Origin of the sequence: Micromonospora sp. NPDC049275 (genome assembly GCF_043197115.1) — a bacterium.
Classification (GTDB): domain Bacteria; phylum Actinomycetota; class Actinomycetes; order Mycobacteriales; family Micromonosporaceae; genus Micromonospora.
Genome location: NZ_JBICSN010000016.1, coordinates 1 through 55,696 on the forward strand (window position 1 = coordinate 1; position 55,696 = coordinate 55,696).

Consider the following 55,696-nt stretch of genomic DNA (forward strand, 5'->3'; position numbering starts at 1 on the left):
AATTGGCACTGGCTTTACAAGCACCCTGTTGAGTTCTCAAAGAACAACCACACACCGATCAGAAGCCCCACATCAGTGGAACCCCGTTTCGGGGCTTTTCGTTCCGCGTGCTCGGCGCTTTCCAGCGCCAGGCACTTTTACTACGTTACCCGCTGGTTTCTGCCGTGTCAAACCGGTGTTTCGCGGTTCGTCGTGCTTTCTTCCGTGTTGCGGGCACCATGTCTCGACCGGCTCGCGCCGCTCTCGTCACGGTTGTGGCAGGCCGGCCGCAGCGGTTTCCCGCTTGCTCGCCCGTTTCCCTGCCGACTGACTACCTTACCCGGTCGGTTTCGCCGCACCAAATCCGCCTCGCGGCGTTTCCGTGGGCACCACCCGGTCGCGGGATCCGGCCGGCGAACCCGCCCGACCCCGAGGTCGTCGCCGCGCTCCGGCCGCTTCAGGCTTTCGCCTGTTTCGTCCGTTCCGCGCTGGCAGAGAGAAAGTTACGCGTCCGGCCCGATGATCGTCAAATTCGCCGGACGCGTCCCCCGTCACATCGTCGACAACCGCCTATTCGACCAGCTCAACGCCCGCGAACGAGCGCTTTCCCCGGCGCAGCACCAGGTACCGACCGTGCAGCAGGTCGTCCTTCGACACCGTGGCGTCGACCTCGGTCACCCGGTCGTTGTTCACGTACGCGCCACCCTCGGCGATCACGCGCCGCGCCTCCTTGAGGCCCGTCACCAGCCCGGAGTCCCGCAGCAGGCCCGCCACGTCCGGCAGCTCGCCCGGGATAGTGACCATCCCTGCCTCGGTGAGCGCCGCGCGCAGGGTCTCCGGTGCCAGCTCGTCGAGCGAACCACGCCCGAACAGCGCCTGACTGGCGGCGACCGCCTGCCGGGTCTCCTCGGCGCCGTGCACCAGCGTGGTCAACTCCTCGGCCAGCGCCCTCTGGGCCAGCCGGGCCGCAGGTCGCTCGGCCGTCGCCTTCGCCAGCTCCTCCAGCTCGTCCCGGGAGCGGAAGCTGAAGTACCGCAGGTAGCGGTCGACCTCTCGATCGTCGACGTTGAGCCAGAACTGGTAGAAGGCGTACGGGCTGGTCATCGTGGGGTCGAGCCAGACGGCACCCCCCTCGCTCTTGCCGAACTTCGTGCCGTCGGCCTTCGTGACCAGCGGGGTGGTGAACGCCTGCACCGGCCCCGCACCGCGCCGCCGGACGTAGTCCACGCCGGCGGTGATGTTGCCCCACTGGTCGGACCCGCCGAACTGGAGCTGGCAGCCGTGCCGGCGGTGCAGCTCGAAGAAGTCGTTGCCCTGCAACAGCTGGTAACTGAACTCGGTGAAGCTGATGCCCGTCTCCAGCCGGGCGCGCACCACCTCCCGGGCCAGCATCTTGTTGACCGGGAAGTGCTTGCCCACGTCGCGCAGGAACTCGACGATCGACATCTCGCCGGTCCAGTCGAGGTTGTTGACCAGCTGCGCCGCGTTCTCACCGGAGTACGACACGAAGGGCGCGAGCTGCTCGCGGATACGCTCGACCCAGCCGGCGATCACCTCGGGCGGGTTGAGCGTCCGCTCGGCGCTCTCCTTCGGGTCGCCGATCTGCCCGGTCGCCCCGCCTACCAGCAGCAACGGGCGGTGGCCGGCGAGTTGCAGACGGCGGGCCATGAGGACCTGCATGAGGTTGCCGACGTGCAGGCTCGGGGCGGTGGGGTCGAAGCCCACGTAATAGGTGGTGGCCTTCCCGCTGTCGAGCAGCTCGCGCAGCTCGTCGAGGCCTGTCGAGTCCTGGATCAGGCCACGCCAGAGCAGGTCGTCGGTCAGGGAGTCCCGCGCGGGCGGCGGGAGGCTGCTGTCGGTCACGGTCACCGATTCTCCCCCATCGCCGGCACCGACCCGTACCGGGTTTGACGCAACCCGCCCCGGTTAGGCTGGCGACCCGCTGATCGAGGAGGGTTTCTGCCGTGGAGATGCCGGATGTGACTGGTGGTTTCGTCGCCCTGCTCGGCCTGGAGTTCGAAGAGACGTCCGCCGACCGGGTGGTCATCCGCTGGCAGGTCCGACCGGAGCTGCACCAGCCGTTCGGCATCCAGCACGGCGGGGTCTACTGCTCGGTGGTGGAGACCGCGGCCAGCGTCGGAGGGTCGCTCTGGCTGGCCGACCGGGGCACTGTCGTCGGGGTGTCGAACCAGACCGACTTCCTCCGGGCCGTTCGGGACGGTGAGCTGACCGCGGTCGGCACGCCCGTGCACCGGGGTCGCAGCCAGCAGCTCTGGCAGGTGGAGATCACCGATGCCGATCAGCGGCTGGTCGCCCGCGGTCAGGTCCGGCTGCAGAACCTCTCCCGGGACTGAGCCGGGAGAGGTCAGCTGCGCGCCTCGTCCAACACCGGCTGGACGGACTCGTCGGCGCCGTCACCGCTGTCGTCGGCGTCGTCGTCCGTGGGGAGCTGACTCAGGCGTACCTCGGTGATGGCCCGGTGGTCGATGTTGGCCACCGTCAGCACCCAGCCGTCCAGGGTGACGTCCTCCCCGGCGACGGTGGGGATGTGCCCGAGGCGGGCCAGGACCAGCCCCGCGACCGTGGTGTAGTCGCCGGCCGGGCGCGAGGGCAGCTCGACGCCGATGTCCGGAAGGTCGTGCACCGGGAACGTGCCGGGCAGCACCATCGCGCCGTCCGGTTCGCGGCGCACCGTGTAGCCGTCCCGGTCGGTCTCGTCGTAGATCTCCCCGACGATCTCCTCCAGGATGTCCTCGAGCGTCACGATGCCGTCGACCGCGCCGCGCTCGTCGACGACGAGCGCGATGTGCTGGCGCTCGGCCTTGAACTGGCGCAGCGCGTCCACCACCGGCAGCGAGTCGGGCAGCAGCATCGGCGGGCGGGCGATCTCGTCGACCGGCCGGTCGTCGGGCACGCCGACCAGGTCACGCAGGTGGATCACACCGGCGGTGTCGTCCAGGCCGCCGTGGCGCACCACGGGCGCCCGGGAGTGCCCGGTGGCGGCCAGCACGAGCCGTGCGGCCTCCGCGGTGGTCCCGCTGTCGAGAGTGAAGACCTGCAACCGGGGTACGAGCACAGCCCGCAACCGCCGGTCGGCGATCTCCACGGCGCCCGCGATGATCGTGCGCTGTTCCTTGGTGAAGCCGTGGTTGCCGGCGACGATGTCGCGCAGCTCGTCCGGGCCGATCTCCTCCGGTTGGTGCTTCGGGTTGAGCCCGACCAGGCGTACGACCAGGTCGCTGGTGGCGCCGAGGGCCCAGACGGCGGGGCGGGTGAGACTGGCGAGGAGGTCGAGCGGGCGGGCCACCAGCAGCGCCCACCGCTCGGCGGACTGCATGGCGATCCGCTTGGGGGCCAGCTCGCCGAACACCAGGGTGACGAAGGTCAGCGCGAGGGTGACCACCACGATGGCCACCGTCTCGGCGGCGTTGCCGAACATCCCGAGCAGCGGCACGAGGGGCTTGGCCAGGGAGACCGCCGCGGCGGCGGAGGCCAGGAAGCCGGCGAGGGTGATGCCGATCTGGATGGTGGCGAGGAAGCGGTTCGGGTCCTTGGCGAGGCGGGCCAGCACCCGTCCGGCCCGGCTGGTGCGCTCCAACCGCTGGATCTGGCTGTCCCGCAGTGACACCAGCGCCATCTCACTGCCGGCGAAGAGCGCGTTGATGACGACCAGGATCCCGACCAGGGCCAGTTGGCTCCCGTAGCTCTGCACGCCCGGTTCGCTCCCTCGTGGTGGTGGCACCGGCCCGTACGCACGGCGCCCGCCGGTCGGCAAGCCCGCCCGGCGTACGCGCTTCTGTGCCCCGTGCGGCCTCGGCCGAATCCTGCTGGGGCGACGCTACGCCGGATCGTTTGCCGGTGACGCGGGCAGGTCGAGGACGTACGAGTCGCCCTGGGGGCGGAAGCCGAGCCGATGGTAGTAGGGGGCGACCATGCCGGGTGGGCTCACGACGCGGTGGAAGCCGCGTTCGGTGAAGAGGCGGCTGCGCCGGTAGACGAACTCGCCGGGGGTGAAGTCCCGGAATTTCGGGGTGACGTAGTCCAGGTCGATCTGGGCGATCCCGCGGGCCTCGGCGTGCGACAGCACCACGCCGACCACCTCGTCGGCCGTGACCACGAGGAAGGCGGAGCGCTCGGCGGTGTCCGACGCCCAGCGGAAGTCGGGGTTGAACCGGGCGATGTCCGGCGCGTGCACCCGCAGGGTGTGCGCCAGGAACTGGTCGTCGACGCCGACCTCGACCACCTGGTAGGTCTGCTCGTCGTGCCGGGTGGCGAGCATGCCGCGCAGGTACCAGATGTTGATCACCGCGAGCACGATGTTGAGCCCGACCATGGGCCAGACCTCGAGCGCGGCGTTGTAGCCGATCAGGACGAGGCAGCCGACGAGGTTGATCGCGCGCAGCCGCAGGACGCGCGACTGCAGCAGCGACCAGACCAGCACCGCGGAGCCGGCCCAGCCGACCAGATCCAACCAGTTCACCCCGCGAGACTAGTGCCCGCCCAGCTCAGGGACATCGGCGGGCAGCTCCAGCAGCCACTCCTCGACCTCGGCGCCGCGCCCGTTGGCGTACCCCGAGTCCTCACCGACCACGACGAACCCGCACTTGCGCAGCACCGCGAGGGAGGCGGCGTTGTCCTTGGCGGCGCGGGCGTGCACCGGCCTGGGCAGCTCGCGCAGCAGGGCGGCGAGAGCCGCGGTGGCGTGCCCCCGGCCCCAGCGGGCCGGGTCGATCCAGTAGCTGACCTCGGTCTGGTCGTCGACCGGGAAGGCGCTGACGTAGCCGACCACCTCGCCGTCGGCCTCGACGGTGCGGACCCGGTTGGCCGGGTTGGTGAGCACCCGCGCCCAGTGCCTGGCGAACTCGCGGTGATCGGACGGGTCCTTGGCGACGAACGCGGCCATCCGGTTGGCCTCGGCATCCTGCTGGTGCAGGAAGAACTCGACGAGGTCGTCCTCGCGGACCGGGCGCAGTCGCACTTCGGAGGTCATCCGGCGAGGGTACGTCTCGCCGGTGACAGGTCGGGGCCTCCGGCCCCCGCACCGACCGGCGCGTTCGCCGCCGCCGCGGCCGCTCGCCGCCGACAATGAGTCGACCGACCCTGGGAGGGCCGATGAACCGACCTGTCGTGGCGGGCGTCGACGGATCGCCGTCCAGCCTCGTCGCCGCGGAACACGCGGCCCGCGCCGCCCTGCTCCGGTCCCGGCCGCTGCTCCTGGTGCACGGTTACCTGCACGCGCTCGGCTACGGCGTGCCCCTCAACCCGTACGACCTCGGGGTTCCGGGGCCGTCGGAGGAGGCGCGGAAGGTGCTGGAGCGGACGGCGGCCGACCTGGCCGCCCGGTGGCCCGGCCTCGCCGTGGAGGCCCGTCAGGTCGCCGGCGGGCCCGGCGCGACGATGGTCGAGGAGTCCCGACGGGCGGATCTCGTCGTGGTGGGCAGCCGCGGGTTGGGCGGCTTCGCCGGTCTGCTGCTCGGATCGGTCGGCGCGCAGGTGGCCGCGCACGCGCACTGCCCGGTGCTCGTGGTTCGACCGGACGAGCAGCCAATCGAGCTGGACACACCGGTGCTGGTCGGCGTGGACGGGTCCGAGTCGTCGCGGGTGGCGGTGGCCTACGGCGCCGCCGAGGCGGCGCTGCGGGACGTCGCGCTGGTGCTCGTGCACGTCGGCCCGCTGGACGGGGACCGGCCGCTGCCGGACGAGATCGAGGAGGCGCAGGCCGCGTACCAGGCCGAGGCGGTGCGGCTGTTGGCCGAGGCGTCCGCTGTCGTCCGGGCCGAGCATCCCGATCTGGTGGTGCGGGAGCACCCGATCCGGGCGACCGGCGCGGCCCGGGGGCTCATCGAGGCGAGCGGCACGGCGTCGCTGCTTGTCGTGGGCACCCGGGGCCGGCACGGATTCACCGGTCTGCTGCTCGGCTCGGTCAGCCAGGCTGCGATTCAGCACGCGCACTGCCCGGTGCTTGTCGCGCACCCGTACGACCCGCCGAGGTGACCGGCGTGTCGTCGCCCCCGCCGAGCATCTGCAGGAAGTCGGTGGTGAGGGCGAACGGGTCGGCGGGGCCGCTGGCGGGTAGCCGACGCTCGACCTGGTCGGCCAACTCGCCGGCGGCGCGACGGATGCGGCCGCGCAGGGCGCCGTCGACGGTGCCGCCGGACCAGTCCTCCGGGGCGGCGAAGACCGAGGTGGGGACCACCACCGCCCGCAGGTAGCTGAACATCGGGCGGAGGGCGTGCTCCAGGGCGAGGGAGTGCCGGGCCGTGCCGCCGGTGGCCCCGATCAGCACCGGCCGATCGACCAGCGACTCGGCCTCCAGCACGTCGAAGAAGGACTTGAACAGCCCGTTGTACGACGCGTTGAAGATCGGCGTCACGGCGATGATGCCGTCCGCCCCGGTCACCGCGTCGATGGCCTCGCGCAGCGCGGCCGGCGGGAACCCGGTGAGCATGTTGTTGACCACGTCGTGGGCGTACTCGCGCAGGTCGACGACCCGCAACTCCACCTCGGCGCCGCGCCGGACCAGCTCGTCGCGGGTCGCCCCGGCGAGCTGGTCGGCGAGCAGCCGGGTGGACGAGGGCTGGCTCAGCCCCGCCGAGACCACGGCGAGCGTACGGCGGGTCATCGGGTCGCCCCCTCCGGCGCCTTGCCCGTCACGTCGTCGACGGCGTGCACGGTGCTGTCCTTGCCGCCACCCGCGGCGGCGACCAGGAAGGCGTGCGTGGGCGCGTCCGGCACGTGCGCGGGACGCAGCGAGTCGAACTCCTTGCGCAGCACCGGCACGACCTCCTCGCCGAGCAGGTCGAGCTGCTCCAGCACGGTCTTGAGCGGGAGCCCGGCGTGGTCCATCAGGAACAGCTGCCGCTGGTAGTCGCCGACGTACTCACGGAAGCCGAGCGTGCGGTCGATGACCTGCTGCGGGCTGCCCACGGTCAGCGGGGTCTCCCGGGTGAACTCCTCCAGCGACGGCCCGTGCCCGTAGACCGGGGCGTTGTCGAAGTACGGCCGGAACTCCCGGACCGCGTCCTGCGAGTTGCGCCGCATGAACACCTGGCCGCCGAGGCCGACGATGGCCTGGTCGGCGGAGCCGTGGCCGTAGTGCGCGTACCGCCGGCGGTAGAGCCCGACCATCCGCTGGGTGTGCTCCTTGGGCCAGAAGATGTGGTTGGCGAAGAAGCCGTCGCCGTAGTACGCGGCCTGCTCGGCGATCTCGGGGCTGCGGATCGAGCCGTGCCAGACGAACGGCGGCACACCGTCGAGCGGGCGCGGCGTCGAGGTGAACGACTGCAACGGGGTGCGGTACTTGCCCTTCCAGTCGACCACGTCCTCGCGCCACAGCCGGTGCAGCAGGTCGTAGTTCTCGATCGCGAGGGGAATGCCGGCGCGGATGTCCTTGCCGAACCACGGGTACACCGGGCCGGTGTTGCCGCGACCCATCATCAGGTCCACCCGGCCGTCGGACAGGTGCTGGAGCATCGCGTAGTCCTCGGCGATCTTCACCGGGTCGTTTGTGGTGATCAGCGTGGTCGCGGTGGACAGCAGCAGCCGTTCGGTGCGGGCCGCGATGTGACCGAGCATGGTGGTCGGGGACGACGGGACGAACGGCGGGTTGTGGTGCTCACCGGCGGCGAAGACGTCGAGCCCGACCTCTTCGGCCTTCAGTGCGATGGCGACCATCGCCTTGATCCGCTCATGCTCGGTCGGCTCCCGACCGGTGGTCGGATCGACCGTGACGTCACCGACGGTGAAGACTCCGAACTGCATGACCAGCTCCTCGCGTGTCAACCGGGTGCCGTCGTGGTACCCGGACGCAGCTCACAACTTATTTGACGAGTCAACTATTCCGTCGGCGACCTATCTGGCGGTGACGCCGGTCACCCCGGGAATCAGCCCCCGGCGACCGAGGGCAGCACCTGCACCTGGGCGCCCTCGCCGACAGGTGTGGCCAGCCCACCGGAGTGCCGGCAGTCCTCCCCGTCGACGTAGACGTTGACGTAGCGGCGCAGTTCGCCACGCTCGTCGCGGATCCGCCGAGCCAGCCGGGGGTGATCGGCGGCCAGCTCGTCGAGGACCGCCCCGAGCGTGCCGGCCGCGGCGACACTGAGCCGACTCGCGCCACCGGCCTCGCCGCGCAGCGGGCCGGGCAGCAGCACGGTGACCACTCAGACCACCGCCGCCCGCACGCACAGCACGTCGGGTAGGTGCGCGGCCACCTGCGACCAGGAGTCGCCCTCGTCCCGGCTGGCGTAGACCTCGCCGGAGCGGGTGCCGAAGTAGACGCCGCCCGGGGTGGCGTCGTCGGCGCACATCGCGTCGCGCAGCACCGCCGGATAGAACGGACCCTCGGGCAGGCCCACCGACAGCGGCTCCCACTTGCCACCGGCGTCGGCGGAGCGGAACACCCGGCAGCGGTGGTCGGTGGGGAACCGCTCGACGTCGGCCACCAGCGGGAACGTCCACACCATTCCGGGTCGAGCGGGGTGCGACACCATCGGGAAGCCGAAGTCGCTGGGCAACCCGTCGGCGATCGAGGACCAGGTGCGGCCGTCGTCGTCGGAGCGGTAGACGCCGAAGTGGTTCTGCGCGTACAGCCGCTCGGGGTTGCCCGCGTCCCGCGCGACCTTGTGCACGCACTGGCCGAACTCCGGCCACTCGTCGGCCAGGCCGGCGGCGCGGATGCCCACGTTGCCAGGTGCCCAACTCGCCCCGGCGTCCTGCGAGCGATAGACCCCGCCCGTGGACATGGCGACAAGCACCCGGGCCGGGTCGCGCGGGTGGGGCAGCACGGTGTGCACGGCCTGGCCGCCGAACCCGGCCTGCCAGTGCGGGCGGTGCGGATGGTCCCAGAGGGCGCGCACAAGCTCGAAGCTGCGGCCACCGTCGCTGGAGCGGAACAGCGCCGACGGCTCGGTGCCGGCCCAGACCACGTCCGGCTCGTCGGCGCCGGCAGGCATGAGTTGCCAGACCCGCCCCAGGCTCGCGCCGGTGTCGGCCGGGAACGCCACCGGCGCGTGGTCCGGCTCGTCCCAGGAGGCGCCCAGGTCGTCACTCGTCGCGACGCTGGGGCCGAAGTGTGAGCTGGTCACCCCGGCGAGCAGCCGCGGGGTGGCACGGCGGGTGTCGAGCGCGACCGCGTACACGCTGGTCTGCGGGTGGTGCGGGCCGCTGACCTCCCAGGTACGCCGGTCGTCGGCGCTGGTGGCGAGGAACAACCCCTTCGCGGTGCCGATCGCGAGCAGCGTTGCCATGGACGTCCTCCGAACCGTCGGTGGGCAGGTGGGGTGATTATGGCCACAACCCCCGACAGGACCGCCGGTCACACGCCACCAACCACAGTAGATCTTGGAAGGAACATGCCCCTCCGGGGGCCGCAATCTTCCAAGATCTCATCGAGGAGGGCGGCGACGCGGCACGTGTCGGCGGTATGCGCTGACGGTGGGATCGCCGGTTATCCAGAAGCGCCACGGGACGTCGTGTGCGGCGGCCACCCCGACGCGCGGTCCCGCGGAGATGGCCGATCTCGCGACCGGACGCGTCGGCGGCGTCAACAGCAGCGGGCCGTTCCCGTCGATCAGGGACGTGCCGTTGGCCGTCGCGCCGATACCGAGCGCGACGACCAGTCGGGCGGGGCCGCGAGCGAGGTCACGGTCGGGCACGTCTCCCCTGCGCTTGCGGGCGATGTCCACGCCCTCGACGACCTCACCCGCGCGCAGCAGGACGGCCGCCGCCTCCCCCTCGTCGCCGCACACGATGTTGAGACACCAGTGCACGCCGAACACGAAGTACGTGTAGGCGTGCCCGGCCGGCCCGTACATGACTGCGGTACGCGGGGTGGGGCCCCGGTGCGCGTGCGACGCCGGATCCTCCCCGGTGCCCGCGTACGCCTCGACCTCGGTCAGCCTGACCCGGACGCCGCCGGCCGTGATCTCCCAGCCAAGGAGCGTCTGCGCCGTCTCGGGCACCTGGGCGGCGGGGGCGTGCAACCACGAATAGTCCACTGCTTCAGGAAACGTCGCATACGAGCGATCGGCAACTCCGCTTGAACGTTCTGTTGACAACCTTGCGTTGATGGGGTGTGCTCGGGGTATGACGACCGAGGAGCTGTTCACCGCCCCCGACCCGGCCCGCGCTCGCGCCCACCGCACCCACGAGGCGCTGCAACGGATCAGCGAGCGGCACGCCGGCTCCGACGCCCGGCGGGGCCGCTGGGCCCACCCGTACGTGCTGGACCCGTGGGAGGCGGTGGCCCTGGTCACCGCCCTCGCCGCGGGCGGGGCCGAGCGGGAGCCCGCCGAGGAGCCGGTGGACGCCGCCGACCTCACCGCCGCGCTGACCCTGTTGCCGCACGTCCGCGCCGAGCTCGACGCCCTGGAGGCGGGGCTGCTGACGCTGGCCCGCGACCGGGGGCTGACCTGGCAGTCCATCGCGTACGGGCTGGGGCTGGGCAGCGCACAGGCCGCGCGGCAGCGCTACGAGCGGGTCGCCGCTCGCTCGGCAGAGCCAGCGCCCGACCCGCACGATCGTGCGGGAACAGGGAAGTAGGGGCAGCACCGCGCGGCCAAGGCCACGGGATCCAGGATCGCGCACGACCGTGCGAGCCGGGCTGGGCGGCCGCGACCCGGCAGGCGACCCCGGCGGAGCGGATCGGCCGGGCACCGGCGGGGCGGATCGGCCGGGCACCGGCGGGGCGGATCGGCCGGGCACCGGCGGAGCGGATCGGCCGGGCACCGGCGGATCGGCGGCCGGGCGGGCAGACTGTGCCCACGACGAGGAGGCACCCATGGAGCGCGCGGAGATGCTGGCGTACTGCCTGGCCAAGCCGGGAGCCTGGCTGGACCGGCCGTGGGAGGGCGACGAGGTGGTGAAGGTGGGCAGCCGGATCTTCGCGTTCCTCGGCAACGGGGACGGGAAGCCCACGGTCGGCATCAAGTGCGGCCAGACCCGGGAGATCGCCGACGAGTGGCTGCGCCGCCACCCCGACGACGCGCGGGTGATGGCCTACATCGGCCGGTCCGGCTGGAACACGCTGCGCCTCGACGGCGGGATCGACGGCGACGAGCTGACCGAGGCGGTCGACGCGTCGTACGACATGGTCGTGGCGAAGCTCCCCAAGCGGGAGCGCCCGACGGTCTGAACCACCGTGGCGCCGGCGGCTCGCGCCGACGCCACGGTGACCTCAGCGGGGTACGACCCGCTCGGTGGCCCAGTCCCGCCAACCGGCCAGCTGGTCCGCCGCGGCGGCGAGCTGGTCGGCGACCGGGCCGGGGCCCGTCGAGCCGGGGGTGGTTCGGGCCGCGAGGGCCGAGCGCACCGACAGCACGTCGCGCACCGAGGGGTCGAGGTGCTCGCTGACCGCGGCCAGGTCGGCGTCGGAGACGTCCTCCAGCTCACACTCCCGGGCCGCGCAGAGCGCCACCAGCCGACCGGTGATCTCGTGCGCGTCGCGGAACGGCACGTTGCGCCGAACCAGCCAGTCGGCGACCTCGGTGGCCAGGGAGAACCCGACCGGGGCGGCGGCGACGAGGCGGTCCACCCGGACCGTCATCGTGGAGATCATCCCCGCCAGGGCGGGCAGCAGCAGCTCCAGGGTGTCGACCGCGTCGAACGCGGGCTCCTTGTCCTCCTGCATGTCCCGGTCGTACGTCATCGGCAGGCCCTTGAGCATGGTCAGCACCGTCATCAGGCCGCCGACCAGGCGGCCGGACTTGCCCCGGGCCAGCTCGGCGATGTCCGCGTTCTTCTTCTGCGGCATGATCGACGACCCCGTCGCGAACGAGTCGTCCAACTCCACCCAACCGAACTCGTGCGAGGTCCAGAGCACCACCTCCTCGCCGAGACGGGACAGGTGCACCCCGATCAGCGCGGTGGTGAAGAGGAACTCGGCCACGAAGTCCCGGTCGGCGACCGCGTCCATCGAATTGGCGAACGACGTCCGGAAGCCCAGCTCCTTGGCCACCGCCACCGGGTCCAGCGGAAGCCCGGAACCGGCGAGCGCGCCCGCGCCGAGCGGACTGATCGCCGTCCGGTGGTCCCAGTCGCGCAGCCGCTCCAGGTCGCGCAGCAGCGGCTGCACGTGGGCGAGCAGCCAGTGCCCGAAGGTGACCGGCTGGGCGTGCTGGAGGTGGGTCATGCCGGGCGCGGCGGTGTCGATGTGCCGCTCGGCCTGCTCGACCAACGCCTCGGCCAGCTCGACGAGTCGGCTGGCCACACCCCGCGCGTGGTCACGCAGGTAGAGCCGCAGGTCGGTGGCGACCTGGTCGTTGCGGGACCGACCGGCGCGCAGCTTGCCGCCGAGACTGCCCAGGCGCTCCAGCAGACCGCGCTCCAGCGCGGTGTGCACGTCCTCGTCCTCGATGGTCGGGCGGAACGCCCCGGAGGCGCAGGCGGCCTCCAGGTCGTCCAACGCGGCCAGCATGCGGCCCAGCTCCTCCGGGTCGAGCAGGCCGGCGCCGGCGAGGACCCGGGCGTGCGCCCGGGAACCAGCGATGTCGTACGGGGCCAGGCGCCAGTCGAACTGCACGCTCACCGACAGTCGGGCGAGCGCCTCCGCGGGGCCGCCGGCGAACCGGCCACCCCACAGGCTCGTCCGGTTGGTGCCAGCGCTGTTCTCGGTGAGGCTCTTGTCGTCCACCCCGCCCATTGTGGTCCCCATGGTCGTCAGCCTCCCAGCCGGGCGTCCCGCGCGGCGGCGAGCCCGCTCGGCAGACCCCACAGCCGCACGAAGCCCTTCGCGAGGGACTGGTCGAAGGTGTCCCCGGTGTCGTAGGTCGCCAGCCCGAAGTCGTAGAGGCTCTCCTCGGAGCGCCGGCCGGTGACTGTCGCCCGGCCGCCGTGCAGGGTCAGCCGCACCTCGCCGCTCACGTGCCGCTGCGCGTCGTCGACGAACGCGTCCAGCGAGTCCTTCAGCGGCGAGAACCACAGGCCGTCGTAGACCAGCTCGCCCCAGCGCTGGTCCACGCTCTTCTTGAACCGGGCCAGGTCCCGCTCGACTGTCACCGCCTCCAGCTCCTGGTGGGCGGTGATCAGCGCGATCGCGCCGGGCGCCTCGTACACCTCACGGCTCTTGATGCCGACCAGGCGGTCCTCGACCATGTCGAGCCGGCCGACGCCCTGGGCGCCGGCACGCCTGTTGAGCTCCAGGATCGCCTGGTACGGGGTGACGGTCTCGCCGTCGATCGCGACAGGTACGCCGCCGTCGAAGGTGATCACCACCTCGTCGGCGTCGCGGGGCTCCGCCGGGTCGTCGGTGTACGAGTAGAGGTCCTCGATCGGCGCGTTCCAGATGTCCTCCAGGAAGCCCGTCTCCACGGCGCGACCCCACAGGTTCTGGTCGATCGAGTACGGGGACTTCGCCGACACGTCGATCGGCAGCCCCTTCTCCTCGGCGAACGCGATCGCCTTGTCCCGGGTCCAGGCGAAGTCGCGGGCCGGGGCGATGATCTTCAGGTCGGGGGCGAGCGCGTTCAGGCCCACCTCGAACCGGACCTGGTCGTTGCCCTTGCCGGTGCAGCCGTGCGACACGATCGTCCCGCCGTGCGTACGCGCGGCCGCCACCAGATGCTTGACGATCAGCGGCCGGGACAGCGCCGACACCAGCGGGTAGCGGTCCATGTAGAGGGCGTTCGCCCGGATGGCCGGCACGCAGTAGTCGGCGGCGAACTCGTCGCGCGCGTCGACGACCTCGGCCTCCGCCGCGCCGCAGTCCAGCGCGCGCTGCCGGATGGCGTCGAGGTCCTCCCCGCCCTGCCCGACGTCGACCGCCACCGCGATCACCTCGGCGCCGGTCTGCTCGGCCAGGTAGGGGATCGCCACGGAGGTGTCCAACCCCCCGGAGTACGCGAGGACGACCCGCTCGGTCATGACGTGGTGTTCCCTTCGACGGTGTCGTCCCGGCGGGCCCAGCCGGCGAGCTTGTCACCGAGTGCGGCCCCGCCGACGGCCTCGCGGGCCACGACGAGGATGGTGTCGTCGCCGGCGATGGTGCCGACGATCTCCGGCAGGCCCGCCCGGTCCAACGCGCTGGCCAGGTACTGGGCCGCGCCCGGCGGGGTACGCAGCACGGCGATGTTGCCGCTGGAGTCGACCCCGTTGAGCAGTTCACGCAGCAGCCGCACCAGCCGGGCCGGCGCGGCCTCGGCGTCGCGCAGCGGCCGCTGGCCGTCCTCCGGGATCAGGTAGACGGCCGGCCCGTCGCCGCCGCGCACCTTGACCGCGCCCAGCTCCTCCAGGTCCCGCGAGAGGGTGGCCTGGGTGACGACGACGCCGTCGGCGGCGAGCAGGTCGGCCAGCTCGGTCTGCGACCGTACGGGTCGGTCCCGGATCAGCTCCACGATCCGGGCGTGCCGGGCGGCTCGGGTCAGCGGCCCGGTCATCGTCGGTCTCCGGTCGCGGCGTCGCCCGTCGCGTCCAGCAGGAACGCCAGCAACGCCTTCTGCGCGTGCAGTCGATTCTCCGCCTGGTCGAAGACCGCGCTCTGCGGGCCGTCGAGCACCTCGTCGGTGATCTCCTCGCCCCGGTGGGCGGGCAGGCAGTGCAGCACGATCGCGTCCGGCGCGGCCTGACCGAGCAGCTCCTTGTTGACCTGGTAGGGCAGGAACGGGGTGACCCGGTCCAGGCCGTCGGCCTCCTGCCCCATCGACGTCCAGGTGTCGGTGGCCAGCACGTCGGCGTCGCGTACCGCCTCGGTCGGGTCGGTCAGCACCCGCACCGACCCGCCGGTGTCGGCGGCGATCCGGGTCGCCCGGTCCACGACGGCCGGATCGGGCGCGAACCCCGCCGGCCCGGCGATCCGCACGTGCATGCCGGCCAGCGCCCCGGCCAGCAGATACGACTGCGCCATGTTGTTCGCGCCGTCGCCCACGTACGTCAGGGTGCGGCCGGCCGTGCCGCCGCACCGCTCCCGCACGGTCAGCAGGTCGGCCAGCAGCTGGCACGGGTGGAAGCCGTCGGTGAGCGCGTTGACCACCGGCACGGTGGCGCCCGCCGCCACCTCGGCGATCCGCTCGTCCCCGTGGGTACGCAGCACGATCGCCGCGACGTAGCGGGACAGCACACGTCCCGCGTCCGCCAGGGACTCCCCCCGGCCGAAGTGGGTGACCTGCGTGTCCACGACCAGCGGGTGCCCGCCCAACTCGGCGATCCCCACGTCGAACGAGATCCTGGTGCGCAGACTCTGCTTGTCGAACAGCACCGCCACCGAACGGGGGCCGGCCAGCGGCCGGTGACCGAAGCGGTCCGCCTTCAGGTGCGCGGCCAGGTCGAGGACCGTGGACTGCTCGGCCGGCGAAAGGTCGTCGTCGCGCAGGAAGTGCCGAGTCATGCGGTCGTCCCCGTGGTCGTGGTGGTCGGCGTGGTCGTGGTGGGCGTCGAGATCTTGGAGGATTCCGGCCCCTGGAGGGGCGCCTTCGCACCAAGATCTGCGTCGGTCCCGGCGGCCGCCGGGACCGTCGCGTCCAGGGCGGCGGGGAGGGCGGCGAGGAAGGCGTCCGCCTGCGCGGCGGTGAGGATCAGGGGTGGGACCAGCCGGACCACACCCGGCTGCACCGCGTTGACCAGGAAGCCGGCATCCCGCAGCGCCCCGGCGAGGACCGGCGCCACAGGCGCGGTGAGCGTCACGCCGAGCAGCAGCCCCGCCCCGCGTACGCCGTCGATCAGCGGATGGCCCAGCGCCTCGACGCCCCGGCGCAGCCGTTCGCCGACGCGCTTGACGTGGTCGAGCAGCCCCTCGTTGGCGATGGTGGCCACCACGGCGAGCGCTGCGGCGCAGCTCACCGGATTGCCGCCGAAGGTGGTGCCGTGCGAGCCGGGGGTGAGCAGGTCGGCGGCCCGGCCGAAGGCCAGCGTCGCGCCGAGCGGCAGCCCGCCACCCAACCCCTTGGCCAGCGTCACCACATCGGGCTCCACGCCCTCGGCCTGGTGGGCGAACCAGTGCCCGGTGCGGCCGATACCGGTCTGCACCTCGTCGAGCACCAGCAGCGCCCCGTGCCGGGCGGTGATCCGCCGCGCCGCCGCGAGGTAGCCCGCCGGCGGGACCACGACGCCGTTCTCGCCCTGGATGGGCTCCAGGATCACCATGGCGGTGGCGTCGGTGACCGCCGCCTCGAGGGCGGCGACGTCGCCGAAGTCGACGTGTGTCACCTCACCGGGCAGCGGCCGGAACGGGTCGGCCTTGGCCGGCTGGCCGGTGAGGGCGAGAGCGCCCATGGTGCGGCCGTGGAACGCGCCGTTGGTGGCCACCACGTGCGTGCGCCCGGTGCGCCGGGACAGCTTGAACGCCGCCTCGTTCGCCTCCGCACCGGAGTTGGCGAAGAAGACCCGGCCGGGCCGGCCGGCGAGGGCCAGCAGCAGCTCCGCGAGGGCGACCGGCGGCTCGGCGGCGTACAGGTTGGAGACGTGCCCGAGCGTGGCCACCTGCTTGGACACCGCCGCCACCACCGCCGGGTGGGCGTGGCCGAGGGCGTTCACGGCGATCCCGCCGACCAGGTCCAGATATTCGCGGCCCGCGTCGTCGACCACCACGGCGCCCGCGCCGGAGACCAGCCCCAGCGGCGGGGTGCCGTAATTGTCCATCATGGACTGCTTCCACCGCTGCACCAGGCTGCTCATGCCCCGACCATCCCGTCCTGAAGCACTACCATCGTTCCGAACCCTTCGGAGGTGAAGACCTCCAGCAACGTCGAGTGCGCCACCCGACCGTCGACGACGTGCGCCGCGGGCACTCCCCCACGCACCGCGCGCAGGCATGCCTCCATCTTGGGCACCATCCCCGACTCCAGACTGGGCAGCAGCTTGGCCAGGTCGTCCGCGGTGATCTCGGAGATCAGGCTGGTGGTGTCCGGCCAGTCCGCGTACAGGCCGGCGACGTCGGTGAGCACGACCAGCTTGCGGGCCCGCAACGCGACCGCGAGCGCGGCGGCGGCGGTGTCCGCGTTGAGGTTGTGCAACACCCCGTCGACGTCCGGCGCGACCGTCGAGATCACCGGGATCCGGCCGGCGTCGATGAGGTCGGTCACCGCCGAGGTGTCCACCGACTCGACGTCGCCGACCTGGCCGACGTCGACAGGCAGCCCGTCCACGTACGCCGGGCGACGCACCGCGGTGAACAGCCGGGCGTCCTCGCCGGAGAGCCCCACGGCGAACGGGCCGTGCGAGTTGATCAGCCCGACCAGCTCCCGGCCCACCTGCCCGACCAGCACCATCCGGACCACGTCCATCGCCTCGGCGGTCGTCACCCGCAGGCCGCCCCGGAACTCGCTGGCGATGCCGAGCCGGCCCAGCATGGCGGAGATCTGCGGGCCGCCGCCGTGCACCACGACGGGCTTCAGACCGGCGTAGCGCAGGAACACCATGTCGGCCGCGAACGCCCGTTGCAGCGCCGGCTCGGTCATGGCGTTGCCGCCGTACTTGACCACCACTGTCGAGCCGGAGAAACGCGCCAACCAGGGCAGCGCCTCGATCAACGTCTCCGCCTTGGCCTGCGCGCGGGTGAGATCGCCACTGAGACTCACCGTGCCGACCTTTCGTTCGCGACTGCGGGACTCCGCTGCGCTGCGTTCCTCGCGCTCACGTCGAGTACGCCGAGTTCTCGTGCACGTACGCGTGCGACAGGTCGTTGGTCCAGATCGTCGCCATCTCGTCGCCGGCGTGCAGGTCGATCCGGATCGTCACGTCCCGGCCGGTGAGGTCGACCTTCGAGCGGTCCTCGGCGGCCGCGCCACCCCGGCACACCCACACCCCGTTGACGGCGACGTCCACCTCGTCCGGGTCGAAGGCGGCGGTGGTCGTGCCGACGGCGGCGAGGATCCGGCCCCAGTTCGGATCGTTGCCGAACAGGGCGGTCTTGACCAGGTTGTTGCGGGCCACCGAACGGCCCACCTCGACCGCGTCGTCCTCGTCGGCGGCGCCGACCACGTCGATGGCGACCTGCTTGGTGGCACCCTCGGCGTCGGCAACCAACTGCTGGGCCAGGTCGTGGCAGGCCGTGGTCACCGCCGCGGCCAGCTCGGCCGGGGACGGCTCGATGCCGCTCGCGCCACTGGACAGCAGCAGCACCGTGTCGTTCGTGGACATGCATCCGTCGGAGTCGACCCGGTCGAAGGTGACCCGGGTGGCCGCTCGCAGCGCCTCGTCCAGCGCCGCCGGCCCGGCCACCGCGTCGGTGGTGAGCACGCAGAGCATGGTGGCCATGCCCGGAGCGAGCATCCCGGCGCCCTTGGCCATCCCACCGACAGTCCAGCCGCTGCCCCGCGCCACAGTCGTCTTCGCCCGGGTGTCGGTGGTCATGATCGCCTCGGCGGCGGCCGGGCCACCGTCGCGCGACAGCCCTCGGATCGCCGCGCGGACCCCGGGCAGCAGTTTCGGCATCGGCAACCGCTCACCGATCAGGCCGGTGGAGCAGACCGCCACCTCCCCGGCGCCGAGGAGCAGCCGTGGACTGACCGCGCTCAACGCGGCGGCCGTGTGCTCGGCCGTGGCGTGCGTGTCCTGGAAGCCGGCCGGCCCGGTGCAGGCGTTCGCGCCACCGGAGTTGAGCACCACGGCGCGGACCACACCGCCCTGCACGACCTGCTGGGTCCAGCGAACCGGCGCGGCCTTGACGCGGTTGGTGGTGAAGACACCTGCGACACCGGCGTCCGGACCGTCGTTGACCACAAGCGCGACGTCCGCGCCACCGCTAGCCTTCAGACCGGCGGCGACCCCGGCCGCCCGGAAACCCTGAGGGGTGGTGACGCTCATGGTGCGACTCCCCAGATCGACAGGCCCGTCGTCTCCGGCAGGCCGAGCATGAGGTTGGCGTTCTGCACGGCCTGACCGGCGGCGCCCTTGCCCAGGTTGTCCAGGGCGCTGAGCACGATCAACCGACCCGAGTCGACATCGACGGTGGCCTGCAGGTGGCACGAGTTGGAACCCAGCGTCGCCGCGGTGTGCGGCCAGCGCCCCTCCGCCAGCACGTGCACGAACGGCGCGTCCGCGTACGCCCGCGCCAGCACCTCCTGGGGGTCGACGCCGCGCGCCGGCACCGCCGTGACCGTGGCCAGGATGCCGCGCGGCATCGGTGCCAGGACGGGCGTGAACGACAGGCCGGTGGCGCCGGTGGCCTGCTTGATCTCGGGTACGTGCTGGTGGGTGCCGACCCGGTACGGCGACAGGTCCCCCATCACCTCGCTGGCGAGCAGGTGGGGCTTCGCCGCCCGGCCCGCGCCGGACGTGCCGGAGGCGGCGACCACCACCACGTCGGCGGGGCTGGCCGCGCCGTCGGCGATCAGCGGTGCGAGCGCCAGGGTGATGGCGGCGGCGTAGCAGCCGGTGTTGGCGACACGGGTCGACCCGGCGATCAACTCCCGCTGGCCGGGCAGCTCGGGCAGCCCGTAGGTCCACTGGCCGGCGTGCGTGCCGCCGTAGTACTGCGCCCAGGCGTACGGGTCGGCGAGCCGGTGGTCGGCGCCCAGGTCGACGATGCGTACCTCGGGCGGGAGCTGGGCCGCGAGGGCAGCCGATTCGCCGTGCGGCAGCGCCAGGAAGACCAGGTCGGCGTCGGCGAGGGTGGACGGATCAGTCTCGCCGAGCACCAGGTCGAGCCCGGTGAGCTGCGGGTGCACCACGTCGACGCGGTGCCCGGCCTGGCGGTGCGCGGTGGCGGCGACCAGATCGAACTCCGGGTGCCCGGCGACCAGGCGCAGCAGCTCACCTCCGGCGTACCCGCTCGCTCCGGCGACCGCGACTCGGATCCCCATACTCACCTCCGCATGACTATGCAGAGAAGATTAACAAGGACGACTCACGAGTGCAAGTTCATGCAGAGCAGTGCATGCTAATGAGCGGACGGCCGTACGGTGTTGTATCCCAACCCGGAGAGCGGGAAGCCTTTCATGCTTCTGGCTCCGCGGGCCGTGGGGAATCGATCGCCGCCATCCGGTCGGAGCGGGTGTGTCGGGCGGGCCAGCCAAGGAACCGATCGAACATGTCACTGGCGCGCCCGGTGGTGGTCGGGTTGAGCTTGTGCAGGTCGTCGATGGCGTCATGCAGCAGACGGGCCAGATAGAGGAACAGGCTGACCCGGTTGCCGTCGTACTCGGTGACGAGAGCGAGCTTCGCCCGGCCACAGGGCCAGGGTTGGCCGCAGGCACGGCAGAGCCAGATCGGGCGCAACGGGGTGTGCTCGTTGTGCCCGGAGTCGAGGCGTTGTGCCCGCGTGAGACCCGTCGACTCTTCGTTCATCGGTGCCTACTCTCTCTCCGGCCTGCCGCTCGAACATCTGCCGCATTCGCACCCGTTGTTGCAATGCGTCTAGACAAGTCCCGGCGGTCGCTGGTGCCCAGCGCGGCAACGACGCAGAACTGACGCATCCCCATTGCGTCGCAGGATGTGAGCTGGGTGAATGGACCGTGACGGATGGCGGCGAAGGGAGGCGGCACGTGGCGGATAGGCGTCGGCACCGGCTGGCCCAGCGCCGTAAGACGGTCGGTCTGAGCCAGGAACGCCTCGCCGAAGCCCTCCGCGTCGACCGCTCCACAGTCGTGCGGTGGGAACGGGCGGAGACTGACCCGCAGCCCTGGCACCGGCCGCGTCTCGCCGCGGCCCTCAAGCTGTCGATCGAGGATTTGGCCGACCTCCTGGCCGACGTCGGCCAGACACCGGCACCACCCGCCGAGCGTCTCGGCTACGTGCTGCGCAACCCCGGCCGCGTCGACCTGATAGCTGTGGCGCACCTGAGGGAGCACGTGCGGCGCCTCGACGAGCGCTACGACCAGACGCCCTCGACGCTCCTCCTCGCCGAGGCCGGGCAACTACACGGTCAGGCAATCTTCCTTCGCCAGCACGCCAGCAACGGGCCGGTTCAGCGCGAGCTGGCGGCAGCAGTCGCCGAGTCAGCGACGCTGATGGGCCAACTCGTCTGGGACGCCTCGCAGCGGCGCGAGCATGTCACCAGTGCCGCCTACTTCGACCAGGCGATCAGCGCGGCCCAGGAAACGCGAGCCCCGGTCACCGAGGCCAACGCGTTGCTCCGTAAGAGCTACGTCGCCCTCTACGGCACCAACCAACCCAACGCCGGTCTTGTCCTGACGATCCGCGCCGCCGCCGTCAGTCAGAACGACAGTCACGTCATCGCCGGCCTCGCCCAACTGCACCGGGCTGAGGCACACGCGATGCTCGGTCAGGCCGGGGAATGCTCCGACGCTCTCGGTGCCGCTGAAGCTCACTTCGCCGCCGTGGACGCCCGAGACCCAGCCACCGACATCTTCTGCCCCAGCCACTACACGAGGCTCGCGGGCTCCTGCTGGCTCTCCCTCAACAAGCCCGACCAAGCAGTACCAGCGCTGGAGAACGCCCGACAACTGATCGCCGCACGCCGCAAATCCACAGCCGTCATCCTCGGCAACCTCGCCCTCGCCAGCATCCTCCAACGCGACGTCGACGCCGCAACGTCCTACCTGCAGCAGGCCATCGACGTCATCGAGCGGACTCGTGCCGGCGGCGGACTCAACCTCGCCTTCGCCGCCGCGAGACAGCTACGACCCTGGCGCAACGAGCCCTCGGTCCAGGACGTGAACGACCGGCTCCTCACCCTCATGAGCCCATAGGAGCACCAACGTGACCGACATCGACCGCGCCAAACACGCCGTTCGGCACCACGTATGGGACCTCCTCGAACGTCAGGGCGCCGCCCCACCCGGCGTGCACGGTCACATCCCTGACTTTGTCGGCAAGGAGGAGGCCGCAACCCACCTCGCGGAGCTGGACATCTGGAAGAACGCCCGAGTCATCAAGTGCAACCCGGACCGGGCCCAACTTCCCGTCCGGGTACGAGCCCTGCGGGAAGGCAAACTGCTCTACATGGCGGTCCCGAAACTCGCCACCCCAAAGCCCTTCTATTTGCTCGACCCCGCCATCCTCACCGCACCAATCGAGACCGCAGTTACCAGTAGCGGCGCACCGCAGGTCGCTCCCACCGTGGGACCCGACGAGATGCGTCCGGTAGACCTCATCGTCTGCGGCAGCGTTGCTGTCAGTCGTTACAGCGGCGTGCGGATCGGCAAGGGCGCCGGCTACTCCGACCTGGAGATCGCCCTCCTCACCGAGGCCGGACTCGTCACCACCGAGACCGCCATCGCCACCACGATCCACCAGACCCAGCTACTGGAAGACGAGCTGCCCGACACGGACCATGACTTCCGCGTCGGCTTCGCGGTCACGCCGAACGAGGTCGTGGCTTGTAGACCCGACCGGGGGCGGCCGTCCGGCATCATCAGATCGAACCTTCGTCAAGATCAGCTCGACAGCATTCCCATACTGCGCGCCTAGCGAGTTACGCCACAGGACGCCAGAAGGCTGTCGCCACCATGGTGTCGCTGGCGTGGTCGGGTCACCACCGCCGCCGGAGCGGAAGGGTCCCGGTGAGAAGAATTCCGGCACCGTCCCTGAATGAGCGATGCAAACGACGTGCTCGCGCCCCTGTTACATCGGGTCGAGGCAGGCGTCCTCCCACCCAGGGTGTGCCGGAATCCGACAGCTGGAGCACCTTTACGTCAGAGTGACGCTAACTCTAGTGTCGATTCATGTCCGACGATCGCTGGGTCGCTCCGAGGGTTCTTCTCGCGGTGGACCTCGTCATCCTCACGCTGCGCGGAGCCGTCCTCCAGGTCCTGCTCATCGAGCGCGGCGTCGAACCTCACCGCGGGGCGCTCGCGCTGCCCGGCGGCTTCCTCGGCCACGATGAGGAAGATCTGCTCGCCGCCGCCCACCGCGAACTCGCCGAGGAAACCGGCTTCGGTGCCGACCGGCCGCACCTCGAACAACTTGGCGTCTACGGGACACCTGGACGCGACCCGAGGGGCCGGGTGATCTCGGTCGCCTACCTGGCGATCGCGCCGGCGCTGCCGGAGCCCGTCGCCGGCAGCGACGCCTCTTCCGCCTATTGGAGGCCAGTGGACGAATCCCTCGCTGGCAACGTCCGGCTCGCCTTCGACCACCGGCGGATCCTCGCTGACGGGGTCGAACGGGCCCGGGAGAAGCTCGAACGCACCGCACTCGCCACCGCGTTCTGCGGACCGACGTTCACGATCGCCGACCTCCGCACCGTCTACGAGGCGGTATGGGGCGCACCCCTCGACCCCCGCAACTTCTACCGCAAGGTTCGCAGCGTGGACGGCTTCATCGTCCCGGTGGAGGCGACCCGACGGACGGACGGCGGCCGGCCGGCCCAACTGTTCCGCCCGGGCCCTCACACCACACTGCATCCCCCCATGGTCAGGCCTTCTGGACCGGACCCGGAAGACAAGGAGACGGCATGAGCACCAAAGATCGGCTCATCGTGATCCTCACGGCGCTCAATCTGGAGTACGAGGCGGTTTGCGAGCGGTTGTCCGACCTCACGGTGCACCGGCACGCTGCCGGGACCCGTTTCGAGGTCGGCCGGCTCGGCCGCGGAGGCTGCCGCGTCGCGCTGGCCTTGGTGGGCAAGGGCAACCACCCGTCCGCCGTCCTCGCGGAGCGCGCGATGGCCGAGTTCTCCCCGGCCGCCGTGCTCTTCGTAGGCGTCGCTGGAGGCCTGTGGCCGAACATCCGGCTCGGCGACGTGGTGGTGGCGAGCAAGGTCTACGCCTACCACGGCGGCACCAGCGAAAACGACGGGCTCAAGGCCCGGCCCAAGGCCTGGGAAATCCCGCACGAGGCCGACCAGATCGCCCACCACGTAGCACGCTCCGGGCGGTGGCGCGACGGGCTCACCGCCGAGCCACATCCCGCCACCGTCCACTTCGGTGCCATCGCGGCCGGTGAGGTAGTGCAGGACTCAGCGGTCTCGGAGCAGGCGCGGTGGATCCGCCAGCACTACAACGACGCGTTGGCGATCGAGATGGAGGCGGCGGGCGTCGCCCAGGCCGGGCACCTCAACCGCGCCCTGCCGGTTGTGGTGGTACGGGGCATCAGTGACCACGCCGACGGCACCAAGACGAGCAAAGACGAACAGAACTGGCAGCCCCGGGCGGCACGGCACGCCGCCGCGTTCGCCGCTGCACTGGCCCAGGAACTGGTGAAGAACCCCCCAACCCCCGCAACCAGTGACACCGACAGCGACAGGAGTGCGCCTGTGCGAATGACGAACCGGAACGTGGCCACCGGCAATGCCAGGGTGGGCATCCAGGCCGGGCAGATTCAGGGCGGCGTCGTCATCGGCGCCGGCGCCGATCGGCCGGCCGACCTGGCGGCGAGCCTCGGCGAGCTTCGGCGTGACCTGAAGCAGGCACACCGGGACGGCGGCCTCGACAACGACACCTACGAGGCTGCCGAAGCGGAGCTGGACACCGCCGCCGACTGCGTCCGGCAAGGGGCGGCCGGCAGCAGGAGCAGGCTGCTGCTCGCACTGCGGCGGCTGCGGGGCCTCGTCGGCGAGGTGGCCGAGTTGGCCGCACACCTCGCAGGCATCATCGCCGCGGTGAAGACGCTCCAGTGACGGCCGAAGCGGCGACGAACGTCGCGGACGGAGACGCGTACGTTGGCGTGCAGGCCGGGACTGTGCACGGCGGCATCAACTACTACACCCTGCCCCCCAATCCGACCCCGGAGCAGCAGTTCGAGGCTGGAGTGAAGTACCTCGACGCCCGGGTACGCGACGAGGCAGTGCGGCTGCTCGAACGCGCCGCCGCCGGTGGCCTCCAGACCACCGAAGTGCAGTTCTACAGGTTGATCGCCCTACTAAGCGGACGCACCCTGCGCCAACTCGGGGACGGTGACCTGGACCGTCTCACCGCCATCTGTGGCAGCCTGCTGCCGCTCGATGCCAACGAACCGTGGGCAGCCGGCGTGCAGGCTGTCCTTCGGCTGCTGACCCCGGTCAGCCCGGCCGAAGCAGAATTCGTCATCAAGGAGATCGACGCGCTGGGTGATCGACAGCGGGAGAGCGTCTACGGCCACCTCGAGGCACTGCTCGACGGCACGATCCAGAACGAGATGTGGCAACGGTCCGTTGCTCTGGCGGTATCACGGCGCACCAGCGACGACCGGGTCGACCGGGTATGGAAGTTCTTCCAACCCGTGCCCGCACAGCCCCGTACCCGGGAGGTGGCTCCCGCCGCCGTAACTGTGCGCAATTGGCTCCAGTTCGGTATCGCTGCGGCCTTCGCCGCGCTCTCCGTCGCCTCCCTGGTCGCGCTGGCCATGGCGACGGGACGACTCGGTCCCATCGCCGGCGCGCTCGTCGGCGTCGGCGGGCTCGCCGCCTACGGTGTCGGGGGCGCCGACCGCCACTACCGCTCGGCGCGCATGCACGCCAAGGAGGCACAGCTTCGCCCGCCCACCCAGCGCCGTCCCGAAGCGCCGACGGGCGGATTCGCGAGCAGGGTAGACCGCATGTTCAACCACTACTTCGCCCGATATGTACCGCGCGGCACCGATCGCGGGTACTGGCTCGACCAGACCGCGGGGATACGGCGGCAGCTGCGTGACGAGCTGGTGGAGATCTACCGGGAACAACGCGTCGGGGCCGACCGCATCGCCTGGTTGGTCCGGCACCTCGTCGGGAACGTCCGGAACCGGTGGGAGCGCGACACTCTCACGGCCCACCGGCAGGGGCTGCGCCTCCCCGTCCGCACACGCACCCTCCATCTCGGCGGCCTGGTACTGCTCACCGGTGGCGCCGTCATGGCCATGGCGGGCAGCATCACGCTTGATCCCCTGCACGCCACCGCGTGGCTCCTGCTGGCGGTGGCGTCGGCGGTGCCGGCCAAACGTGCCGGGTTTCGCATCATCGCCGAACGGCGCCGCGTATCCGACGATGAAGTGGAACGGCTGCTCCGGGACCAAGCCCAATGGGCGGCGTACCGCAAGTGGCAGGCGAAGCTGGCCGACAGCCCCTCTGACGCCGAGATGGCGGCCTGGCTGGAACACGACCGCAAGGTCCTCGTCGACCAGGCCATGAGGCAATTCCAACTGCATCCCAGCCAGGTCATCGCGCACGCATTCATCGAGGCACCCGGCCGCGCCTGCAAGCGGGCCCGCTACCCCCGTGGCCCCTGGCGATACTCCCGGTATCAACTCCTGCTCTTCTTGCTCACCCAGGATGGCGTTCGGCAGGTCGACATCGAACTGGACTTCGAGCTGGCCACGAGCCGGATCACTCAGCGCCTCAACTACCGCTTCGACGCCGTCGCCGCCGTACGGATCGAAGGGGTCGCCGGACAACAGCAGACCTTCAAGCTGACGCTCTTCAACGGCGATCCGGTTTCGGTGCAGGTGAGCGTGCCAGATGGCGAGACCGACCCACATGAGGATGACCCGACAAAGATCACCGAGCTGTCACAGGACGCGTCCGGACTCAGCCACACCCTGCACGTCCTGGAGGGAATCGCGGCTGAAGGCAAGCAGTGGGTGAGGCACCGCCGCCGCCGCGCCGATGAGAAAATTGCTAGCCTCGCAAATGCTATTCGGCACGTGAGCGACTGACGACGATTCGTCTCCGGGAATTGTGGCGGCCGCCGGTGCCCGATCGCCACGTTGTTCCTAACCAAGCTCGGCAAAGGTGACGTTGTCTGGACCGGCGCAAGCCTAGGTCTCGCCGCCACCAACACCAGCCACGATCACGTCGTGATGGGCTCACTCAGCTACCCTGGCGCGCACTCGCTGGCATCCATCGGCGAATATTGGTCGAACCCGTCCTCGCTGGTGCCGGAACTCGACGCCAGCACCCGGGGGAACACGAAAAGGCCCTGACCCGGTATCAAACCACCAGGTCAGGGCCTTGATCGTTGGTGCGCCGCCAGGGACTCGAACCCGACCCCGCGGATCAAGAGATCGCGGGGCCGGGGCGGGCCGATCTGGTTACGCGCCGCGCAGGGTGGCGCCGAGGCGCTCCGCCGCGACGGCGACCGCCGCGTCCCGCGCCGCCAGCGCCTCCTCGACGGTGAGCGTCCGGTCCGGCGCACGGAACGTCAGCTTGTACGCCAGCGACCGGCGACCGGCACCGAGCTGCGCGCCCGCGTACACGTCGAACAGCCGCACATCCTCCAGCAGCTCGCCGGCGCCCGCCTCCAGCGCCCGGCGCACCTGCTCGGCCGGCACCGAGTCGTCCAGCACCAACGCCACGTCGATAAGCGCCGGCGGGAAACCGGACACCGCCGGCGCGGGCGTCACCGGAGTCGACGGCAGCGCGTCGAGGTCCAGTTCCAGCGCGCAGGTGCGGCGGGGCAGCTCCAACGCCGCCACCACCGTCGGGTGCAGCTCGCCGGCGTGCCCGACGACCGCACCGTCGACGCGCAGCTCGGCGCACCGGCCGGGGTGCCAGGGCGCGTACTCGGCGGCACGCACCTCGACCCGCTCGTCGGGGATCCCGGCGGCGGCCAGCACGTCACGGGCCGACTCGATGGCGTCCGCCCAGCCGGCCGGTCGACCCGCGCCCCACCAGCCGGCCGGATCCAGGTCGCCGGCGAGCACCGCCGCGACGTGCACCGGCTGCGCCGGCACCACGGCGTCGGCGGCGGCGAACTCCGCGTCGGTCGGGCGGCGGTCCACGCCCATGGCGGGCGGGCTGCCGGCGCCGAGACGCGGGTGGAAGACCGCCCCGATCTCGTAGAGGGCGAGGTCGCGGTGACCACGGCCCAGGTTGCGCTTGAGGATGCCGAGCAGGGGGCCGAGCAGCGTGGTGCGCAGCAGCGGCTCCTCCTCGGACAGCGGATTGGCCAGCCGCACCGCGGGGCGGCGCGGATCGTCGGCCGGCAGGCCGAGCTGGTCGGCCAGCTCCGGCGACACGAAGGGGTGCGCGAGCACCTCCACGTACCCCCGCTCGGCAAGCGATCCGGCGACGGCCCGGCGGCGACGCTGGCGCGGGGTCAGACCGCGACCGGGCGGTGCGGTCGGCAGCACCGACGGCACCCTGTCGTACCCGTCGAGGCGGACGACCTCCTCGACCAGGTCGGCCGGGTCGGTCAGGTCGGGCCGCCAGGTCGGCGGGGTGACGCTCAGCACCGTCCCGACGCCGCTGGCCACGCCGACCGCGCCCGGGTCCTCGGACAGCCGGTCCGCGCCCTGCGCGACGGTGCAGCCGACCCGCTCCAGCAGTGCGACGACCCGCGCCGGCGGGTACTCGACGCCGACCCGCCGGGTCGGCAGGTCCGCCGGAAGACTGATCGGGGTACGCGGCCGGACGTGGTCGGTGTCCAGGATCTCCGTGCTCGGGGTGCCGCCTCCGTGCTCGGTGAGCAGCCGCACGGCACGCTCCAGCGCGACAAGCGCCACGGCCGGGTCCACGCCCCGCTCCCAGCGCTTCGCGGCCTCGCTGAACAGCTTGTGCCGGCGCGCGGTGCGCCCGACCATCGCCGGGTCCCAGTGCGCGGCCTCGAAGAGCACGTTGGTGGTCTTTCCGGTGTCGACCTCGCTGGTCTCGCCGCCCATCACCGCCGCGAGCGAGATCGGGCCAGTGTCATCGCAGATGACCATGTCGTCGGCGGTGAGCACCCGGTTGACGCCGTCCAGGGTGGTCAGCTTCTCCCCCGCCTCGGCGCGGCGGACCACCAGCGGCCCGGCGATCCGGTCGGCGTCGAAGGCGTGCATCGGCTGGCCCAGCTCCAGCATCACGTAGTTGGTGATGTCGACGGGCAGCGAGATGCTGCGGATGCCGGCGGTCACCAGCCGCTGGGCCATCCACGACGGCGTGGGCGCGGTCGGGTCGACGCCGCGGACCAGGCGCGCGGTGAACCTGTCGCAGCCGACCGTGTCGCGGACCTCCACCGGGTACGGCGGAGTCGCCGTGCCGGCCGGGGCGGGCGCCATCCCCGGGTCGCGCAGCGGCACGTCGAACGCGTGCGACAGCTCCCGGGCCAGGCCGCGCAGGCTCAGCGCGTACCCCCGGTCCGGGGTGATCTCCAAATCGAACACGACGTCGTCGAGGCCGACCACCGGGCGCGCGTCGTCGCCGGGCTTCGCCGTCACGTCCGACCCCAGCACGATGATGCCGGAGTGATCGTCGCTCAGGCCCAGCTCCTTCGCCGAGCAGATCATGCCCGCCGAGTTGTGCCCGTACGTCTTGCGGGCGCCGATCGCGAAGCCACCGGGCAGCACACCGCCGGGCAGGACCACCACCACCCGGTCGCCGACGGCGAAGTTGCGCGCCCCGCAGACGATCTCCTGCGGCTCGCCGGTGCCGTTGGCGGCACCCACGTCGACCCGGCAGAACCGGATCGGCTTCTTGAAGCCGGTGAGCTCCTCGATCTCGCGGACCTCACCGACGACGAGCTGACCGGTGACACTCGCGCGCAGGTCCACAATGGATTCGACCTCGATGCCGAGGTCGACCAGGGCCTGCTCCAGGTCACCGGTGGGCAGGTCGGCGGGGAGGTCGACGTACTCCCGCAGCCAACTGACAGAAACTCGCATGACGTCAGACCACCGTTCCCGTGTCTCGTACCCGCATCGCCTACGCCCCGGTGGAGAGCGCGCGGCTGAACCGCACGTCGCCCTCGAAGAGATGGCGGATGTCGCTGACCCCGTGTCGGACCATCAGGGTCCGGTCGATGCCCATGCCGAAGGCGAATCCGGAGTAGACCTCCGGGTCGACGCCGCAGGCGCGCAGCACCCGGGGGTTGACCATGCCGCAGCCACCCCACTCGACCCACTGTGGGCCGTCGCGGTGCTCCGGGAACCACACGTCGAACTCGGCCGACGGCTCGGTGAACGGGAAGTAGTGCGGCCGCCACCGGGTCTTCGCCTCCGGGCCGAACATCGCCCGGGCGAAGTGGTCCAGCGTGCCCCGCAGGTGCGCCATCGTGATGCCCTTGTCGACCACCAGGCCCTCGGCCTGGTGGAACACCGGGCTGTGGGTGGCGTCGATCTCGTCGGTGCGGTAGACGCGGCCCGGCACGATCACGTAGATCGGCGGCTTGCGGCTGAGCATCGTGCGGGTCTGCACCGTCGAGGTGTGCGTTCGTAGAACAAGACCCGAGCCCTCCGGTGCGATGTGGAAGGTGTCCATCAACCCGCGCGCCGGGTGGTCGGCGGGGATGTTCAACGCGTCGAAGTTGACCCACTCCAGGTCGACCTCGGGTCCCTCGGCCACCTCGTAGCCCATCCCGACGAAGAGGTCGCTTATCGACTCCATCAGGGTGCTCAGCGGGTGCCGGGCGCCACGTGGACGCCTGTCGTAGGGCAGGGTGACGTCCACCCGCTCCTCGACCAGCACCCGCTCGGCCTGCTCGCGCTCCAGCACCTCGGCGCGGTCGGCGTACGCGGTCTCGATCGCCCGTCGGGCCTCGTTGACCCGCTTGCCGGCGTCGGACTTGGCGGCCGGCGGCAACGCGCCGATCTCCCGGCGCGCGAGGGAGACCGGGGAGCGGTCACCGAGGTGCGCGGGGCGTAGCGCGGTCAACGCGTCCGGGTCGGCGGCGGCCGTGAACGCCTTCGTGGCGTCCGCGACGGCCTCGTCCAGGGCGGCGGGGTCGAGCAGGGCGACCTGCTTCGGGTCGTACGGATCGTTTCGGTAGCTCATGGCGTACGGGCACTCCCTCACGGCGGCGCCAGCCCTCACCGGGGCGGCTAGGCGAGTCTACGGACGCGCGGCTGTGCCGCAGCCCGCCGGTAGGAGTTGCGCAGGGAGCAGGTCAGGCCCGCCGCCCGCCGACACCGGCGGGCTGGCTAAACGAACGCCTTGTCGCGTTCATGGGCGGATGCTCTCCCCTGCTGTCGGTCGCGCCGGGCACGATCACCCTCAGCGCTGTGCTCTCGCTGAAGCGTACAGGCAGACCGCGGCGGCGGCAGCCAGGTTGAGGCTCTCCGCGCGCCCGTACAGGGGCACCCGCACCCGGGCGTCGGCGGCGGCTGTCAACTCCTCGGGCAGGCCGTGCGCCTCGGAGCCGAACAGCCACGCGGTGGGCGCGACGAGCCGGCCGTAGTCGGTCATGTCGTCCAGGTCGTCGTCGCCGTACCCCGTCGTGGCGAAGATCGACAGCCCGGCGGCCCGCAGCGCGTCGACCACCGCGACCGGGTCGGCGGCGCGCACCACGTCGACGTGGAAGAGACTGCCGGCCGAGGCCCGGACACACTTGCCGTTGTACGGGTCGACGGCGTCCCCGGCGAAGATCACCGCGCCCGCCCCGGCCGCGTCGGCGGTGCGCAGCACCGTGCCGGCGTTGCCCGGGTCGCGGATCTCGGTGAGCACCGCCACCAGCCGGGGCCCGCCCGCGAGGGCCTGCTCCAGCGACACGTCCAGGTGCCGGCAGACGGCGACCAGCCCCTGTGGGGCGACGGTCTCGGCCAACGCGGCGACGGCATCGTCGGTCACCTCGGAGACCGGCACGTCGGCGCGGGCCGCCGTGGCGGCCAGCTCCGGATACCGGTCGAGGGCGGCGGGCGTACCGAACAGTTCGGTGACCACCCCCGGCCGCGCGAGGGCCTCGCGGACCGCCTGCGGCCCCTCGGCCAGGAACCGGCCGGTCGCGTCGCGGTCCCGGCGGCGCTGCAACCGGCGGGCGGCGACAATCCTGGGGGTACGCGGGGTGAAGGCCATGGTGGGTGTTCCTCCGGCACGATCGAGGCGCCCCCCGGACGGCGGTGCCGACACGGGAGACGCCTCGCTCTGGTGCGGGGGGATCAGGCGGCCTGGGCCGCCGCGCCGCCGGTGCCCTCGGCCGCGACCGCGGCCCGGGCCAGCTCGACGATCGCCGCGAAAGAGGCGGCGTCGTTGACAGCCATGTCGGCGAGGATCTTGCGGTCCACCTCGATGCCGGCCAGACGCAGGCCCTGGATCAGACGGTTGTAGGTCATCCCGTTGGCCCGGGCGCCCGCGTTGATCCGCTGGATCCACAGCTGCCGGAAGTCGCCCTTGCGGTCACGACGGTCCCGGTAGGCGTACTGCATCGAGTGCAGCACCTGCTCCTTGGCCTTGCGGTACAGGCGGGAGCGCTGACCACGGTAACCACTCGCGGTCTCCAGCAGGGTACGACGCTTCTTCTGGGCGTTTACAGCCCGCTTGACGCGTGCCATCTCAACTCCTTCTTACGTAAAGGTGGCGCGCGTCAGCGGCCGAGCAGCTTCTTGATGCGCTTGACGTCGGCCTTGGCCAGCACGACCGTGCCGGTCAGCCGGCGGGTCTGGGTGGAGGGCTTCTTCTCCAGGTTGTGGCGGAGGCCGGCCTGCTGGGCAACGATCTTGCCCTTGCCGGTCACCTTGACCCGCTTACCCATACCCGTGTGGCTCTTCATCTTCGGCATGTGGAACGTCTCTCCCCTGTTACTCGCCGCTGGTGTCGGCGGCGGTGCCACCGTCAACGGCTGCTGCGGTCTCGCCGGCCGCCGCGGTCTCATCGGTGACCGGCGCGGACTCGTCCGCCCCCCGGTCCCGAGGTGCACCGCGGGACGCCGTAGCGGCGACCGCGGAGGCCTTGACGGCCCGATGCGGAGCGAGAACCATGATCATGTTTCGACCGTCCTGCTTCGGAGCGGCCTCGACGTATCCCAGGTCCGTGATCTCGGATTCGAGCCGGCGCAGGAGCCGGTAACCCAGCTCCGGGCGGCTCTGCTCGCGACCGCGGAACATGATCGTCACCTTGACCTTGTCGCCCGCCTTGAGGAACCGCACCACGTGACCCTTCTTGGTCTCGTAGTCGTGCGGGTCGATCTTCGGACGGAGCTTCATTTCCTTGATGACGGTCTGCTGCTGATTACGCCGCGCTTCGCGCGCCTTGAGTGCGCTCTCGTACTTGAACTTGCCGAAGTCCATGAGCTTGCACACCGGCGGGCGCGCCATCGGCGCAACCTCGACCAGGTCCAGATCGACGTCCGCGGCCAGCTGAAGGGCGCGCTCCAGCGGGACGATGCCCACCTGCTCACCCTCGGGGCCGACCAGTCGGACCTCACGTGCCCGGATCTGCTCGTTCACGCGTGGTTCGACGCTGATGGGGCCTCCTCGAGTCGTTTCTGCTCAGTCGCCGACCCCTGCGGCTCCCGGGTGGGAACCGACCCGAAAAGCAGAAGGCCCCGGCGCATGCCAGGGCCCGCTCGACCGGTCGGCGTGATCACAGGATCACACGTCCGGGACCGGGGCGTGCCCGGAACCGGTGACCGGACCCGGCCACCGTGGCGGCGACTCGGGTGGGAGCAGGCGCTCCGCTTTCGAGGCTGTCTGCTCGCATGCGGAGACAGCCTGGTCGACTCCATAACGATACCCCATGGCCCGACCGCCCCCCAAACCGGACACGGCGGCGCCGGTGGCGCGGCGGGTCAGCGGTCGACGGCGCGTTCGGCGAGGCGGGCCAGGTGGGCTTCGTGCAGCCGGCGCAGGGCGCGGACCCCGTCGACGGCCAACTCCTTGTCGGCGGCCTGCAGGGCGACCATCGGCAGCAGGTCGTCGTCGTGCAGCTCCAGGCTGGCCCACGGCGCGCCCCGGTCGAAGCGGACACCCCGGACGACCTCCCAGGGCAGCTCGTACGAGCTGATGACGTTGCGGACGCGGACGCCGCGCGCGTCCGCCTCCACGCGCGGGCGGGTGAACAGCAGGAAACCCAGCGCCCCGAAGATGCCCAGGCCGATCATGGCGATCTGGTCGCCGCGCTGGAAGCTGCCGTAACCGTCGCCGGTCGACCCGCTCAGCGAGGTGGCGACCAGGGCGAACACCACCACCAGCACGACCGCCGCCGACCAGCACACCACCCGGATCCGGCGGGGCTTGAGGCGGACCAGCTCGGTTTCACTCACCCCACCAGTCTGCCATCCGCACCCGGCCGGCAGCCGCACCACCCGCCGAGCCACCACCCGCCGTCGATGCCGGCACCGCGCGGATGATCCACCCGAGCTCGGCGAAACGGGGGTGCCCCTGGCGCGCGGACACCCCCGTTTCAGCGAACCCGAGTTGATTCAGGGGTCAGAGGCGGCAGGCGTGGATGTTGGTGACCAGGATGGCGCGGGCGCCCAGGTCGTACAGCTCGTCCATGATCCGGTGCACGTCGTCGCGGAGCACCATGGCCTGCACGGCCACCCAGCCCTCGCGGTGCAGCGGCGACACGGTGGGCGACTCGATGCCGGGGGTCAGCCCGCTGGCCCGGTCCAGCAGACCGGCCGGCACGTCGTAGGCGAGCATCACGTAGCGGCGGGCCACCAGCACGCCGTGCAGGCGGCGCAGCAACTGCTCGGCCTGCGCGTGCGGCGGCGCGCCGGCGCGGCGGACCAGCACCGCCGACGAGCGCAGCAGCGGCTCGCCGAACACCACCAGGCCCGCCTGACGCAGGGTCGCGCCCGTCTCCACCACGTCCGCGATCACGTCGGCGACACCGAGGCGTACGGCGTTCTCCACGGCACCGTCGAGGCGGATCACCTCGGCCTTGACGCCCGCCTCGTCGAGGTGCCGTTCGACCAGCCCGGGATACGCCGTGGCGATCCGGTGCCCGCCCAACTCCTGCACGGAGGCGATGTCGTCGGGGCGGGCGGCGAAGCGGAAGGTGGCCCGACCGAAGGCGAGGTCGACGACCTCCTCGGCGGGTGCGGCCGAGTCGATCAGCAGGTCCCGACCGGTGATGCCGAGGTCGAGGTCACCGGACCCGACGTAGGTGGCGATGTCCTTGGGACGCAGGTAGAAGAATTCGACGTCGTTGGCCTCGTCGCGGCAGACGAGATCCTTGGGGTCGGTGCGCTGGCGGTAGCCCGCCTCGCGCAGCATCTGGGCGGCCGGCTCGGCCAGGGTGCCCTTGTTGGGGATGGCGACACGCAACATGACTGAGTGCTCCTTCGATCGGGTCTGATCAACGACGGGGCGCACTCACAGATGTCGGTAGACGTCCTTCAGTTCGAGACCACTGGCGAGCATCAGCACCTGGACCTGGTAGAGCAGCTGGGAGATCTCCTCGGCGGTGCGCTGCGGCCCCTCGTGCTCGGCGGCCATCCACGACTCGGCCGCCTCCTCGACGACCTTCTTGCCGATGAAGTGCACGCCCTTCTCCAGCGCGGCGACGGTGCCCGAGCCCGGGGTGCCGGCAGCGGCCTTGGCCTGCAGCTCGGCGAACAACTCCTCGAACGTCTTCACGGGGAACGATTCTTCCAGCCGCCGGGCCGGCGCCCCGAGTCCGGGTCCACCCCGACCCAGCAGGCGGACAATTCCCTACCGACATGGTGGGAAAATCTTCGATCGACGCCCATGGAGCTTTACGCTGTCCGCCATGGCCAGCCGCTCACGTCTTTTCGCGCTCACCCTCGCCGGTGTCGTCGTCGCCGCCACCGGATGCGCGCCCCAGAAGGAGTCACCGACCCCCACCGTCACCGCCCCGCCGCCCTGCGCCAAGGACAGCCTGCCCACCCGTACGCCGGGCAAGCTCACCATCGCCACCGACCAGCCGGCCTACGAGCCGTGGTTCCGCAAGGACAAGCCGGACAGCGGCGAGGGCTTCGAGGCCGCCGTCGCGTACGCGGTGGCCGAGAAGCTGGGCTACGCCCGGAGCGACGTCACCTGGACCCGGGTCAAGTTCGACACCGCGATCGCGCCCGGTCCGAAGAACTTCGACTTCGACATCAACCAGTTCTCCGTCACCGAGGAGCGCAAGCAGGCGGTGGACTTCTCCGCCCCGTACTACCTGGTGCGCCAGACCGTCATCGCGCTGAAGTCCTCGAAGATCGCCGGCAAGACGTCTCTGGCGGACCTGCGCGGCGCAAAGCTCGGCGCCCAGGTCGGCACGACCAGCTACCAGGCGATCACGGACGTCCTCAAGCCCACCGCGAAGCCGCAGGTCTACAACAGCAACGACGACGCCAAGAAGGCCCTGCAGAACGGGCAGATCGACGGGCTCGTGGTGGACCTGCCGACCGCCTTCTACATCACCGGCGCGGAGATCACCGATGCGGTGATCGTCGGTCAGGTCCCGCAGGTGGGCGTGCCCGAGGCGTTCGGGCTGCTGCTGGACAAGAACTCACCGCTGACCCGCTGCGTGAGCGGCGCGGTCGGTCAGCTCAGCGAGGCCGGCACGCTGACCGAGCTGGAGCGGAAGTGGCTCACGCAGGTGGCGGGGGCGGCCGAGCTGCGGTGACGCCGCAGGAGCACACCCCCTCCGCGGCGCAGCTCCGTCGGTCGGCGTACCGGCGTCGGCAGAGCGTCCACAGCGTGCTGATCGCGGCCTTCTCCACGGCGGCGCTCGGCACGCTGCTGGTCGTCGCCGTGACCGGCGCGCCGGGCTGGGACCGGGTCCGGCAGTCGTTCCTGGACCCGCGGATCGGCGCCGACGCGCTGCCGGCGGTGCTGGACGGGCTCTGGCTCAACGTCCGGCTGCTGGTCTGCTGCGCGGCCGGGGCGCTGCTGCTCGGGCTGGCGATCGCCGTGCTGCGGACACTGCGCGGCCCGGTCTTCTTCCCGGTGCGGGCGCTGGCCGCCGGCTACACGTACACCTTCCGGGGCCTGCCACTGATCATCGTGCTCTACCTGCTCACCCTCGGCGTGCCGGGGCTGCGCCTGCAGGGCATGCCGTCGGTGCTGGTGCTCGGCGGGCTCGCGCTGGTGCTCACCTACGGTGGCTATCTGGCCGAGGTGTTCCGGGCCGGCATCGAGTCGGTGCACCCCAGCCAGCTCGCCGCGGCCCGCTCGCTGGGCCTGACCTACCGGCAGACGATGCGGCACGTGGTGTTGCCGCAGGCCGTCCGCCGGGTGGCGCCGCCGCTGCTCAACGACGTGGTGGCCCTGCAGAAGGACGTCGGGCTGGTCTCGCTCGCCGGGCCGATCGACGCGGTCCGCGCCGCCCAGATCGCCACCGCCCAGTCGTTCAACTACACCCCGTACGTCGTGGCCGGGGCGCTGTTCGTGCTGCTCGCGATTCCGCTGATCGCGGTCACCGACTGGGTGACGCTGCGCTCGGCCCGGCGCCAGTCGGGAGGCTGACCATGGCTCTGCTGCGCTGCCGGGATCTGCGCAAGGAGTTCGCCGGCCAGGTCGTGCTGGACCGGCTCGACCTGACTGTCGACGAGCACCGGGTGGTGGCCCTGATCGGGGCGTCCGGGTCGGGCAAGTCCACGCTGCTGCGCTGCGTGAACCTGCTGGAGGAGGTGGACGACGGCACCATCGAGCTGGACGGGGAGGACATCTCCGACCCCCGGGTCGACGCCGACCGGGTGCGCCGGCGGATCGGCATGGTCTTCCAGGCGTACAACCTGTTTCCGCACCTGAGCGTGTTGGACAACATCACCCTCGCGCCCCGGCGGGTGCACCGGCGGGCCCGCGCCGAGGCCGAGGCGCAGGCCCGCGAACTGCTCGACCGGGTGGGGCTGGGGGCGAAGGCGCACGCCTTCCCGGACGGGCTCTCCGGCGGGCAGCAGCAGCGGGTGGCGATCGTCCGGGCAATGGCGAACTCGCCCCGACTGATGCTGCTCGACGAGGTCACCTCGGCCCTGGACCCGGAGCTCGTCGGCGAGGTGCTGACGATGATCCGGGACCTGAAGGCCGACGGGATGACCATGGTGCTGGCCACCCACGAAATGGGTTTCGCCCGGGAGGTCGCCGACGAGGTGTGCTTCCTCGACGCGGGGCGCGTCGTCGAGAGCGGCCCACCGGAGCAGGTGCTCGGCGAGCCGACGCAGGCGAGAACCCGTCAGTTCCTGCGCCGGATCATCGAGGCCGGCAGACTCTGAGGCCGGCGGACCCCCGGCCGGCTGGCACCCAAGGCGGCCGACACCTCAGCGGAGCGGCCGGCGGCGGCGTCAGCCGCCGAAGCCGACCCGCTGCGCGTTGCCGGCGGCCACGGTCCGGACGGCAAGCGCCGCGTCGAGCGCCGCCACGGTCGCCGCCCAGCCCTTGTCCTCCGCCGAGCCGGGCAGCCCGGCCCGGTCCCGGGCCTGCTCGATGGTCTCCACGGTGAGCACCCCGTGCGCCACCGGCTTGCCCTCGTCCAGCGCCACCCGGGTCAGCCCGTCGGTGACCGACCGGCACACGTAGTCGAAGTGGGCGGTGGCGCCCCGCACGACCACGCCGAGCGCGACCACCACGTCGCAGCGGCGCGCGAGGGCCTGGGCGACGACCGGCAGCTCGACGGAGCCGGCGACGCGCGCCACCACGGACCGGGCACCGCACGCCTCGGCGGCGGCGACCGCGCGCTCCAGCATGTGGTCTGTCAGGTCGCCGTGCCAGCGCGCGGCCACCACCCCGACGGTCAGCCCCGCGGCGTCGACCGCCTCGACTCCCGGCTCGCCGAAACCCGCCATTGTCATGCTCCGATCTCGTCGTCGGCGACCGGACGCCCCAGCGGCGCCTCGGACACCTCGTCCAACTCGTCCAGCAGGTGACCCATCCGGTCCCGCTTGGTGCGCAGGTAGCGCAGATTCTCCGGGTGCGCGCCGGCCGGCAGGCTCTCACGGCCGGTGATGGTGAGCCCGTAGCCCTCCAACCCGGCCCGCTTGGCCGGGTTGTTGGTCAGCAGCCGCATCGAGCGCACCCCGAGGTCGTAGAGGATCTGCGCGCCGGTGCCGTAGTCGCGGGCGTCGGCCGGCAGACCCAGGTCGAGGTTGGCGTCCACAGTGTCGCGACCCTGGTCCTGCAACTGGTACGCCTGCAGCTTGTGCAGCAGGCCGATGCCGCGTCCCTCGTGCCCGCGGACGTAGAGCACCACGCCCCGGCCCTCGCGGGCGACCCGGGCCAGCGCGGCGTCCAGCTGTGGCCCGCAGTCGCAGCGCAGCGAGCCGAACACGTCGCCGGTCAGGCACTCGGAGTGGACCCGGACCAGGACGTCCTGACCGTCACCGAGGTCACCGAGCACCATGGCGACGTGCTCGGCCGGGTCGTGCTCGGCGCGGTAGCCGAGCGCCCGGAACACCCCGTGCCGCGTCGGCATCCGGGCGTCGGCGACCAACTCGACCTGCTTCTCGGTACGCCGCCGGTGGGCGATCAGGTCGGCGATGGTGATCAGCGTGAGGCCGTGCTCGGCGGCGAACTTCTCCAGTTCCGGCAGCCGCATCATGGTGCCGTCGTCGTTGATCAGCTCGCAGAGCACGCCCGCTGGGCGCAGCCCGGCGAGCCGGGTCAGGTCGATCGCCGCCTCGGTGTGCCCGGGTCGGCGCAGGACTCCGCCCTCGCGGGCGCGCAGCGGCACCACATGCCCGGGCCGGGCCAGGTCGGTCGGGTCGGTGGCGGCTGCCGCGAGCAGACGGATGGTGTGCGCGCGGTCGGCCGCGGAGATGCCGGTGCTGATCCCCTCCCGGGCGTCCACGGTCACCGTGTACGCGGTGCCCCGCCGGTCCTGGTTGGTGTGGTGCATCGGCGGCAGGTCGAGCCGGTCGGCCTCGCTCTCGGTCAGCGGCACGCAGACGTACCCGGACGTGTAGCGCACCATGAACGCGAGCAGCTCCGGCGTGGCCAGCTCGGCCGCGAAGATCAGGTCGCCCTCGTTCTCCCGGTCGGCGTCGTCGACCACGACGACCGGCCGCCCGGCCGCGATCTCGGCGATCGCCTCGTCGATATCCCCGAAACTGGTCACGCGACAGCCTCCGTGTAGGTGGGCGGGAGTGCGGCGGCCGGGCGGGTGGCACGCGAGGTGCGCCACCAGGCGGCGAAGCCCCAGGCGCAGAAGGCGCCGTAGACCAGGTACATGGCCGCCGACGGGTAGAACCCGCCGCGCAGCAGCAGCGGCACGCCGACCGCGTCCACCGCGATCCACACCAGCCAGAACTCGACCCAGCCGCGGGCCATGCCGTAGGTGGCCAGCAGACTGCCGGTGAGGATCCAGGCGTCCGGCAGCGGACCCCAGGAGCCCAGCGCCTTGAGCACCGGGTACGCGGCGGCGGTGCCGACCACTGCGGCCAGCAGCAGCGTCAGCCGCTCCCGGCCGGTGGCCCAGCGCGGCAGCACCGCGGCGTGGCCCGCGTCGGCGCGGCTGTTGCGTCGCCACCGCCACCAGCCGTAGACGCTTACCGCGAAGAAGAACACCTGCCGGCCGGCCTGTCCGTACAGGTCGTGAGCCTGCGGGGTGGCGAACACCCCGCCGAGGAAGACGGTGAACAGCAGCGCGTTGCCGATCATGCCGACGGGCCACGCCCAGACCAGCCGGCGCAGCCCGAGCAGCGCCGAGACCAGCCCGAACACGTTGCCGACGATCTCCCGGGCCAGCACCGGCGAGCCGAACACCTGCACCTGTGCGTCGAGCAGCCAGCCGAGGGGGCCCATCAGGCCACCTCGCCCGTGCTCGGGGACGCCGGGGACGCCCCGGACGCCTCGTCGGCGAGCCGGGCGCCGAGCAGCCGCTCGACGTACTTGGCCAGCACGTCGACCTCCAGGTTGACCGGGTCGCCGACGCCCTTCGCGCCGAGCGTGGTCAGCTTCAGGGTGGTCGGGATCAGCCCGACGGCGAACTCGTCCGCGCCCACCTCCGCCACGGTCAGCGACACGCCGTCGATGGTGATCGAGCCCTTCTCCACCACGTACCGGGCCAGGGTGGCGGGCAGCCGGAACCGCACCGTCTCCCACTGCTCGGCCGGTTCCCGGGAGATCAGTTCGCCGACGCCGTCGACGTGGCCCTGCACGAGGTGACCGCCGAGGCGGCTGCCCAGCGCGGCGGCCCGCTCCAGGTTGACCGGGTCGCCGGGGCGCAGCGCGCCCAGCGCGGAGCGGCGCAGGGTCTCGCCCATGACGTCGGCGGTGAAGACTCCGTCGGCCGCGTCCACCACGGTCAGGCAGACGCCGTTGACGGCGATGGAGTCGCCGTGGCGGGCGTCCGAGGTGACCAACGGGCCGCGTACGGCGACAAGCGCCGAATCGCCCGCCGTGGCCGTGACCCGGACGATCTCCCCCAACTCCTCGACAATGCCGGTGAACATGTCAGCCCTCCCTTTTGCGGGGCAAAGCGGTGATCCGGAGATCCGGACCGACCTGCGTAACGTCGACGAACTCCAGATCGATGGCCTCGGCGATGGTCGTCACTCCCGCGTCGACCAGGGCCGTGGGGCCGGCGCCGAGCAGCCGGGGCGCGACGTACCCGACGATCTTGTCGACCAGGCCGGCGGCCAGGAACGCGCCGGCCAGCCGGGGGCCGCCCTCCAGCAGCACCGCGCGGACCCCGCGCTGGTGCAGCGCCGCGAGCAGCGCCGGCAGGTCCACCCGGCCGTCCGGGTCCGCGCCCACCTCCGCGGCGGTCGCGATCCAGGTCCGCGCGGCGCCGTCGCGGACCCGGGCGTCGGTCGGGGTACGCCCCGAGCTGTCCACCACCACCCGCAGCGGCTGCCGGATGGCCAGGCTGCCGTCGCGCAGGTTACGGGCGGTCAACCGGGGATCGTCGGCGAGTACGGTGCCCACCCCGGCGACGACCGCGTCGACGGTGCCGCGCAGCGCGTGCACGTCGATCCGGGCCGCCTCCGAGGTGATCCACATGCTGGTGCCGTCCGCGGCGGCAGACCGGCCGTCGACAGTGGCGGCGTACTTCCAGATGACGTACGGCCAGCCCCGGCGCATCGAGGTCAACCACGCGACGTTGCCGGCCTCGGCCTCGTCGCCGCGTACCCCCAGATCCACCTGGACCCCCGCGGAGCGCAACGTGGCGGCGCCGCCGGAGGCCACCGGGTTCGGGTCGGGGACGGCGATGACGACGCGGGACACCCCGGCCTGGACGAGCGCGGTGCTGCAGGGGCCGGTGCGACCGGTGTGGTCGCAGGGTTCGAGAGTGACGACTGCGGTGCCGCCCTCGGCGCGCGGCCCGGCCTGGGCCAGCGCCACGATCTCGGCGTGCGGCCCGCCGGCGTACGCGTGGAAACCCTCCCCCACGACCTCGCCGTCGGCGTCGAGCAGCACGCACCCGACCACCGGGTTGGGGCTGGTGGTGCCCAGTCCGCGCGCCGCCAGCTCGATCGCACGCCGCATCGCCTCATCGACGGAGACGCTGGCCATCGCCCTGTCCTGCCCTCTCACTCGCCGGTCCGCGCGCGGGCGGTCAGGGAGGCGGCATGGGCCGCGGGCAGGCGGCGGCGGATTCCGGGTACGGCGCAGCCGACCCGGATGGGCGGCACGGCACGCTGACGCCAGCGGCCGGCTCGAACCCGTCCGTCCCGCGCGCTGTCTCCCATCCGGACTGTCTGGGGGCGGACGAACCGCCTCCAACCGTCGGCCCCGGATTTTCACCAGGTCCACCGGCCGGCCGAAGCCGTCCGGGTCGCGGGCTGACCACGGTTGGACCGTGGATCACCGCCGGTTCGGAATTTCACCGAGTCCCGCCAGCGCGTGGTGGGTACCTCGCAGTCTTACACGCTTCCGAGGCTCCGACACCTCCGAGGCGAGCTACTTCACAGCGGGATCACGCGTCAGGTGACGCCGCGCCGCCGGTCCACCGCCACGTACGAGCCCGGTTGACTCTTGGCGACCGTCTTCATCTCCGAGGCCACCGCGATCGCCTCGAGAGGGTCGGTGAACCGCTTGCCGGCGTCGGAGAGGGAGACACCGATGGACAGCGTGACCAGGGCGGCCCGGCGGATGGTGCCGCGCCGGTCCTTCAACTCGACGAACCCGCGCTCGCGGTCGGTCGGGTCGTAGAGCGTGTCGGCGGCCTTCTCGAAGTCGACCACCGCCCGGGAGGTCAGCGGGCGGACCTGGTCCGGCGCGCAGACGATGACGAAGTCGTCGCCGCCGACGTGACCGAGGAAGGCCGGCGGCAGACCCACCGCCACCACCGCCCGGTGCAGGCTGCGGGCCAGCGCGGAGATGAAGTCGTCGCCCCGCACGAAGCCGTACCGGTCGTTGACGCTCTTGAACCGGTCGATGTCGATGTAGCCGACCGCGTAGTCCACCCCCTGCCGGACCCGGTCGCTGATCTCCCGACGGATCCGACTGTTGCCGGGCAGCCCGGTCAGCGGGGAGACCTCCCGGAACTCCTTGTTACGCCGCAGCGTCGAGGAGACCCGGGCCACCAGCTCGGCGGTGTCGAACGGCTTGACCAGGTAGTCGTCGGCGCCGGCGCTGAGGCCGTGGACCTTGTCCACGGTCATCCCCTTCGCCGTCAACATGATCACCGGCAGGGCGGAGGTCATCGGGTCGGCGCGCAGCCGTCGGGTCAGCTCCAGACCGTCGACGCGGGGCATCATGAGGTCGACCACGGCCAGGTCCGGCCGCTGCCGCTCGATGACCTCCAGGGCCTCCTGGCCGTCACTGGCGTGAATCACCTCGAAGCCGTGCAGCCGCAGGTTGAACTCGACGAAGCGGGCGATGTCCTCGTCGTCGTCGACGACGAGGATGATGTCCTTGCGGTCGCCCTCGGGCTCCACCTCAGGCCCCGGGCGCCGCGCGCTCCGCCAGCGCCCGTAGGCGCCGGACCGCCTCCGCCGGGTCGGCGGCGCCGTAGACGGCGGTCCCGGCCACGAACGCGTCGGCCCCGGCGGCGGCCGCCTGCTCGATGGTGTCGGCGGCGATCCCGCCGTCCACCTCGATGCGCAGCTCCAGGTGGCCGGCGTCGACGTGTCGGCGGGCGGCGCGGACCTTGTCCAGCATCTGCGGAATGAACCGCTGCCCGCCGAAGCCCGCCTTGATCGTCATGATCAGCAGGGTGTCGAAGCTGGGCAGCAGCTCCAGGTACGGCTCGATCGGCGTGTCCCGGTCGATCGCCAGCCCGGCCTTCGCGCCGGCCGAGCGCAGGTCCTTCGCGAGCGCCACCGGGTCGTCGGCCGCCTCGGCGTGGAACGTGACGTTGTACGCCCCGGCGTCGGCGTACCCGGGGGCCCACCGACGCGGGTCCGTGATCATCAGGTGCACGTCGAACGGCATCGCGGTGGCGGCGCGCAGGCTCTGCACCACGGGCAGACCGATGGTCAGGTTGGGCACGAAATGGTTGTCCATCACGTCCACGTGCAACCAGTCCGCGGCGTCCTCGACGGCACGGACCTCTTCGGCGAGGCGGGCGAAATCGGCGGCCAGGATGCTCGGCGCGACGATCGGCGGCGGTACGGTCACGGGGCCAGTGTACGAACGTGCTCACCCGCCGACCGCAGCACAGCACCAACTCCGACACGCTGTAACCCAGCAGTGACCAGTAGTGCAGAATAAGCCGGTCCGGGCCCCCGATTCCGGACGAACAGACATCAGTGGCTGGCCGATCGACCCAAACGCGACGACACTCCAAGCGGGACAGTGCCGTAGGCTGCACGCCCGCCGGGGTCGCGCCGCGGGGCGCGGTGACCGGTCGCCAGCTCCCGGGAGGGCGGACGATGCGACGGTGGCTTCCAGCGCTGGCGCTGGTCGGCATCACGACGATGCTGCTGGCCGGCTGTGCGCCGGCGCGAGGCGCGGACGGTGATCTCACCGACGACTGGCCGCAGCTGCGGGTTCCGAAACCGTTCACACCCGCCACCGACACCTGCCTGCCCCGGATCACCTCGATCGTGCAGGCCAGCACCTACGAGACGGTGGACTGCGCCCGCAGTCACCTCGCCGAGGCGATCCACGTCGGCACGTTCACCGGCGCGGCAGCGCGGGCCGGCGCCCGCCCCGGGCCCGGCTCGACCGCGCTGCGCGCGGCCCGCTCCGAGTGCGACCAGCGGGCCCGGGAGGTGCTCGGCGGCGACTGGCACACGGCCCGGCTCACTCTGACGCTGTCGCTGCCCTCCGGCTCGGCCTGGACCGGCGGCGCCCGCTGGTTCCGCTGCGACCTCAGCGAGACCGGCAGCATCGACAACACCCGGCCGGTGAACCGCGTCGGCAGCCTGCGCGGCGCGTTGATCGGCGACACCCCGCTGACCCACGGCTGTTTCGACCCCAAGCTGATCGGCGACAACCTCAACTACATGGCCCCGGTGCTGTGCACCGAGCCGCACCGCGCCGAGTTCGTCGGGGTCTACGAGGAGCGGGACATGAGCTGGGGCGAGTTCACCCGCGCGGGCGACCAGGCGCACCGGCGCTGCATGACGTTGATCGCCGCGTACGCGGCCGTGCCGAACAACAGCGACATGCCGTACCGGGCCGGGTCCATCTACTACCCACCGTCGCAGCGGGAGTGGGAGGAGGGTGACCGTGGGGTGCGCTGTTTCCTGTGGAGCGACGACCGCAAACTCACCCGTTCGATGCGCGGCGCCGGCCCCGAGGGACTGCCCGCGATCTGAGTCACGGTGCCGTATGCTGCTGCGCCGTGACGGTACCGGCCGGCTGGGGGTCGATCGGAGGTCACCGGTGGCGGGAGGTCGGAGATGCGACGGTGGTTGACGGCGATTGCCGGGGGCGCGGCGGTGGCCCTGGCGCTCACCGGCTGTGGCGCGCCCGCCGGAGTCGACAGTGACCTGGTCGACGACTGGCCGGCGCCCGTGGCGGCGCAGCAGTTCGTCCCCACCGCAGGCGTCTGCCACCACGCCTACCAGCAGGTCGGCTTCCTGAGCGGCTACAACCCCATGGAGTGCGGCGAGTCGCACCGGGTGGAGACCCTCCACGTCGGCACGCTCACCGGCCCCGGCGCGGAGCGCGGCACACCCCCGCCGCCCGGCTCGGAGGGCATGCGGGCCGCGCAGGCCGGCTGCCAGACGGAGGTCAACAAGGCGGTCGGCGCCGACTGGCGCTCCGGGCGCCTCGGGCTGGCCGTCGTGCTGCCCTCGCCTGCCGCCTGGGCCGGCGGGGCCCGCTGGTTCCGCTGCGACGTCACCGAGATCACCAGCATCGACGACACCGCCGTCGACCTGCGCACCGGCAGCCTGCGGGGCGCGCTGACCGGTGCGGCGCCGCTGGCGTACCGCTGCTTCAACCCGAAGCTGAACAAGGACAAGATCGAGGAGATGGTGGCGGTGTCCTGCACCGCCAAGCACCACGCCGAGTTCGTCGGGATCTGGCAGGCACCGGACATCAGCTACGCGGAATTCAACCGCACCACCAAGCGCACCCACCGGGCGTGCCAGTCGGTGACCGCCAGGTACGCCAAGGTGCCGGACAACTCCCAGCTCGACTTCCGCGCCGGGACGATCTACTACCAGCCGTACGAGCAGGAGTGGCGCAACGGCAACCGTGGCGTGCAGTGCTTCCTGTGGATCAGCGACCGGAACCTGACCCGTTCGATGCGCAACGCCGGCACCAAGGGCCTCCCCGTCACCTGATCCCGGCCGACACGACCGCACCCGGCCGCCTCGGCCGGGTGCGGTGTCGCGTCAACCCCCTGCGCAGGACTGCTGTCAGCCCTTGCGCAGGACGGCGAGGAACATCGCGTCGGTGCCGTGGCGGTGCGGCCAGAGCTGCACGGTGGGGCCGTCGCCCAGGCCGGGCATGCCGGCCGGCAGCAGCGGCCGGGCGTCGACGAAGTCCACCGACACACCGCTGCGGCGGGCCGCCTCGGTGACCGTCACGTGCGTCTCCACCGTGTGCGGCGAGCAGGTGACGTAGGCGACCAGCCCGCCCGGCCGGACCGCCCGCAGCGCCGCGCCCAGCAGCTCCCGCTGTAGCCGGGTCAGCGGCGGCAGGTCGGAGGGCTGGCGACGCCAGCGCGACTCGGGCCGGCGACGCAGCGAGCCCAGACCGGTGCACGGGGCGTCCACCAGCACCCGGTCGAAGTGGCCCTCCGGCAGCTTCGGGTCCGCGCCGACCTCACGACCATCCATGGCCAGCACGGCCACCGGCAGGCCCCGGGTCGCCTGGGACACCAGCCGGGCCCGGTGCTCGGCCACCTCCACAGCGGTCAGTCGGGCCCCGCGCTGCGCGGCCAGCGCGCCGAGCAGACCGGCCTTGCCGCCCGGGCCTGCGCACAGGTCCAGCCAGCGCCCGTCCGGACCGTCGAGCGGCGCGTCGGCGAGCGCGGCGGCCACGAGTTGGGAGCCCTCGTCCTGGACGTGGGCACGACCGTCGACCACCGCCGGCACGTCACCAGGCGCGCCGCCGGGCAGATAGACGGCGTACGGCGAGAAGGCGCCGGGCGCGCCGCCGACCTGGTCGGCCAGCTCGATCGGATCGATGAGGCCGGGACGGGCGCACAGGTGCACCGGGGGCCGCTCGTTGTCCTCGATCAGGAGCCGGGCGGTCTCGCCCAGGTCGCCGCCGAGCGCCTCGGAGAAGGCCCGCACGATCCACTGCGGGTGGCTGTACGCCAGCGCCAGGTGCCCGACCGGATCGGTCTCGATCGGCGGGGCGAGCTTGGCCACCCAACCGTCGATGTCGCGGGTGGACACCTCGCGCAGCACCGCGTTGGCGAACCCGGCGGCGCCCGGCGCGACCGAGCGGACCAGGTCCACGGTCGACGACACGGCCGCGTGCGGGGGCACCCGGGTGTGCAGCAGCTGGTAGGCCCCGATTCGCAGCGCGTCGCGCGCCGGTGGGTCGATGCGGGCCACGTCCCGCCCGGCCGCGTCGCTGAGGATCGCATCCAGCGTGCCGAGGTGGCGCAGGGTGCCGTAGGTCAGCTCGGTGGCGAAGGCGGCGTCGCGGCCGTACAGCCCCTCCTCGCGCAGGATGATGGGCAGCACCAGGTTGGCGAAGGCGTCGTCGCGGTGCACGGCGGCCACCGCCTCGTACGCCGCGCGTCGTGGCCGGTCCAGTGGCGGCCGGGCCGGCCGACGGTCACCGCCACGGCTGGCGGACGAACCGCCGCGGAACGGACGCGTGCCCTCCGGGGCCGTCACGCGAGGGCCTCGCCGGCGCTGACACGGACGCCGCGCGCCCAGTCGGTGGCCGCCATGGCGCGCTTGCCGGCGGCGCGGACCTCGCCGAGACGCACCGGCACGGTGGCCGTGCCGGCCAGTACCCGCGTCTTCTCCACCAGCAGCTCCCCCGGTTTCAGGTCCGGGCCGTCGGGCACCGGTGCGACCGCGCCGAGCTTCACCCGCTCGTCCCGGAAGGTCGTCCACGCGCCGGGGGCCGGGGTGCAGGCGCGGATCCGCCGGTCCACGGCGAAGGCCGGGTCACCCCAGCGCACCCGGGCATCCTCCACTGTCAGCTTCGGCGCCAGCGACACCCCGTCGGCGGGCTGCGGCTCGGCTCGCGCGGTGCCGTCGGCGATCGCGTCGAGCACCGCCACCAGCAGACCGGCGCCGGAGTCGGCGAGCCGCTCCAGCAGGTCGCCGGAGGTGTCGCCGGGGCGGATCTCGTCGGTCAGGGTGCCGAACACCGGCCCGGTGTCCAGGCCCTGCTCCAGGTGGAAGACGCTGGCCCCGGTCAGCTCGTCGCCGTGCAGCACCGCGTGCTGCACGGGCGCGGCGCCCCGCCAGGCGGGCAGCAGCGAGAAGTGCAGGTTGATCCAGCCGTACCGGGGGATCTCCAGCGCCGCCGGCGGCACCAGCGCGCCGTAGGCGACCACCGGCACGCAGTCCGGGGACAGCTCGCGCAGCCGGTCGAGGAACTCCGGGTCACGGGGGCGGGCCGGCGTGAGCACCTCCACGCCGTGCTCGTCGGCCCACGCGCCGACCGGGGAACGGGACAGGCCACGCCCCCGCCCGGCGGGCGCGTCGGGTCGGGTGACCACGGCGACCAGCTCGTGCCGGGAGGCCGCGACGGCGGCCAGGGCGGGCACGGCAACCGCCGGCGTACCGGCGAAGATCACACGCATCCGGGTCACCGACCCAGGCCGAAGGGGCTGCCACCGGCGTGCGGGTTGACCTTGACCACCGGCGGCGCGGCCGCGTCGTACCACTCGGCCTGGCGGATGGCCTTCATGGCCTCCTTGCGACCGGCGGCGTCGAGCCGGTCCAGGAAGAGCACGCCGTCGAGGTGGTCGGTCTCGTGCTGCACGCAGCGGGCCATCAGCCCGGTGCCGACGATCTGCAGCGGGTCGCCGTAGCCGTTGAAGCCCTTGGCGATGACGTTCTGCCGGCGCTTGGTGTCGAAGTAGAGCCCGGGGATGGAGAGGCAGCCCTCGGGGCCGTCCTGCTCCTCCTCGTCGGGGAACTCCAGCACCGGGTTGACCAGGTGCCCGAGCACGTCGTCGACGTCGAAGGCGAACACCCGCAGGCTCACACCGAGCTGCGGCGCGGCCAGGCCGGCGCCGTTCTGCCCCCGCATCGTGTCCGTGAGGTCGGCGATGAGCCTACGCAGCTCAACGTCGAAGTCGACCACCGGATCGGCCGGCGTGCGCAGCACCGGATCCCCAAACAGACGGATGGGCTGGACGGTCACGCGGGACGGCTCCTTCATCGGGCGGGCGAGCGGTGCCGTACCAGTCTACGGAGTGCCTCGAGGCGCACCGGCCGGCGTACCTCGATCGGCCACCGCCGGTGTGCCGGGCGTCACTCGGCTCGGCCCCGGGTGGCCGCCGCCGCGGCCAGCAGGGCGCGGACCCGCTCGCCGTCGGGGTGACCGAGGTCATCGAGGATGCCCAGGGCTCGCCGCCAGGTCCGTGCCGCGCCGGCCGGGTCCCCCGCCGCGTGCCGGCTCTCGCCGAGGCGGGAGAGGGTGTCCGCCTCGTCGTAGCGGTCGCTGATCCGCCGGTACAGGCGCAGCGCCCGCCCGTAGCAGCGGATCGCCTCCCGGTGGTCGCCCAGCCGGGCGTGGATGAAGCCGAGGCTGTCCCAGGTGTTGGCCTCACCGTGCCGGTCACCGGTCCGGCGCAGCAGCGTCAACGCCTGCTCGCAGTGCGCGAGCGCCGGACGGTACTGGCCGAGCTGCGCGTGCGCCCAACCCACGGCGTTACGGGCGCTGGCCTCCCCGGCCAGATGGCCGGCGTCCCGGTACAGGGCGAGAGCCCGCCGCACATGGTCCAGCGCCTCGGCGTACCGGCCGAGACCGTCGAGCATCGCGCCGAACGCCCGGTGGGTACGCGCCTGCCCGGTGCGGTCACACAGCGCCCCGAAGAGCGTCAGGGCCTGCCGGTAGTTGCTCGCCGCCTCGTCCACCCGCCCCAGTCGGGACAGCACCCGGGCGAGGTCACGGTGGGCGTTCGCCTGCCCGAGCCGGTCCCCCGTCCGCCGCGCCCCGGCCAGGGCGGTCCGCTGGGCGACGGCCAGGTCCGGCCACCGTCCCCGGCGTTGCAGGAAGTCCACGAGCGTCCACGCGAGCTGCCAGGCATGGCTGTCGAACCCGGCACGTTTAGCGTGCGCGACGGCGGCCAGCAGCACCGGGTACTCGACGGTGAACCAGGCGAGCGCCTGCGCGTGGTCGGTGATCCGCTCGGGCGTCACACCCGGCGGGGCCGCCGCCAGGGTGACCGGATCCCGGCCCGGCTGCAGCAGCAGCGCGGCCGCGTGCGCGGTGTGCAGGTAGTGGTCCAGCCCACGACGGATCGCGGCCCGCCGTACCTCGGCCGGATCGAGTCGTTCGGCCTGCTCGGCGGCGTACGCCCGGAGCAGGTCGTGTGCGCCGAACCGGCCGGGGACGTGCTCGGTGACGAGGTGCGCGTGGGCCAGCTCCGCCAACAGTCGGGGCACCTGCTCCCGGGGCAGCCCGGCCAGGCTGGCCGCCGCGGCGACCCCGATGTCCGGACCGGGATGGCAGCCGAACAGCCGGAACAGCCGTGCCGACGCGGGGGTGAGGCTCCGGTACGACCAGGAGAAGACTGCCTGCACGTCGGTGCCGGCGTCGCCGGCGTCGAACGAGTCCAGTGGGCGCGGCGCCCCGCGCAGCTCGGCCGCGAGGGTGGCCAGGGGGAACGCCGGATTCGCCGCACTCCGCGCGGCGAGAACCGCCAGGGCCAGCGGCAGCCGCGCGCACCGCTCGATCATCTCGTCCACGGCCCGCGGCTCGACCGCCAGTCGGTCCGCGCCGAGTCTCCGGGCCAACAACTGCCATGCCTCGGCGGCGCTGAGCAGGTCCACGCCGACCGGCCGGGCGCCCTCGGCGGCGACCAGACCGGCCAGCCGGTTACGGCTGGTGACCAGGACCAGGCAGGTCGGACTGCCGGCCAGCAGCGGCCGGACCTGGTCGGCATCCCGCGCGTTGTCCAGCAGCACCAGCATCCGGCGATCGGCGAGCAGGCTTCGATAGAGACCCACCTGCGCGGGCAGGTGGGTGGGGATCCGTTCGGGCGGCACCTCCAGGGCTTCCAGGAAGCCGCGGACCGCCTCGACGGCCGTCACCACCGTTCCGGTGGAGTCGAATCCGCGCAGGTCGACGTAGAGCTGGCCGTCCGGGAACCGGTCGGCGACGCGGTGCGCCCAGTGCACCGCGAGCGTCGTCTTGCCCACCCCGGCCGTGCCGGACAGCGTCACCACGGTGGCCGGCGCCCGGCCGCCTGCGCCTGAGGTGTCCGGGCCGGCGGAGGCGGCATCGAGCTGGGCGAGCTGGGCGGCACGTCCGACGAATCCGGGCAACGCCGGGGGTAGTTGGCGGGGCACGGGGAAGCGGGTCGGCCCCGTGGCGGCCCGGGCGCCGCCACTCCTGGCCCGCACGGCCCCGGCGACCGCCCGACCGGTGGCCGCGTGGTCGCGGGTCGGGCGTCGACGTCGCTCCTCGATCCGGTCCCGCGCGGTGGCCAGCAGTCCCTGCTCGGTGGGGGTCGCCCCGAGCAGCCGGATGAGCGCGTCGAACCGCTCCGGCGGGGGCAGGATGTTGCCGGCGAAGTACTCCCCGATGATGCCGCGTGACCAGCCGGTCTTCGCCGCCAGCTGCCGGTACGTCAGCCGGGTCTCGCCCTGCTGCCGTGCCTCGCGGCGGCGCAGCTGGCGCAGCAGGCCGGCCAGCTCCGGCAGGGTCTGCGCCTCGACGCCACCGCGGGCCACGTCGCACTCCGCTGGTGGCCCCTGCGGTGCGCGACGAACGCCGGACGGTACCCGTTGGTCGGACATGCGGCCCCCACCCCCTACCGGTCACCCGGCCGCCCCGGGTGCCGACACGGGCAGGCTAGTTGCGGTCACACACGGCGAGATAGGAGGCCGCCGATGTCTGACAGTTCCACATCGGACCTTTCCCGCGTCCAGCGGTGTCCGACGGTGTCCAGTCCCGTCCAGGATCGCCGTGCCGAACCGACGTCTCGTGCCACCGTCTCGGTGCGGGTTCGGCCCGCGCCACGAAACCCTGGGGAAGGGGTACCAGATGATCCGTCCACACCCGACCGCCCGACGGTCCGCGACGATGCTGCGTCGCATCGCCGTCACCGCGTGTGGCCTCACGCTGCTCGTCGCGGGCGTGAGTGCCGCACCGGCCACCGCCGCGCCGGGGGGCAAGGCCACCACCACCGGATCGTTCGTCGACAGCGCGCCGGTGCCCGGCGGCTTCGCCTCCTGGTCCGAGCTGCTCCGGTTGCAGCAGCGGATGAACACCGCCGCCGCGCAGATCACGAACGCGGCGCAGAGCAGCGCGAACTCCGGCTTCGCCGGTGTCGTCGCCGATCCCACCACCCGCCACCTCCAGGTCTACTGGAAGGGCGAGCCGCCGGCACGCCTGGTGGCCAACGCCCGGGCCACCGTCGCGACGACGGTGCTGCCCGCCGCGTACTCGCAGCGGGAGCTGATGGTCGCGGCGGACCGGTTGCGGGCCACGGCCGGCGACAAGATCACCACGGTGGGGCCGCGCGCCGACGGCGCCGGCCTGCTCGTCGGTACGCAGAGCGGGTTGCTCGGCGCCACGGCTCTCGCCGGCGTACCGGTGACGGTGCAGACAGGTGTCGCCGCCGCGCCCGCGACCCGGTGGGACGACTCGCCCCCGTGGTGGGGTGGCGCCGCGTGGCGTAACACCGCCAACGGCGGTGGCTGCTCGACAGGCTTCGGGGTCTTCCAGGGCGGGGTGACGCGGGTGCTCTCCGCCGCGCACTGCGCCAACCTCAACGTCCTCGCCACCGACCCGACCGGGCAGACGATCGGCACGGTCAGCACCCGCAACACCGGCACCGACACCCTGCTGCTCGCGGGCAGCGGGGGCGGCCGGGTCTTCAACAACAGCACCGACGCGGCCGGCGCGGTGGTCAGCGAGTTCAGCAACCAGGTGATCGGCGCACAGGCCAGCCAGGTCGGCAACTGGGTGTGCACCTCCGGCGCGTACTCCGGCACCCGGTGCTCGATCCAGGTGAAGGCCCGCAACCTGTGCATCAACGTGCGCGACTTCGGCACGGTCTGCGGTCAGGTCCAAGCCGAGAACACCACCCACACCAACGCCATCGGCCAGGGTGACAGCGGCGGCCCGGTGGAGATCGTGAACGCGGCGAACACCCTCCAGGTCTGGGCGACCGGCACCAACACCGCCATCGACGACACCAACACCGCGACGACGTGTACCGGCTACGTCCCCACCGGCCGGGTGTGCGCCTGGCGGATCTACTACGAGGACATCTTCTCCGGCATGGCCGGCGTCGGCGCCTCCGGCGTGGTCCTGGGCTGACGCCTACCGGCGATCAACCGTACGGCCCGGGGGCCGGGCCGGCGCGCATCCCGCGTGCCGGTCCGGCTCCGCGCTGGGCTCAGGCGCCGACGCCCCGGTCGGCGGCGAGCACGGCGTCGCCGCCAAGCAGCGCCGACTGCTCGGGCAGCGGAAGCTGGATCTTGTGGGCGGCCTCCCAGTCGTAGACCAGGCCGGGGCGCACCTGAGCGGCGAAGTAGTCCACGGCGCTCATCCCGCCCACCACCGGCTCGTCGACCTCCGCGACCAACTCGGCGGGGACCAGGGAAAAACCGTTCTGCACGGCGGCGCTGAGCCGACGGTGACCGTCGACGACGAAGAAGTACTCGCCGGTGAAGCCGATCTTGAGCGGTTCCAGGGACTCGTCGCCGGCCTCGGCCACGTCGCCGACGAACTCGCTGTCCCACAGCCCGCGCAGGGTCGCGATGTCCTCGGTCGGGTAGACGCGCGCCGGGTCGAGCAGCAGCAACGGCCGGCCGTCGCGCAGCACGTCCGCGCCGAGGGTGCCCTCGTACGCGGCGATGATGTGCTCGACCACCTCGGCGGCGGAGGCCCGGGTGGTGTCGCAGATCAGGTCATAGTTGCGCAACCGCGCCTTGTCCACCCCGTAGCGGACGATGAACCGGCTGCGCTCGCTCTCGCTGCGCTCGCGGAGCTTGGCCTTGGCCTCCTGGAGGGACGCGTAGCTCTCCGCCGGGCCGGACGGTCGGGCCAGCACCCGGCGCGCCGCCTCACCCGGCTCGGTGATCATGTGCACCTTGAGCGCGTCGGTGAAGAAGTGCCAGGCCAGTCGCGAATCCATGATCAGGTGCTCGCCGGAGGCGGCGATGTCCCGCTGGAGCTGGTCGACGTAACCGTCGACGGCCTGGTCCAGCTCGGCGTGCAGATTGAGCTGCAGGGCCGTCATCTGCCGCTGCTGCGCCATCTCCCGGTAGAGGTCACCCACGCTGACCCGGCGCATCCCGAGCCGCTTGGCGATCTCCACCGACACGGTGCTCTTGCCGCTGCCGAGGTCGCCGTTGAAGACGATCGATTGTCGAACGGTCACGACTGGTCCACCCCTGATAACCGGCTTCCTGACATCATCGACATCGCGTCCGACCGACGCGTTCCCGGCCCGCCCTTCCGCGGCGGTGCCGTGACCTGGGGCCGTCGTACGCCCGAGCATGACGGGCGATGCTACCACCTCGGCGCCACCGCTTTGCCGGACGCGGTGTGCGGGCAGGGGCGCGAGGCCGGGTTCCGCAACCGGAGAAACGGTCAGAACAGGCTCAGCGGATCGACCTGGAGACGAACCGGGTCGGCGGCCTTGCGGGCGGCGCGCACCCCGGCGGCCGAGTGCAGGGCCTCGGCGAGCGCGGCGGCCCGTGCCCGGGGCACTCGGACCAGCATCCGCTCCCGCCCCTCGTCGGCCGGCACCGGTCCGAGCACCTCGGCGTCGCCGGGCAGCCGGGCTGCGGCGAGCAGGTCGGCCACCGCCTCGGCCGGGCCGGTGACGCTTGCCATCCGTACCGCAGGCGGGAAGCCCAGCTCGCGGCGCTCGGCCAGCTCCCGGCCCGCGAACCAGGCGGCATCCCACCGCAGCAGCGCCTGCACCGGCGCGAGCGCGCCGTCGGCGACCACCACCACCCGGCCGGCTGGCGCCGGGCGGGCCAGCGCCGCGGCGGCCAGCCACCGACGCAGCGCCTCCTCGCCGGCCCGCAGGTCGGCCCGGGTCAGCAGGGCCCAGGAGTCGAGCAGCAGCACCGCGCCGTAGCCGCCCTCGGCGGCCGGCTCGGCGCCGGGGGTGGCGACGACCAGAGCGGCCCCGCCGGGCACGTCGGTCAGCACCTCCTCCCGTCCCGAGGTCCGCACCGGCACGTCGGGAAAGGCCCGGCCCAGCTCCTCGGCGGTACGACGGGCACCGGTGACCGCGGCCCGCAGCCGCCGTCCACCGCATTCGGGGCAGGCGTACGCGGCGGCGACCCGGGCGCACCACCGGCAGGCGGGGGTGCCACCGGCCGACGGCAGCGCGAGCGGGCCGGCGCAGTGCGCGCAGCGGGCCGGGGTACGGCAGTCGGCGCAGGAGACCGAGGGCAGGTAGCCGCGTCGGGGCACCTGCACGAGCACCGGCAGGTCCGCCCGCAGGGCGTCGCGGGCGGCCGTCCAGGCCAGGCTGGGCAGCCGGGCGGTGGCCGCACCGGGATCACGGGCGAGCTGCGGGTCGTCACCGGTCGGCGCGATGGCCGGTATCCGGGCCCGTACCGTCGCCCGGTCGGCGACCACCTCCCGGGCCCAGCCGGTCTCCAGCAGCAGCTGCGCCTCGGCCGTCCGGGCGTACCCGCCGATCAGCGCACCGGCCTCGGCGAGCTGCGCCCGGGTGAGCAGCACGTCACGGGCGTGCGGATAGGGCGCCCGGGGTTCGGAGTGCAGGTCGTCTCCGTCATCCCAGACGGCGACGAGGCCGAGCCGGTCCACCGGGGCGAACATCGCGGCGCGGGTACCGACGACAACCGGCACCTGCCCGCGCCGGGCGGCGAGGAACGCCCGGTAGCGCCGGGCCGGGCCCAGGGCGGCGGAGAGGGTGACGTGCCGCCCCGGCCCCAGC

The 55,696-nt window shown here is 72.3% G+C and carries 56 protein-coding genes and 1 riboswitch (1 of these 57 cut by a window edge); of the genes, 16 read left to right on the forward strand and 40 right to left on the reverse strand.

From position 1 onward, the window contains the following. Positions 1-549: 549 nt before the first annotated feature. Entirely contained in the window at positions 550-1,842 is a 1,293-nt protein-coding gene (gene tyrS, locus ACGFIE_RS29730) for a tyrosine--tRNA ligase (protein WP_393301033.1), read from the reverse strand. A gap of 107 nt (positions 1,843-1,949) precedes the next feature. Here tyrS and ACGFIE_RS29735 point away from each other — a divergent pair, with 107 nt between their 5' ends. Beyond that, positions 1,950-2,333, forward strand: a complete 384-nt coding sequence (locus ACGFIE_RS29735) for a PaaI family thioesterase (RefSeq protein ID WP_363687105.1) — start codon at positions 1,950-1,952, stop codon at positions 2,331-2,333. Positions 2,334-2,344: 11 nt separating this feature from the next. Here the strand turns inward: ACGFIE_RS29735 and ACGFIE_RS29740 are convergent, their stop codons facing one another. The 3 genes from ACGFIE_RS29740 to ACGFIE_RS29750 all read right to left on the reverse strand — a co-directional run bounded on the left by ACGFIE_RS29740 (position 2,345) and on the right by ACGFIE_RS29750 (position 4,969). Next, positions 2,345-3,691: a hemolysin family protein gene (locus ACGFIE_RS29740; protein WP_393300788.1), complete on the reverse strand. Its 1,347-nt coding sequence runs from the start codon at positions 3,689-3,691 to the stop codon at positions 2,345-2,347. Positions 3,692-3,817: 126 nt separating this feature from the next. Then, a complete protein-coding gene (locus tag ACGFIE_RS29745; RefSeq protein WP_363686804.1) occupies positions 3,818-4,459 on the reverse strand; it encodes a hypothetical protein in 642 nt (213 codons plus the stop codon). A gap of 9 nt (positions 4,460-4,468) precedes the next feature. Beyond that, positions 4,469-4,969, reverse strand: coding sequence for a GNAT family N-acetyltransferase (locus ACGFIE_RS29750; RefSeq protein WP_393300792.1), 501 nt, complete (start codon positions 4,967-4,969; stop codon positions 4,469-4,471). A 122-nt stretch (positions 4,970-5,091) separates the two neighbouring features. Between ACGFIE_RS29750 and ACGFIE_RS29755 the strand changes: the two genes are divergently transcribed. Next, a complete protein-coding gene (locus ACGFIE_RS29755; RefSeq protein ID WP_393300795.1) occupies positions 5,092-5,973 on the forward strand; it encodes a universal stress protein in 882 nt (293 codons plus the stop codon). Here ACGFIE_RS29755 and ACGFIE_RS29760 read toward each other — a convergent pair. The 5 genes from ACGFIE_RS29760 to ACGFIE_RS29780 form a co-directional block, all read right to left on the reverse strand. Next, positions 5,903-6,601 carry an FMN reductase gene (locus ACGFIE_RS29760; RefSeq protein ID WP_393300798.1) on the reverse strand — a complete coding sequence of 233 codons (699 nt, stop codon included), beginning with the start codon at positions 6,599-6,601 and terminating at the stop codon, positions 5,903-5,905. The two genes, ACGFIE_RS29755 and ACGFIE_RS29760, sit on opposite strands and share 71 nt — an antisense overlap. After that, positions 6,598-7,740, reverse strand: a complete 1,143-nt coding sequence (locus ACGFIE_RS29765) for an LLM class flavin-dependent oxidoreductase (RefSeq protein ID WP_393300800.1) — start codon at positions 7,738-7,740, stop codon at positions 6,598-6,600. Before ACGFIE_RS29765 ends, ACGFIE_RS29760 begins: the two co-directional genes overlap by 4 nt. 122 nt (positions 7,741-7,862) lie before the next feature. Further along, on the reverse strand, positions 7,863-8,138 hold the full coding sequence (locus tag ACGFIE_RS29770; protein ID WP_393300803.1) for a ubiquitin-like small modifier protein 1: 276 nt from the start codon (positions 8,136-8,138) through the stop codon (positions 7,863-7,865). Then, the gene (locus ACGFIE_RS29775; RefSeq protein ID WP_393300806.1) at positions 8,139-9,224 is read right to left on the reverse strand and encodes a WD40/YVTN/BNR-like repeat-containing protein; all 1,086 of its coding nucleotides are present in this window, start codon (positions 9,222-9,224) and stop codon (positions 8,139-8,141) included. A gap of 138 nt (positions 9,225-9,362) precedes the next feature. Further along, complete coding sequence (locus tag ACGFIE_RS29780; RefSeq protein ID WP_393300809.1) at positions 9,363-9,974, reverse strand: DNA-3-methyladenine glycosylase; 612 nt, start codon at positions 9,972-9,974, stop codon at positions 9,363-9,365. Positions 9,975-10,062: 88 nt separating this feature from the next. On the opposite strand from ACGFIE_RS29780, the gene ACGFIE_RS29785 reads away from it, so the two are divergent. After that, a complete protein-coding gene (locus ACGFIE_RS29785) occupies positions 10,063-10,518 on the forward strand; it encodes a DNA-binding protein (RefSeq protein ID WP_393300812.1) in 456 nt (151 codons plus the stop codon). Between the two features lie 238 nt (positions 10,519-10,756). After that, entirely contained in the window at positions 10,757-11,110 is a 354-nt protein-coding gene (locus ACGFIE_RS29790; protein WP_393300815.1) for an MmcQ/YjbR family DNA-binding protein, read from the forward strand. Positions 11,111-11,152: 42 nt separating this feature from the next. On the opposite strand, the gene argH is transcribed toward ACGFIE_RS29790, so the two are convergent. From argH to ACGFIE_RS29835, 9 genes are all read right to left on the reverse strand, one after another. Continuing rightward, on the reverse strand, positions 11,153-12,616 hold the full coding sequence (argH, locus tag ACGFIE_RS29795; protein ID WP_393301036.1) for an argininosuccinate lyase: 1,464 nt from the start codon (positions 12,614-12,616) through the stop codon (positions 11,153-11,155). A gap of 17 nt (positions 12,617-12,633) precedes the next feature. Beyond that, positions 12,634-13,836: an argininosuccinate synthase gene (locus ACGFIE_RS29800; protein ID WP_393300818.1), complete on the reverse strand. Its 1,203-nt coding sequence runs from the start codon at positions 13,834-13,836 to the stop codon at positions 12,634-12,636. Beyond that, positions 13,833-14,348 (reverse strand): arginine repressor, encoded by a 516-nt coding sequence (locus ACGFIE_RS29805; protein ID WP_363686830.1) that lies wholly within the window; start codon positions 14,346-14,348, stop codon positions 13,833-13,835. The genes ACGFIE_RS29800 and ACGFIE_RS29805 overlap by 4 nt, the downstream gene beginning before the upstream one ends. Next, positions 14,345-15,295, reverse strand: a complete 951-nt coding sequence (argF, locus tag ACGFIE_RS29810; RefSeq protein ID WP_393300822.1) for an ornithine carbamoyltransferase — start codon at positions 15,293-15,295, stop codon at positions 14,345-14,347. Before argF ends, ACGFIE_RS29805 begins: the two co-directional genes overlap by 4 nt. Then, complete coding sequence (locus tag ACGFIE_RS29815) at positions 15,292-16,581, reverse strand: acetylornithine transaminase (RefSeq protein WP_393300825.1); 1,290 nt, start codon at positions 16,579-16,581, stop codon at positions 15,292-15,294. The genes argF and ACGFIE_RS29815 overlap by 4 nt, the downstream gene beginning before the upstream one ends. Next, positions 16,578-17,483 carry an acetylglutamate kinase gene (gene argB / locus ACGFIE_RS29820; RefSeq protein ID WP_363686835.1) on the reverse strand — a complete coding sequence of 302 codons (906 nt, stop codon included), beginning with the start codon at positions 17,481-17,483 and terminating at the stop codon, positions 16,578-16,580. The genes ACGFIE_RS29815 and argB overlap by 4 nt, the downstream gene beginning before the upstream one ends. A gap of 55 nt (positions 17,484-17,538) precedes the next feature. Then, a complete protein-coding gene (argJ, locus tag ACGFIE_RS29825) occupies positions 17,539-18,711 on the reverse strand; it encodes a bifunctional glutamate N-acetyltransferase/amino-acid acetyltransferase ArgJ (protein WP_393300828.1) in 1,173 nt (390 codons plus the stop codon). After that, positions 18,708-19,709, reverse strand: coding sequence for an N-acetyl-gamma-glutamyl-phosphate reductase (gene argC / locus ACGFIE_RS29830; RefSeq protein WP_393300831.1), 1,002 nt, complete (start codon positions 19,707-19,709; stop codon positions 18,708-18,710). The genes argJ and argC overlap by 4 nt, the downstream gene beginning before the upstream one ends. 133 nt (positions 19,710-19,842) lie before the next feature. Further along, the gene (locus tag ACGFIE_RS29835; protein ID WP_393300834.1) at positions 19,843-20,193 is read right to left on the reverse strand and encodes a hypothetical protein; all 351 of its coding nucleotides are present in this window, start codon (positions 20,191-20,193) and stop codon (positions 19,843-19,845) included. 197 nt (positions 20,194-20,390) lie between these two features. Here ACGFIE_RS29835 and ACGFIE_RS29840 point away from each other — a divergent pair, with 197 nt between their 5' ends. The 6 genes from ACGFIE_RS29840 (at position 20,391) to ACGFIE_RS29865 (ending at position 26,682) form a co-directional block, all read left to right on the forward strand. Further along, positions 20,391-21,557 carry a helix-turn-helix domain-containing protein gene (locus ACGFIE_RS29840; RefSeq protein WP_393300837.1) on the forward strand — a complete coding sequence of 389 codons (1,167 nt, stop codon included), beginning with the start codon at positions 20,391-20,393 and terminating at the stop codon, positions 21,555-21,557. A 10-nt stretch (positions 21,558-21,567) separates the two neighbouring features. Then, on the forward strand, positions 21,568-22,278 hold the full coding sequence (locus ACGFIE_RS29845) for a 5-formyltetrahydrofolate cyclo-ligase (protein ID WP_393300840.1): 711 nt from the start codon (positions 21,568-21,570) through the stop codon (positions 22,276-22,278). A 254-nt stretch (positions 22,279-22,532) separates the two neighbouring features. Continuing rightward, the gene (locus ACGFIE_RS29850; RefSeq protein ID WP_393300843.1) at positions 22,533-23,267 is read left to right on the forward strand and encodes an NUDIX domain-containing protein; all 735 of its coding nucleotides are present in this window, start codon (positions 22,533-22,535) and stop codon (positions 23,265-23,267) included. Further along, positions 23,264-24,427, forward strand: a complete 1,164-nt coding sequence (locus ACGFIE_RS29855; RefSeq protein ID WP_393300846.1) for a purine phosphorylase — start codon at positions 23,264-23,266, stop codon at positions 24,425-24,427. Before ACGFIE_RS29850 ends, ACGFIE_RS29855 begins: the two co-directional genes overlap by 4 nt. Further along, a complete protein-coding gene (locus ACGFIE_RS29860; RefSeq protein ID WP_393300849.1) occupies positions 24,424-26,415 on the forward strand; it encodes a hypothetical protein in 1,992 nt (663 codons plus the stop codon). The genes ACGFIE_RS29855 and ACGFIE_RS29860 overlap by 4 nt, the downstream gene beginning before the upstream one ends. Before the next feature lie 51 nt (positions 26,416-26,466). Further along, on the forward strand, positions 26,467-26,682 hold the full coding sequence (locus ACGFIE_RS29865) for a hypothetical protein (protein ID WP_393300852.1): 216 nt from the start codon (positions 26,467-26,469) through the stop codon (positions 26,680-26,682). Positions 26,683-26,790: 108 nt separating this feature from the next. Here the strand turns inward: ACGFIE_RS29865 and pheT are convergent, their stop codons facing one another. The 9 genes from pheT to ACGFIE_RS29910 form a co-directional block, all read right to left on the reverse strand. Beyond that, on the reverse strand, positions 26,791-29,340 hold the full coding sequence (gene pheT, locus ACGFIE_RS29870; RefSeq protein ID WP_393300855.1) for a phenylalanine--tRNA ligase subunit beta: 2,550 nt from the start codon (positions 29,338-29,340) through the stop codon (positions 26,791-26,793). A gap of 40 nt (positions 29,341-29,380) precedes the next feature. Further along, positions 29,381-30,448: a phenylalanine--tRNA ligase subunit alpha gene (gene pheS / locus ACGFIE_RS29875; protein ID WP_363686851.1), complete on the reverse strand. Its 1,068-nt coding sequence runs from the start codon at positions 30,446-30,448 to the stop codon at positions 29,381-29,383. A gap of 219 nt (positions 30,449-30,667) precedes the next feature. Further along, complete coding sequence (locus tag ACGFIE_RS29880; RefSeq protein WP_393300858.1) at positions 30,668-31,465, reverse strand: TrmH family RNA methyltransferase; 798 nt, start codon at positions 31,463-31,465, stop codon at positions 30,668-30,670. An 83-nt stretch (positions 31,466-31,548) separates the two neighbouring features. Continuing rightward, entirely contained in the window at positions 31,549-31,941 is a 393-nt protein-coding gene (gene rplT, locus ACGFIE_RS29885; protein ID WP_091087503.1) for a 50S ribosomal protein L20, read from the reverse strand. Between the two features lie 32 nt (positions 31,942-31,973). Next, a complete protein-coding gene (gene rpmI / locus ACGFIE_RS29890) occupies positions 31,974-32,168 on the reverse strand; it encodes a 50S ribosomal protein L35 (protein WP_007458415.1) in 195 nt (64 codons plus the stop codon). Positions 32,169-32,187: 19 nt separating this feature from the next. Next, positions 32,188-32,835 (reverse strand): translation initiation factor IF-3, encoded by a 648-nt coding sequence (gene infC, locus ACGFIE_RS29895; RefSeq protein ID WP_363686855.1) that lies wholly within the window; start codon positions 32,833-32,835, stop codon positions 32,188-32,190. A gap of 341 nt (positions 32,836-33,176) precedes the next feature. After that, a complete protein-coding gene (locus ACGFIE_RS29900) occupies positions 33,177-33,650 on the reverse strand; it encodes a PH domain-containing protein (protein WP_363686857.1) in 474 nt (157 codons plus the stop codon). Positions 33,651-33,816: 166 nt separating this feature from the next. Beyond that, the gene (hisG, locus tag ACGFIE_RS29905) at positions 33,817-34,662 is read right to left on the reverse strand and encodes an ATP phosphoribosyltransferase (RefSeq protein ID WP_007458410.1); all 846 of its coding nucleotides are present in this window, start codon (positions 34,660-34,662) and stop codon (positions 33,817-33,819) included. Between the two features lie 45 nt (positions 34,663-34,707). Beyond that, entirely contained in the window at positions 34,708-34,971 is a 264-nt protein-coding gene (locus ACGFIE_RS29910) for a phosphoribosyl-ATP diphosphatase (RefSeq protein WP_007458408.1), read from the reverse strand. A gap of 133 nt (positions 34,972-35,104) precedes the next feature. On the opposite strand from ACGFIE_RS29910, the gene ACGFIE_RS29915 reads away from it, so the two are divergent. Genes ACGFIE_RS29915 through ACGFIE_RS29925 form a run of 3 tightly spaced genes read left to right on the forward strand, consistent with a single transcriptional unit; the run spans position 35,105 to position 37,553 of the window. Continuing rightward, the gene (locus ACGFIE_RS29915) at positions 35,105-35,965 is read left to right on the forward strand and encodes a transporter substrate-binding domain-containing protein (RefSeq protein ID WP_393300864.1); all 861 of its coding nucleotides are present in this window, start codon (positions 35,105-35,107) and stop codon (positions 35,963-35,965) included. Continuing rightward, positions 35,962-36,807, forward strand: a complete 846-nt coding sequence (locus tag ACGFIE_RS29920) for an amino acid ABC transporter permease (RefSeq protein WP_393300867.1) — start codon at positions 35,962-35,964, stop codon at positions 36,805-36,807. Before ACGFIE_RS29915 ends, ACGFIE_RS29920 begins: the two co-directional genes overlap by 4 nt. 2 nt (positions 36,808-36,809) lie before the next feature. Beyond that, on the forward strand, positions 36,810-37,553 hold the full coding sequence (locus ACGFIE_RS29925) for an amino acid ABC transporter ATP-binding protein (RefSeq protein ID WP_393300870.1): 744 nt from the start codon (positions 36,810-36,812) through the stop codon (positions 37,551-37,553). Between the two features lie 69 nt (positions 37,554-37,622). On the opposite strand, the gene ribH is transcribed toward ACGFIE_RS29925, so the two are convergent. From ribH to rpe, 7 genes are all read right to left on the reverse strand, one after another. Then, a complete protein-coding gene (ribH, locus tag ACGFIE_RS29930; RefSeq protein WP_234589790.1) occupies positions 37,623-38,123 on the reverse strand; it encodes a 6,7-dimethyl-8-ribityllumazine synthase in 501 nt (166 codons plus the stop codon). Positions 38,124-38,125: 2 nt separating this feature from the next. Beyond that, a complete protein-coding gene (locus ACGFIE_RS29935; RefSeq protein ID WP_393300873.1) occupies positions 38,126-39,391 on the reverse strand; it encodes a bifunctional 3,4-dihydroxy-2-butanone-4-phosphate synthase/GTP cyclohydrolase II in 1,266 nt (421 codons plus the stop codon). Next, positions 39,388-40,077 (reverse strand): nicotinamide riboside transporter PnuC, encoded by a 690-nt coding sequence (gene pnuC, locus ACGFIE_RS29940; protein WP_393300876.1) that lies wholly within the window; start codon positions 40,075-40,077, stop codon positions 39,388-39,390. The genes ACGFIE_RS29935 and pnuC overlap by 4 nt, the downstream gene beginning before the upstream one ends. Then, complete coding sequence (locus tag ACGFIE_RS29945; protein WP_393300879.1) at positions 40,077-40,727, reverse strand: riboflavin synthase; 651 nt, start codon at positions 40,725-40,727, stop codon at positions 40,077-40,079. The genes pnuC and ACGFIE_RS29945 overlap by 1 nt, the downstream gene beginning before the upstream one ends. Position 40,728: 1 nt before the next feature. Continuing rightward, entirely contained in the window at positions 40,729-41,790 is a 1,062-nt protein-coding gene (gene ribD / locus ACGFIE_RS29950) for a bifunctional diaminohydroxyphosphoribosylaminopyrimidine deaminase/5-amino-6-(5-phosphoribosylamino)uracil reductase RibD (RefSeq protein ID WP_363686871.1), read from the reverse strand. A 160-nt stretch (positions 41,791-41,950) separates the two neighbouring features. Continuing rightward, positions 41,951-42,122, reverse strand: a riboswitch (FMN riboswitch). A gap of 78 nt (positions 42,123-42,200) precedes the next feature. Next, positions 42,201-43,157, reverse strand: a complete 957-nt coding sequence (locus ACGFIE_RS29955) for a response regulator (RefSeq protein ID WP_363686873.1) — start codon at positions 43,155-43,157, stop codon at positions 42,201-42,203. A gap of 1 nt (position 43,158) precedes the next feature. Further along, a complete protein-coding gene (gene rpe, locus ACGFIE_RS29960) occupies positions 43,159-43,839 on the reverse strand; it encodes a ribulose-phosphate 3-epimerase (RefSeq protein WP_393300882.1) in 681 nt (226 codons plus the stop codon). A 254-nt stretch (positions 43,840-44,093) separates the two neighbouring features. Between rpe and ACGFIE_RS29965 the strand changes: the two genes are divergently transcribed. After that, positions 44,094-44,984, forward strand: a complete 891-nt coding sequence (locus ACGFIE_RS29965; protein WP_393300885.1) for a septum formation family protein — start codon at positions 44,094-44,096, stop codon at positions 44,982-44,984. Positions 44,985-45,068: 84 nt separating this feature from the next. Further along, entirely contained in the window at positions 45,069-45,959 is an 891-nt protein-coding gene (locus tag ACGFIE_RS29970) for a septum formation family protein (protein WP_393300887.1), read from the forward strand. A gap of 75 nt (positions 45,960-46,034) precedes the next feature. Here ACGFIE_RS29970 and ACGFIE_RS29975 read toward each other — a convergent pair whose 3' ends face one another. From ACGFIE_RS29975 to ACGFIE_RS29990, 4 genes are all read right to left on the reverse strand, one after another. Next, a complete protein-coding gene (locus tag ACGFIE_RS29975; protein ID WP_393300890.1) occupies positions 46,035-47,471 on the reverse strand; it encodes an RsmB/NOP family class I SAM-dependent RNA methyltransferase in 1,437 nt (478 codons plus the stop codon). After that, on the reverse strand, positions 47,468-48,394 hold the full coding sequence (gene fmt, locus ACGFIE_RS29980) for a methionyl-tRNA formyltransferase (protein ID WP_363686883.1): 927 nt from the start codon (positions 48,392-48,394) through the stop codon (positions 47,468-47,470). Before fmt ends, ACGFIE_RS29975 begins: the two co-directional genes overlap by 4 nt. Before the next feature lie 5 nt (positions 48,395-48,399). Next, positions 48,400-48,960, reverse strand: a complete 561-nt coding sequence (gene def, locus ACGFIE_RS29985; protein ID WP_266249922.1) for a peptide deformylase — start codon at positions 48,958-48,960, stop codon at positions 48,400-48,402. A 110-nt stretch (positions 48,961-49,070) separates the two neighbouring features. Continuing rightward, positions 49,071-51,563: an ATP-binding protein gene (locus ACGFIE_RS29990; RefSeq protein WP_393300894.1), complete on the reverse strand. Its 2,493-nt coding sequence runs from the start codon at positions 51,561-51,563 to the stop codon at positions 49,071-49,073. Positions 51,564-51,810: 247 nt separating this feature from the next. Between ACGFIE_RS29990 and ACGFIE_RS29995 the strand changes: the two genes are divergently transcribed. After that, positions 51,811-53,091, forward strand: a complete 1,281-nt coding sequence (locus ACGFIE_RS29995) for a hypothetical protein (RefSeq protein WP_393300897.1) — start codon at positions 51,811-51,813, stop codon at positions 53,089-53,091. Between the two features lie 79 nt (positions 53,092-53,170). Here ACGFIE_RS29995 and ACGFIE_RS30000 read toward each other — a convergent pair whose 3' ends face one another. Together ACGFIE_RS30000 and ACGFIE_RS30005 are read right to left on the reverse strand one after the other, a co-directional pair. Beyond that, entirely contained in the window at positions 53,171-54,157 is a 987-nt protein-coding gene (locus ACGFIE_RS30000) for an AAA family ATPase (protein ID WP_393300900.1), read from the reverse strand. Positions 54,158-54,369: 212 nt separating this feature from the next. Next, on the reverse strand, positions 54,370-55,696 hold the 3' portion of the coding sequence (locus ACGFIE_RS30005; protein WP_393300903.1) for a primosomal protein N'. Its footprint extends 623 nt past the window's final position; only the last 1,327 of its 1,950 coding nucleotides appear in the window; its start codon lies off the right edge, out of view — the gene reads right to left on this strand; it ends in the stop codon at positions 54,370-54,372.

Excerpts from the sequence above, each read along its gene's own strand:
- ACGFIE_RS29995 (WP_393300897.1), top strand. The coding sequence starts at position 51,811 with ATGATCCGTCCACACCCGACCGCCCGACGGTCCGCGACGATGCTGCGT.
- ACGFIE_RS29735 (WP_363687105.1), top strand. The coding sequence starts at position 1,950 with ATGCCGGATGTGACTGGTGGTTTCGTCGCCCTGCTCGGCCTGGAGTTC.
- ACGFIE_RS29800 (WP_393300818.1), bottom strand. The coding sequence starts at position 13,836 with ATGACCGAGCGGGTCGTCCTCGCGTACTCCGGGGGGTTGGACACCTCC.
- pheS (WP_363686851.1), bottom strand. The coding sequence starts at position 30,448 with ATGAGCTACCGAAACGATCCGTACGACCCGAAGCAGGTCGCCCTGCTC.
- hisG (WP_007458410.1), bottom strand. The coding sequence starts at position 34,662 with ATGTTGCGTGTCGCCATCCCCAACAAGGGCACCCTGGCCGAGCCGGCC.
- argC (WP_393300831.1), bottom strand. The coding sequence starts at position 19,709 with ATGGGGATCCGAGTCGCGGTCGCCGGAGCGAGCGGGTACGCCGGAGGT.
- ACGFIE_RS29925 (WP_393300870.1), top strand. The coding sequence starts at position 36,810 with ATGGCTCTGCTGCGCTGCCGGGATCTGCGCAAGGAGTTCGCCGGCCAG.
- pnuC (WP_393300876.1), bottom strand. The coding sequence starts at position 40,077 with ATGGGCCCCCTCGGCTGGCTGCTCGACGCACAGGTGCAGGTGTTCGGC.
- pheT (WP_393300855.1), bottom strand. The coding sequence starts at position 29,340 with ATGCGAGTTTCTGTCAGTTGGCTGCGGGAGTACGTCGACCTCCCCGCC.
- ACGFIE_RS29850 (WP_393300843.1), top strand. The coding sequence starts at position 22,533 with ATGTCCGACGATCGCTGGGTCGCTCCGAGGGTTCTTCTCGCGGTGGAC.
- ribH (WP_234589790.1), bottom strand. The coding sequence starts at position 38,123 with ATGGCGGGTTTCGGCGAGCCGGGAGTCGAGGCGGTCGACGCCGCGGGG.
- ACGFIE_RS29945 (WP_393300879.1), bottom strand. The coding sequence starts at position 40,727 with ATGTTCACCGGCATTGTCGAGGAGTTGGGGGAGATCGTCCGGGTCACG.
- ACGFIE_RS29880 (WP_393300858.1), bottom strand. The coding sequence starts at position 31,465 with ATGGCCTTCACCCCGCGTACCCCCAGGATTGTCGCCGCCCGCCGGTTG.
- fmt (WP_363686883.1), bottom strand. The coding sequence starts at position 48,394 with ATGCGTGTGATCTTCGCCGGTACGCCGGCGGTTGCCGTGCCCGCCCTG.
- ACGFIE_RS29855 (WP_393300846.1), top strand. The coding sequence starts at position 23,264 with ATGAGCACCAAAGATCGGCTCATCGTGATCCTCACGGCGCTCAATCTG.
- ACGFIE_RS29970 (WP_393300887.1), top strand. The coding sequence starts at position 45,069 with ATGCGACGGTGGTTGACGGCGATTGCCGGGGGCGCGGCGGTGGCCCTG.
- ACGFIE_RS29915 (WP_393300864.1), top strand. The coding sequence starts at position 35,105 with ATGGCCAGCCGCTCACGTCTTTTCGCGCTCACCCTCGCCGGTGTCGTC.
- ACGFIE_RS29785 (WP_393300812.1), top strand. The coding sequence starts at position 10,063 with ATGACGACCGAGGAGCTGTTCACCGCCCCCGACCCGGCCCGCGCTCGC.
- rplT (WP_091087503.1), bottom strand. The coding sequence starts at position 31,941 with ATGGCACGCGTCAAGCGGGCTGTAAACGCCCAGAAGAAGCGTCGTACC.
- ACGFIE_RS29835 (WP_393300834.1), bottom strand. The coding sequence starts at position 20,193 with ATGAACGAAGAGTCGACGGGTCTCACGCGGGCACAACGCCTCGACTCC.
- ACGFIE_RS29965 (WP_393300885.1), top strand. The coding sequence starts at position 44,094 with ATGCGACGGTGGCTTCCAGCGCTGGCGCTGGTCGGCATCACGACGATG.
- rpmI (WP_007458415.1), bottom strand. The coding sequence starts at position 32,168 with ATGCCGAAGATGAAGAGCCACACGGGTATGGGTAAGCGGGTCAAGGTG.
- ACGFIE_RS29805 (WP_363686830.1), bottom strand. The coding sequence starts at position 14,348 with ATGACCGGGCCGCTGACCCGAGCCGCCCGGCACGCCCGGATCGTGGAG.
- ACGFIE_RS29815 (WP_393300825.1), bottom strand. The coding sequence starts at position 16,581 with ATGAGCAGCCTGGTGCAGCGGTGGAAGCAGTCCATGATGGACAATTAC.
- argH (WP_393301036.1), bottom strand. The coding sequence starts at position 12,616 with ATGGGCGGGGTGGACGACAAGAGCCTCACCGAGAACAGCGCTGGCACC.
- argJ (WP_393300828.1), bottom strand. The coding sequence starts at position 18,711 with ATGAGCGTCACCACCCCTCAGGGTTTCCGGGCGGCCGGGGTCGCCGCC.
- argF (WP_393300822.1), bottom strand. The coding sequence starts at position 15,295 with ATGACTCGGCACTTCCTGCGCGACGACGACCTTTCGCCGGCCGAGCAG.
- ribD (WP_363686871.1), bottom strand. The coding sequence starts at position 41,790 with ATGGCCAGCGTCTCCGTCGATGAGGCGATGCGGCGTGCGATCGAGCTG.
- ACGFIE_RS29750 (WP_393300792.1), bottom strand. The coding sequence starts at position 4,969 with ATGACCTCCGAAGTGCGACTGCGCCCGGTCCGCGAGGACGACCTCGTC.
- ACGFIE_RS29765 (WP_393300800.1), bottom strand. The coding sequence starts at position 7,740 with ATGCAGTTCGGAGTCTTCACCGTCGGTGACGTCACGGTCGATCCGACC.
- ACGFIE_RS29760 (WP_393300798.1), bottom strand. The coding sequence starts at position 6,601 with ATGACCCGCCGTACGCTCGCCGTGGTCTCGGCGGGGCTGAGCCAGCCC.
- ACGFIE_RS29755 (WP_393300795.1), top strand. The coding sequence starts at position 5,092 with ATGAACCGACCTGTCGTGGCGGGCGTCGACGGATCGCCGTCCAGCCTC.
- ACGFIE_RS29990 (WP_393300894.1), bottom strand. The coding sequence starts at position 51,563 with ATGTCCGACCAACGGGTACCGTCCGGCGTTCGTCGCGCACCGCAGGGG.
- ACGFIE_RS29775 (WP_393300806.1), bottom strand. The coding sequence starts at position 9,224 with ATGGCAACGCTGCTCGCGATCGGCACCGCGAAGGGGTTGTTCCTCGCC.
- ACGFIE_RS29790 (WP_393300815.1), top strand. The coding sequence starts at position 10,757 with ATGGAGCGCGCGGAGATGCTGGCGTACTGCCTGGCCAAGCCGGGAGCC.